The organism is Longimicrobium sp. (assembly GCA_036389795.1).
Taxonomy (GTDB): Bacteria; Gemmatimonadota; Gemmatimonadetes; order Longimicrobiales; family Longimicrobiaceae; genus Longimicrobium.
In genome coordinates, this window is the sequence record DASVWD010000285.1 from 111835 (window position 1) to 152969 (window position 41135).

General features: G+C 71.9%; 31 protein-coding genes (1 of these 31 running past the window's edge). 24 read left to right on the forward strand and 7 right to left on the reverse strand.

Translation table 11 applies throughout. The features are described from left to right. From VF746_32375 to VF746_32390, 4 genes are all read right to left on the reverse strand, one after another. Positions 1–380: the start of a T3SS effector HopA1 family protein gene (locus tag VF746_32375; GenBank protein HEX8697161.1), read on the reverse strand. It extends 652 nt beyond the left edge of the window; the window shows 380 of its 1032 coding nt (coding positions 1–380); it begins with the start codon at positions 378–380; its stop codon lies off the left edge, out of view. 251 nt (positions 381–631) lie between these two features. Then, complete coding sequence (locus tag VF746_32380; protein ID HEX8697162.1) at positions 632–1759, reverse strand: hypothetical protein; 1128 nt, start codon at positions 1757–1759, stop codon at positions 632–634. Between the two features lie 499 nt (positions 1760–2258). Next, positions 2259–5987: a hypothetical protein gene (locus VF746_32385; GenBank protein HEX8697163.1), complete on the reverse strand. Its 3729-nt coding sequence runs from the start codon at positions 5985–5987 to the stop codon at positions 2259–2261. A 138-nt stretch (positions 5988–6125) separates the two neighbouring features. Next, the gene (locus VF746_32390) at positions 6126–7658 is read right to left on the reverse strand and encodes a hypothetical protein (GenBank protein ID HEX8697164.1); all 1533 of its coding nucleotides are present in this window, start codon (positions 7656–7658) and stop codon (positions 6126–6128) included. An 854-nt stretch (positions 7659–8512) separates the two neighbouring features. On the opposite strand from VF746_32390, the gene VF746_32395 reads away from it, so the two are divergent. After that, positions 8513–13855, forward strand: coding sequence for a multicopper oxidase domain-containing protein (locus VF746_32395; GenBank protein ID HEX8697165.1), 5343 nt, complete (start codon positions 8513–8515; stop codon positions 13853–13855). Positions 13856–14002: 147 nt separating this feature from the next. Beyond that, complete coding sequence (locus VF746_32400) at positions 14003–14425, forward strand: hypothetical protein (GenBank protein HEX8697166.1); 423 nt, start codon at positions 14003–14005, stop codon at positions 14423–14425. Positions 14426–15035: 610 nt separating this feature from the next. Here the strand turns inward: VF746_32400 and VF746_32405 are convergent. Then, positions 15036–16535, reverse strand: a complete 1500-nt coding sequence (locus VF746_32405; GenBank protein HEX8697167.1) for a S8 family serine peptidase — start codon at positions 16533–16535, stop codon at positions 15036–15038. A gap of 648 nt (positions 16536–17183) precedes the next feature. Between VF746_32405 and uvrA the strand changes: the two genes are divergently transcribed. From uvrA to VF746_32510, 21 genes are all read left to right on the forward strand, one after another. Then, positions 17184–20078: an excinuclease ABC subunit UvrA gene (gene uvrA, locus VF746_32410; GenBank protein ID HEX8697168.1), complete on the forward strand. Its 2895-nt coding sequence runs from the start codon at positions 17184–17186 to the stop codon at positions 20076–20078. 133 nt (positions 20079–20211) lie between these two features. Further along, complete coding sequence (locus tag VF746_32415) at positions 20212–22134, forward strand: nucleotidyltransferase domain-containing protein (GenBank protein ID HEX8697169.1); 1923 nt, start codon at positions 20212–20214, stop codon at positions 22132–22134. Further along, positions 22131–22568, forward strand: a complete 438-nt coding sequence (locus tag VF746_32420; protein HEX8697170.1) for a HepT-like ribonuclease domain-containing protein — start codon at positions 22131–22133, stop codon at positions 22566–22568. The genes VF746_32415 and VF746_32420 overlap by 4 nt, the downstream gene beginning before the upstream one ends. Beyond that, entirely contained in the window at positions 22537–22983 is a 447-nt protein-coding gene (locus tag VF746_32425) for a hypothetical protein (GenBank protein HEX8697171.1), read from the forward strand. The genes VF746_32420 and VF746_32425 overlap by 32 nt, the downstream gene beginning before the upstream one ends. 120 nt (positions 22984–23103) lie before the next feature. Then, complete coding sequence (locus VF746_32430; GenBank protein HEX8697172.1) at positions 23104–23856, forward strand: hypothetical protein; 753 nt, start codon at positions 23104–23106, stop codon at positions 23854–23856. A 43-nt stretch (positions 23857–23899) separates the two neighbouring features. After that, positions 23900–24337, forward strand: coding sequence for a hypothetical protein (locus VF746_32435; GenBank protein ID HEX8697173.1), 438 nt, complete (start codon positions 23900–23902; stop codon positions 24335–24337). 171 nt (positions 24338–24508) lie between these two features. Beyond that, positions 24509–25762 carry a hypothetical protein gene (locus VF746_32440; GenBank protein ID HEX8697174.1) on the forward strand — a complete coding sequence of 418 codons (1254 nt, stop codon included), beginning with the start codon at positions 24509–24511 and terminating at the stop codon, positions 25760–25762. Continuing rightward, positions 25759–26184: a hypothetical protein gene (locus VF746_32445; protein HEX8697175.1), complete on the forward strand. Its 426-nt coding sequence runs from the start codon at positions 25759–25761 to the stop codon at positions 26182–26184. Before VF746_32440 ends, VF746_32445 begins: the two co-directional genes overlap by 4 nt. A gap of 5 nt (positions 26185–26189) precedes the next feature. Further along, on the forward strand, positions 26190–26999 hold the full coding sequence (locus tag VF746_32450; GenBank protein ID HEX8697176.1) for an alpha/beta hydrolase: 810 nt from the start codon (positions 26190–26192) through the stop codon (positions 26997–26999). A 315-nt stretch (positions 27000–27314) separates the two neighbouring features. Further along, positions 27315–27860 (forward strand): DUF2939 domain-containing protein, encoded by a 546-nt coding sequence (locus VF746_32455; protein ID HEX8697177.1) that lies wholly within the window; start codon positions 27315–27317, stop codon positions 27858–27860. Next, entirely contained in the window at positions 27857–28423 is a 567-nt protein-coding gene (locus VF746_32460; GenBank protein HEX8697178.1) for an energy transducer TonB, read from the forward strand. The genes VF746_32455 and VF746_32460 overlap by 4 nt, the downstream gene beginning before the upstream one ends. Positions 28424–28720: 297 nt before the next feature. After that, positions 28721–29113 (forward strand): energy transducer TonB, encoded by a 393-nt coding sequence (locus VF746_32465; GenBank protein HEX8697179.1) that lies wholly within the window; start codon positions 28721–28723, stop codon positions 29111–29113. Between the two features lie 44 nt (positions 29114–29157). Next, positions 29158–29823, forward strand: a complete 666-nt coding sequence (gene sdaAB, locus VF746_32470; protein ID HEX8697180.1) for an L-serine ammonia-lyase, iron-sulfur-dependent subunit beta — start codon at positions 29158–29160, stop codon at positions 29821–29823. Between the two features lie 105 nt (positions 29824–29928). Further along, the gene (sdaAA, locus tag VF746_32475; protein HEX8697181.1) at positions 29929–30813 is read left to right on the forward strand and encodes an L-serine ammonia-lyase, iron-sulfur-dependent, subunit alpha; all 885 of its coding nucleotides are present in this window, start codon (positions 29929–29931) and stop codon (positions 30811–30813) included. Between the two features lie 513 nt (positions 30814–31326). Further along, a complete protein-coding gene (locus VF746_32480; protein ID HEX8697182.1) occupies positions 31327–31608 on the forward strand; it encodes a hypothetical protein in 282 nt (93 codons plus the stop codon). Between the two features lie 3 nt (positions 31609–31611). Beyond that, the gene (locus tag VF746_32485; protein HEX8697183.1) at positions 31612–32040 is read left to right on the forward strand and encodes a YbjN domain-containing protein; all 429 of its coding nucleotides are present in this window, start codon (positions 31612–31614) and stop codon (positions 32038–32040) included. A 20-nt stretch (positions 32041–32060) separates the two neighbouring features. Next, on the forward strand, positions 32061–32933 hold the full coding sequence (locus VF746_32490) for a PspA/IM30 family protein (protein HEX8697184.1): 873 nt from the start codon (positions 32061–32063) through the stop codon (positions 32931–32933). A 914-nt stretch (positions 32934–33847) separates the two neighbouring features. Beyond that, positions 33848–35029 (forward strand): AI-2E family transporter, encoded by a 1182-nt coding sequence (locus VF746_32495; protein HEX8697185.1) that lies wholly within the window; start codon positions 33848–33850, stop codon positions 35027–35029. 111 nt (positions 35030–35140) lie between these two features. Continuing rightward, a complete protein-coding gene (locus VF746_32500) occupies positions 35141–36241 on the forward strand; it encodes a DUF1611 domain-containing protein (protein HEX8697186.1) in 1101 nt (366 codons plus the stop codon). Between the two features lie 270 nt (positions 36242–36511). Next, positions 36512–38125: an N-6 DNA methylase gene (locus VF746_32505; GenBank protein ID HEX8697187.1), complete on the forward strand. Its 1614-nt coding sequence runs from the start codon at positions 36512–36514 to the stop codon at positions 38123–38125. After that, a complete protein-coding gene (locus VF746_32510; protein ID HEX8697188.1) occupies positions 38122–39219 on the forward strand; it encodes a BsuBI/PstI family type II restriction endonuclease in 1098 nt (365 codons plus the stop codon). The genes VF746_32505 and VF746_32510 overlap by 4 nt, the downstream gene beginning before the upstream one ends. An 83-nt stretch (positions 39220–39302) precedes the next feature. Here the strand turns inward: VF746_32510 and VF746_32515 are convergent, their stop codons facing one another. Further along, complete coding sequence (locus VF746_32515; protein HEX8697189.1) at positions 39303–39581, reverse strand: oxidative damage protection protein; 279 nt, start codon at positions 39579–39581, stop codon at positions 39303–39305. An 83-nt stretch (positions 39582–39664) separates the two neighbouring features. Here VF746_32515 and VF746_32520 point away from each other — a divergent pair, with 83 nt between their 5' ends. After that, positions 39665–39865: a hypothetical protein gene (locus VF746_32520; protein HEX8697190.1), complete on the forward strand. Its 201-nt coding sequence runs from the start codon at positions 39665–39667 to the stop codon at positions 39863–39865. A 228-nt stretch (positions 39866–40093) separates the two neighbouring features. Here VF746_32520 and VF746_32525 read toward each other — a convergent pair whose 3' ends face one another. Next, positions 40094–40846 (reverse strand): TonB-dependent receptor, encoded by a 753-nt coding sequence (locus tag VF746_32525; protein HEX8697191.1) that lies wholly within the window; start codon positions 40844–40846, stop codon positions 40094–40096. Positions 40847–41135: the final 289 nt, after the last annotated feature.

Genomic DNA, 41135 nt, shown 5'->3' on the forward strand with positions numbered 1-41135 from the left:
GGCCACAGGAAGCGCGTGCGGCCGTGGAGCCTGGCGATCACCTGCCCCGAGGCCAGGATCTGCGCGATCTCCCACCCCTGCTCCCAGCGCTCGCGGGTGGGGTTGGCGCGGGAGAGCAGCGGCACCAGGTCGTCGTCCGGGCGCGGGGCGTACGGCGGGTCCAGCGCCGCCCCGGCGAAGCGGCGGACGTAGCAGTACTGGTAGAAAGTGTTCTGCAGCAGCTCCACCACCGGCGGCGGGGCGCCCGCCGCGCGCGGGGGAGCCCCGGGCGGCTGCGGCGGCGCCTGGAACGAGCGCCCGCCGAAGCGGAACCCCGTGGGCCCGAGCGCGTCGACCGCCGCCACGATGCGGCGCAGCTCGTCGAGGAGGGGAGCGCTCATTCAGGGGTCGGACGGAGTCGCATCGGCTTCATCGCTCGCTTCGACAAGGTTCGGCGCCGCGCGGGGGGTGCCCCCTCCCCCCGCTCTCCCCTGCTGCGCGGGAGAGGGAGCTTTTATCGTGCGTCGCGACTGGCTTCCGCGCGAATCCGACCCTCCGCACGAAAGATCCCGCAAAGTACCCTCTCCCCCGCAGTTGGGAGAGGGTGGCGACGCGGTAGCGGCGCCGGGTGAGGGTCCGCCGGGTGAGGGTCTCACGCCGCCGCCGCCCGGGCGGGCATGCCCAGCAGGTGCTCGATCGCCTCGTCGTAGCGGGTGAGCACGTTGATGCTCACCTGCAGGAGGCACAGCGCGTTGGCGGTGAGCTGGGGCGAGTAGGTCAGGTACTCCCAGGCGGTCTGGATCATCCGCGCCGCGCCGTAGCGCACGCTCCGGCGCAGCAGCTCGCCCGCGCCGCCCGGGTCGGCGCCGCGGGCGTGCACGTACGCGTCCCAGAAGGCGTGGATGGCCGGCTGCATCCGCTCCAGCGGGAACTCGGCCAGCTGCGGCAGGCGCTCCGGGCGCACCTGCTCGGCCGGGATGCGCATCGTCAGGATCCAGTAGGTCAGGTACGCCTGGAAGATGGCCCCCACGTCCCAGCAGCCGTCGCCGATGTCGGCCAGCTCCCAGTCGACGATCCGCAAGGCTGCCGCGGCCCGGGCCGGGTCGTCGCCGCGGGGGACCACGCAGTTCTCCCACTTCATGTCGCCGTGGATCAGCGCGTCCAGGCGCCACTCGCCGCGCAGCTCGTCCAGCGCGCGCTGGAACTCGGGGTAGCGGCCCACGATCCCCAGCAGCTGGCTGACCCCGGCGCTCACCGGCCCGAAGTGCGAGGGGTTGTGGAAGTGGATGGAGAGCACCCACGGCACCGTGCGCGGGAAGACGCCGTCCTGCGGCAGCTCGCGGGTGCGCCCGCCGGCCTGGCGGTGGTAGGTGCCCAGCAGCGTGCCCAGCCGCGCGGCCAGCTCCAGCGGAAAGCCGCCCACGCGCCGGTGGTGCTCGCCCAAGGTCTCGGCGTCGGGGACCAGCTCCACCACCAGCACCTGCCGCTTCGCGTCGTACAGCCGGTAGCGCGGCATCATGTCCTGGAGCGCGGCGAAATCGGGGTCGTTCCCCGCCAGCCAGTAGCAGGTGGCCTCGCGCTGCAGCGTCTCGGCCGAGTGCGGGTCCCACTCCTGGACCTGCTTCACGAAGAGCCCCGGCGCGTTCTGCCGCATCACCTGCAGGTTGTGGTTGCGGCGGCTCATGTCCACCACCGCGAAGTCGCCGTCCACCACCTCGGCGGGGGTCACGAGCCCGCGGGCCACGAGGTAGTGCACCAGGTTGGCGGGGGTGAGGATCATCGGCGGCGGCTGGGCGCGGGCGGGCGGCGGTCGCGGGGCAGGTGCAAGATGGCGCGCCGGGGTCCGGGCGTCAAAGGTCCGAGGACAGGGATCGGTCGTCCGTCACTAACGCACTAACGCACTAACGCACTAACGCACTAACGCACTAACGCACTAACGCACTGCAGTTCTCGGGCATGTCCCTCCGCTGCGCTCCGGGCCGGGCTGCGCGCGCCGTAGGGCAGCAAACGACGCTGCCCAACGGCGCCGGGCCACCGCCGCCACGATACCCCTGTGGCGGCGGCGTCCCGGCCCTCCGGGCGCGCATCCCTCATGCGAACGGCAGGTTACAGGGGACAGGGTACAGCCAACCTGCACGCCCGTACGCCGTACCTCGTACCCCGTACCTCCGCACTTAGCACTTAGCACTTCGCACTTCGCACTTCGCACCGCGGTTCAGTAGCAGCCCCCGCATCGTCGGGCACGCGTCCGCCGCCGACGGTCGTACGTCCCGGCGGCCTCAGCATTTTGGCTGCGGGTCGAAGCCGCGCGCCCTCGTCGGCTGCGGGTCGAAGCCGCGTCCGCCGCCCGCTCCCTCGGGGCACTGCGGCGGGCGCAGGCTCGGCGCGCAGAACCCGGTGGGGCACGCGTCCACCGCCGAGCGGCACTGCTGTCCCACGGTCGCCGGCGCCTCCCTGCCGCCGAAGCCGCCTCCTCCGCCTCCGCCCCTGTCCTGCGGCTGGCACCCCGCGTCCTGCGTGGTGCAGCGCGCCGTGGGGCAGTCGAGCGTGCAGGCGATGCCCAGCGTCGGGCACTGCTGCGGCGTGGACGTGCACCCCCGCGTCGGACAGTCGACCGTGCAGGCGATGCCGAGGGTAGGGCACTGTTCCGGCGTCGCCGTGCACGCCCGCGTGGGACAGGCGTCCACCGCCGAGGGGCAGCGCCGCGGGTCGGTGGTCGGCCGCGGGCAGTCCACCGTGCAGGCGATGCCGAGCGTGGGGCACTGCTCCGGAATGCGCGTGCATGCCCGCGTGGGGCAGGCGTCGACCGCCGAGGGGCACTGCCGCGGGTCGGTAGTCCGCGGCGGACAGTCCACCGTGCAGGCGATGCCGAGCGTGGGGCAGCGCCGCGGGTCGGTGGTGGGGCACTGGTCCGGCCGGAACGACGGCGTCGGGCACGGCCGCGTGGGGCAGGCGTCCACCGCCGAGCGGCACTGGCGCCCCACCGTCGGCGCGGCGAAGCCCCGCTCGCCCCCGCCGCCCGCGCCCTCGGCCGCCGGCTGGCAGCCGGCGTCCTGGGTGATGCAGCGCGCCGTGGGGCACGCGTCCACCACCGACGGGCACCGCGCCGGGTCGTACGTCCCCGGCGGGGGGCACGCCGGCGGCACCGTGGGCTGCGGGCACTGCGGCGGCCCGGAAGTCGGCACGCAGAACCCCGTGGGGCACGCGTCCGCCGCCGAGCGGCACCCTCCCACGGTCGGAGGGGCGCCCTGCGCGCCGCCCGCCATCCCCCGCTGGGCCCCGCCGGCGCAGAACGCGCTCCACGCCGGCCCCCCGCCCCCGGCCGCGCCCTGCGGTCCGGCCGGGCGGAAGACGCCCGGGCCGACCACCGGCCCCTGCGGGTTGAACACCGGCCCCTGCGGGTTGATCACCGGCGTCCGGGGGTCGATCGGCCCGATCGGGCATCCCGGCGTGACGGGCGGACAGCCCGGGCCGGTGGCCACGGGGATGCACCCGGGCTCGAAGAGCGTCCGCCGCGGGCAGAGCCCACCCCCGAAGGTGCGCGGCGGCGGACAGATGGGCGGGATCGTCAGCGGGCACCCCGGCCGCGGCGGCACCGTCGGCGGCGGGGGGGGCGGGCACCCCGGCCGAGGGGGCACCGTCGGCGGCGGGGGCGGCGGGCAGCCCGGCCGCGGCGGGATCGTCGGCGGCAGGCAGCCCGGGTTCGGGGGGACGGTCGGAATGCAGCCGGGCCACGGCGGCAGGGTCCGCACCGGGCAGGGCCCCGGCACCGTCACCGGCGGGCAGCCGGGCCACGGCGGGCGGGTGGGCGGCGGCGGGCACCCGGGGAACACCGTGCACCCGGTCGCCGTGGGCCCGGCGCCGAACGCCACCGTGTCGGCCCCGCCGCCGCTCCCCTGGAAGACGGTGTCCGCGCCGGTGCCGCCGCTCCCCTGGAAGACGGTGTCCGCGCCCGTACCGCCGCTCCCCTGGAAAACCGTGTCGGCGCCGGCGCCCTGGAGCCCGCGAGCCCCGCCGGGGCAGCGCGCGCTCGGGCAGCCGTCCGCCGCCGACGGGCAGCGGGGCGTGCGGGGGCACTGCGGCGGCGCCTCGGTGGGCGGCGGGCACCACGGCGGCACCGAGGTCAGGCACGGCGGCTGGCCGGTGCGCGGGCACACCGGCGGGTACGACGGGCACGCCGGCGTGTTGCAGCACTGGGTCTGCACCTGCGAGAAGATGACGCACGGCCCCGCCGGGGTGTTCCCGCAGCGGAGCGTGCACTGCGGCGAGGGGCAGGTGGTCGTCTTCGGCTGGATGCACCCTCCCGGCGTCGACGCCGAAGGCGGCGGCGGGCAGGGCGGCTGCCTGGTGGCGCAGTAGACGGTGGGTACGGCCACGCCTCCGCGCGCGGCCGCTTCGCCCCCGCCGCTCCCCTGGAACACCGTGTCCGTCCCCCCGCCGCCGGGCTGGAAGACGGTGTCCGTGCCGCCGCCCCCCTGGAACACGGTGTCGGTGCCGGCGCCCGCGCCCGCCTGGCACGCCTGGCTCACGCAGCGCGCCGTGGGGCAGGCGTCCACCGCCGACGGGCAGCTGATGCTCTGCGGCCCGCAGAACGGCGGCTGCGTGGGTCCCGGGCACCCGGCCCAGGGCTGCGTGGGGCAGAAGCGCGTCGGGCAGCGCAGCACGAACACCGACGGGCAGCAGGCGCTGCGCGGGTCGCGCGTGGGGCAGCGCGGCGTCACCGGGCAGAATGCCATGGTCTGGCACCACGAGGTCGGCTGGATCGTCGGGCCGCCACCGGGGTCGTAGTAGACGGTGTCCGTCCCCCCACCCGATCCGTAGTAGACCGTGTCCGTCCCGCCGCCCGAGCCGTAGTAGACCGTGTCCGTCCCGCCGCCCGAGCCGTAGTAGACCGTCTCCGTCCCGCCACCGGAGCCGTAGTAGACCGTATCCGTCCCGCCACCGGAGCCGTAGTAGACGGTGTCGGTCCCGCCGCCGGAGCCGTAGTAGACGGTGTCCGTCCCACCGCCGGAGCCGTAGTAGACGGTGTCCGTCCCGCCACCCGAGCCGTAGTAGACGGTATCGGTCCCGCCACCCGAACCGTAGTAGACGGTGTCGGAGCCGCCGCCGGAGCCGTAGTAGACGGTATCCGTCCCGCCGCCCGAGCCGTAGAACACGGTGTCGCTCTCACCGCCGGAGCCGTAGTAGACGGTATCCGTCCCACCGCCCGAGCCATAGAACACGGTGTCCGATCCACCGCCGCCCGAGCCCTGGAACGCGCCCTCGCCCGTCCCCCGCGCCTCGGGGCGCTGGCAGCTCAGGTCGCGCGTGATGCACGGGATGCGGATGGAGGGGCACACCGGCGTCGGCTGGCAGCAGATGAACAGCGTGGGGCTGAGCGTGCGGCACGGCTGCGGGAACGTCTGGCAGGGAATCACCGGCGTCCGCTGGCAGCAGATGAACAGCGTGGGGCTCAGCGTCTGGCAGGGGATCACCGGCGTGCGCGGCTGGCACAGCGGATAGCTCGGGACGCACTGCATCTCGGTGGGCAGGATGCCGGGGCCGCCGGCGCCCGCCTGCGCGCCGCCGCCGTACGCCTGCGTCTCGCCGAAGTGGTCGTCCCAGAGCGCGCCGCCGAAGAAGCCTCCGCCCTGGCCGCCTCCCCCCGTTCCTCCTGGTTGCACCTGGGCCTCCTTTCGAATCCACACCAGCGTTCCCGCCAGCGGACCCTTCCCGCCCGCGGGCTCGGTGTGCAGCACGTCGTCGCTGGGCACGTCGACCCAGGAGCGCAGTTCGGGGTCGAGGTAGATCCGCGTGTGGTCCTCCCGCTCCGACGCGCCCGGGTAGCCGCTCAGCAGCGTGGTGCCGGGCGGGCTCGCCGGGTCGCCGACGATGCGGTCCGCGAAGCCGCCGTAGGTGCCTGCGCCTCCTCCGGCGCCGGCGTCGGCCTTCGCGCCCTCCTCGTAGTCGTCGGGCGTGGGCGGGGTCTCGGCGGAGGCGTCGTCGCGGGTGGTGCGCCGTCGCGCCATGGCTTCCTCCGGGATCGATGGACGGGGTGCCGCGCACCAGGCTTGAGGCGGCGCGCAGCGCATCCGGACGGGTACGGCCCTCCCCTCACGTGCGCCGCGGCTCCCCCGCAGAAGCGGGAGAGCTGCGGCGCCCTCGCCTCACCTGAAGACGGTGGGGCACGCGTAGGACGCGGTCGGGCCTTCGCAGCCCAGATAGGTCGGGCAGCGCAGCGACGGCGGGCAGCGCACGACGACCGACGGCGGGCACCAGGGAGTCGGCGGGCAGCGCGGCGTCCGCGGGCAGCGCACGACGGACGGCGGGCACCACGGGGTGACCGGCGGCGTCGGGCACGGCAGCCCGGCCGAGGGGCACCACTCGGTCGGCAGGATCCCCGGGCCGGTGCCGGCGCCGGAGCCGTAGTAGACGGTGTCCGTTCCGCCGCCCGAGCCGTAGTAGACCGTGTCGGTCCCCCCGCCCGAGCCGTAGTAGACGGTGTCCGTCCCACCGCCCGAGCCGTAGTAGACGGTGTCGGTTCCGCCGCCGGAGCCGTAGTAGACGGTGTCGGCCCCGCCGCCGGAGCCGTAGTAGACGGTGTCCGCCCCGCCGCCCGATCCGTAGTAGACGGTGTCCGTCCCGCCTCCCGAACCGTAGTAGACCGTGTCGGCCCCGCCACCCGATCCGTAGTAGACGGTGTCGGCCCCGCCGCCCGAGCCGTAGAAGACCGTGTCGCTGCCGCCGCCGGAGCCGTAGACGACGGTGTCGGCGCCGCCGCCCGAGCCCTGGACTCCCCGGAACTGCTCCTGGAACCCGCCCGGCGGGCAGAAGCGCGTGGGGCACGCGTCCACCGCCGACGCCGGACAGCGGATGACCGCCGACGGCGGGCAGCGGACGGCGATCGAGGGGATGCAGGGCCGCGCGACCGACGGGACGCAGGGCACGATCCCCGAGGGGCAGCGGACGAGCACCGAGGGGCCGCAGGGGCGCACCACCGACGGCCGCGGGCAGACGATCGCCGACGGGCCGCACGGGAACGCGAGGGATGCCGCGCCGGCTGCTCCGGCCGCGCCGAAGGCCACAGTGTCGGCGTTCACGGTGTCGCTCCCCATCCCCCCGCCCGCCGCCACCGTGTCGCTCCCCTCCACGCCGCGGCGCGCGGCCGGCGGGTTGACGCGAAGGCCCGGCGTGGGATTGACCACCGGCGTGAATCCCCAGATCTGCCAGCAGTTGGGCTTGGTCGGGCAGAACAGGCTGGGACAGCTCAACGAGCATTCCTCCGAGCGCGGGATCGCGAAGGCGCCGGGGGCGACGCCTCCGCGGGCCGCCACGGTGTCGCCCACGTTCTGGTCCCACACCGGCCCCTCGAAGAAGCCCGCGCGCTGGCGGGTGCCGCCGGCCGGGCCGTGCAGCGCCTGCGCGTCCGCGCGGATCCACACCAGCGTCCTGGCCAGCGGCCCCTCGCCCCCCGACGGCTCGGTGTGGAGGATGTCGTCGTTGGGGACGTCGGCGTAGCCGGAGAGCTCGGCGTCGAAGTAGATGCGGGTGTGTCCCTCCTCGTTCGACGCGCCCAGGTAGCCGCTCAGCAGCCGCGTGCGCGGCGGGTCGGCCGGGTCGCCCACCAGCCGGGCGACGAAGTCGTCGCCGGGGAGCACCGGTCCTGGGGAACCGCCACCCGCCTCGTCCTGGTCAGACATAGGGGCCTCCGGAATAGGGAGGGAGGGAAGGGGAAGGGCCGGCGGTGCGTGCGGCACCGCGGCCGCCGGTGGGTCCGCGGGAGTGGGGCGCATTTTCCGCCCGGCGCGCGCGCCGGGAGCGGGGGAGCCCGGGGCAATCCCCGTGCCCGCTTCCGCGCCGATGCGGCCTCTCCGCGGACGCGGGTGCCCCGGCGCGACTTGCGGCCTCCCCGGTAATCAGCCGTTTGCCGCGCGCGCCGGCGCCTGCGGGGCGCGCGAGGGACAAAGCGGGACACCGCTGCCGCGCCCGGCGCGCCCGCCGGCGGCCGCGGCGAGATCCGGAATTCCGGCCGCGGAGGAGCACGAAGGGGACGCACCGGGCCGCGCGCTCCCCGCGCGGAGCGCGTCGCGGGCCGACTCATCCGCCCGTCCTCCCGTCGGAGAAATTCCGGATTAATCGGCGTCCAGAGATCGGCGAAACGTTCTTGAACGATGGTTCGGGATGAGGCGTAAAACTCCGCGGCAGACCTTCTGAACATGCTCGTATCTATGGGCAAATCAAGGGTTTAGGCCACTTTAAACCTGAACAGCTCGGTGCAGTGCACTGTTCAGGTGCACCGGATTGGTGCACTCGCGCGGGTGTCCACTACTCATCTGTTTACGCCGGAATTCCCTGGCAACACTCGTTTTCGTCGAGCGGCGCGATCGGGGAACACCCCTTGCCTTAGTCCGGGCGACTCCCCACGCACCCGTTTGGAGGTCGCCCCACCCGCCGGCTCGTCCGGACCGGCGCCGTCCGCGGGGCGTGGGGGAAGTCGGCAGGACCCAGTTCAACCCCACCCTCTCGGAGGACCATGCATCACAGACCCACACCCGTGCCCCGCGCAGCCGCGTGGGCCCGGGCGGGCGGCCTCGCCGCACTGGCGTCGGCGCTGGCCGCGGGCGGTCTCGGCGCGCAGACGTGCGCGCGGACGATCCGGGCGGAGGTCGTGGCGATCGACCAGGCGATCTGGTACAACCGCCTGGGCGCGCACGACCCCACCGCCATGATCTACGCCCTTAAGCGCGACGTGGTGCCCGCCAGCGGCACCGTGCTCTCCGCCGGCAACGCCAAGCTGCGCCCGGGCAAGCGGCCCCGTCCGCTGACGCTCCGGGCCAACGAGGGCGACTGCCTGCAGATCGTCTTCACCAACCTCCTCTCCAGCACGGCCCTCAGCAACCAGCCGGGGACGCGCGCCGCCAGCGTGCACGTGATGGGGATGCAGAACGTCACCGGCATCGCCGACGACGGCAGCAACGTGGGCGCCAACGCCAGCAGCCTGGTGGAGCCGGGCGCCACGCGCACCTACACGCTGTACGCCGAGAAGGAAGGCACCTACCTGATGTACAGCGCCGCCCAGACCACGGGCGGCGACGGCGACGGCGGCACCCTCTTCAAGGGCCTCTTCGGGGCCCTGAACGTGGAGCCCAGGGGCGCCGAGTGGTACCGCAGCCAGGTGACCGCCGAGGACATGGCGCTCGCCACGCGGAAGGACGGCGCCGGCAACCCGGTGCGCACCGCGCAGGGGCACCCGGTGATCAACTACGACGCCGTCTACCCCACGGGGCACGCGCTCGCCGGCCGGCCGATCCTGAAGATGCTCGTCAACAACGAGATCGTGCACGGCGACCTGACCGCGGTGATCACCGGCCCCAACAAGGGGAACTTCCCCCCGGGGACCTTCCCCCCCGTGGTGGTGGAGCGCGACCGGCACCGGCCGTTCCGCGAGTACACCATCGTCTTCCACGACGAGGTGGGGCTCGTGCAGGCGTTCAACAACGTCTTCGAGGACCCCAAGTTCGACCACACCCTGCACTCCGGGCGCGACGCCTTCTCCATCAACTACGGCACCGGCGGCATCGGCGCCGAGGTGCTGGCCAACCGCTTCGGCGTGGGGCCGATGAAGGACTGCACCGAGTGCAAGTACGAGGAGTTCTTCCTCACCAGCTGGGCGGTCGGCGACCCGGCGATGGTCGTCGACGTGCCGGCCGACGCCGACGCCAACGGCGACGGGATCCCCGACCGGGGCGCCAAGGCCACCAAGGCGCTCTTCCCCGACGACCCGTCGAACGTGTACCACAGCTACATGAACGACCACGTGAAGTTCAGGAACCTTCACGCGGGGCCCAAGGAGCACCACATCTTCCACCTGCACGCCCACCAGTGGCTGCACTCGCCGAACTCCGACAACTCGACGTACCTGGACTCCCAGGCGATCGGGCCGGGCGGCGGCTACACCTACGAGATCACCTACGACGGCGGGAGCAACCGGAACAAGACGCCGGCCGACGCCATCTTCCACTGCCACTTCTACCCGCACTTCGCCATGGGCATGTGGGGGATGTGGCGCAACCACGACGTCTTCGAGGCGGGCACCCAGCTGGGCACCGACGGCCGCCCCGTGGCGGGCGCGCGCGCGCTGCCGGACGGCGAGATCGCGGCCGGCACGCCGATCCCGGCGCTGGTGCCGCTGCCGACCTACGCGCTGGCCCCGATGCCGACGGCGACCATGCCGGGCTACCCGTTCTACATCCCGGGCATCGCCGGGCACCGGCCGCCCAAGCCGCCGCTCGACACGCGCGTGGACGGCGGGCTCAACCGCCACGTGGTGCGCAGCGGCACGGCCCACGCCCCGCCGCTCAACCGGCTGGACTTCAGCAAGGAGAACGTGACCATGGTCGCGGACTCGCTGCCGGAGAACGGCACCCCGCGCGAGCAGGCGGCCATGGCGTTCCACGCCCGCCGCTCGCAGCCCACCTTCCGCTTCGACCCGAACACGGGCGCGGTGGTGGCCGACACCTTCCTCACCAACGGCCGCCCCCCCGTGGCGGGCGCGCCGTTCGCCGACCCCTGCATCGACGACTTCGGGCGGCCCACGGGGACGCCGCGCCTGTACAAGGCGGCCGGCTTCCAGGTCGACGCCAAGTACAACAAGGCGGGGTGGCACTTCCCGCAGCACCGCATGTTCTCGCTCTGGCAGGACGTCGACTCGGTGATCCGCGGCGTGCGCCCGCCCGAGCCGATGTTCATCCGGGCCAACACCGGTGACTGCATCGAGTACCGGCTGGTGAACCTGATCCCCAAGGACTACGAGCTGGACGACTTCCAGGTGAAGACGCCCACCGACGTCATCGGGCAGCACATCCACCTGGTGAAGTTCGACGTGACCAGCTCCGACGGCGCGGCGAACGGCTTCAACTACGAGGACGGCTCCATGTCGCCGGGCGAGGTGGTGGAGCGCATCCACGCCATCCGCCGCCAGAACGGCTGCAGCGGGCTGGACTCGGGCGACCCGCGCGACGGCAGCTTCGCCTGCCCCGTGGCCGAGGCGCACCCCTTCTTCGGGGCGGGCCCCAACGGCACCTGGATCGGCGCGCAGGAGACGGTGCAGCGCTGGTACGTCGACAACGTGCTGAACCAGCAGGGGAAGGACCGCACGCTGCGCACGGTGTTCACGCACGACCACTTCGGACCCTCCACCCACCAGCAGACCGGCCTGTACGCCGGCCTGGTGACCGAGCCCGCGGGCTCGCGCTGGCGCGACCCGGAGACGGGCACCTTCTTCGGCAGCCGCGACGACGGCGGGCCCACCAGCTGGCGGGCCGACATCCTCACGGCCGCCGCCGACTCGAGCTACCGCGAGTTCAACCTGCAGATCGCCGACTTCACCCTGGCCTACCGGGCGGGGTCGAACAACGCCCTGCGCCCCTTCACCGACCCGGCCACCGGCCACACGGTGCTGGGGATCGCCGACCCGGCCAACGCCGTCAACCCGGCCGGCAAGTTCGAGGACGCGCTCCCGAACCTGCTGATGCCGCCCGTCCGCAAGGGGCACTGCCCCAGCGAGAACGAGAGCGTGGCCGCCACCCTCACCCCGCCGTGCCCGGAGCTGCTCTCCGCGGACGACCCCGGCACCATGGCGGTGAACTACCGCAACGAGCCGCTGGCGCTCAGGGTGCGCAACCCGAGCTCCAACACGCAGGCCACGGGCGACGCGGGCGACCTCTCGCTCGGCTTCTCGTCGGTGGTCACGCGCGACGACCCGGCGTTCAACGTGCAGCCCGGCTTCTACCGTCCGCTCACCAACGGCGTGGCGGGGGGCGACCCCTTCACCCCGCTGCTGCGGGCGTACGAGGACGACCGGGTGCAGGTGCGCGTGCTGGTGGGCGCGCACGAGGAAGGGCACAACTTCAGCGTGAGCGGCGTCGAGTGGCTGTTCGAGCCCTCCGACAGCGCGTCGGGGTACCGCAACAGCCAGATGATGGGGATCAGCGAGCACTACGAGTTCGTGCTCCCGCCGCTTCCCAGCAACACCAACGGCAACGCGGCCGACTACCTGTACCAGGGCGGCTCGGCCACCGACGACCTGTGGAACGGCATGTGGGGGATCCTGCGCGCCTACCGCAGCACGCAGAACGACCTGCTGGCGCTGCCGAACAACACCGACGGCTCCACCGCGCTCACCCAGTCGACGACCACGTACGACGGCACGCTCGCCAGCGAGTCGAGCACCACCTCGTCGACCGCGGTGATGGAGGAGCCGTGCTGCACCACCGGCGAGCCGGTCTACACCACCACCGACACCGGTGACAGCGCCGACGACCCGATCGTGGGCGGCGACGGCACCGGGAGCGGCACCACCACCGTCGAGGAGCCGACCTACACCGACACCTGCACCTCCGACGGCACCACGACGACGGCCGACGGGACGACGTCGACGGACGCGTACGCGATCTCGGACCCGTGCCTCCAGGCGCAGTCGGCGGCGGGGCAGGGCCCCGGCTTCGGCGGGGGCAACGGGTTCAAGGGGGTCTGCCCCACGGGCTCGCCGCTGCGGCAGTTCGACGTGAGCGCGGTGGCGGCCAGCGTGGCGCTGCCGAACGGGCGGCTGGTCTACAACAGCCGCACCACCAACGGCGGGCCGCTCAACGACCCGTCGGCGATCATGTACGTGTACACGGTCGACCTGAACACGAACGGGACGCTGAAGTCCACGGCGCCGGTGGAACCGCTGGTCCTCAGGGCCAACGCCGGCGACTGCATCGAGGTGGTGCTGCGCAACAAGCTGCCCGCCACGCTGCAGGACCCGGACGGGTTCAACACCCTGCCGATGATCGTGGACCAGTTCAACGCCAACCACGTCGACCCGTCGCGGCGCGTGGGGCTGCACCCGCAGTTGGTGGCCATGGACGTCACCAGGAGCGACGGCAGCCGGGTGGGCTTCAACCCGCAGACGGTGGTGGACCCGGGCAAGCGCATCACCTACCAGTGGTTCGCGGGCGAGGTGTCGCTGCAGGGCGGCGTCATCACCAGCAAGCCGGTGGAGTACGGGGCGATCAACCTGATCCCCTCGGACCGCATCAAGCACCCCAACAAGGGCGCCATCGCGGCGCTGGTGGTGGAGCCGCAGGGCGCCACCTGGACCACCGACGCCGGCACCCGCGCCTCGGCCACCGTCACCAAGGCCGACGGCGTGACCTTCCGCGAGTTCGTGGCGCTGTTCCAGAACGACGTGAACCTGCGCTTCGGCAGCGCGTTCGCGGGCTTCGCGGCCGGCGGGCCGGTGCCGAACCTGGCCGACGCCGAGGACGCGGAAGACTCGGGGCAGAAGGGCTTCAACTACCGGACGGAGCCCCTGTGGTTCCGGATGGGCTTCGCCCCGAACACGCCGCTGGAGACCACGCGCGGCTTCAACTTCCGCAACGCGCTCAGCAACGTGCAGGTGGGCGGCAACCCCCAGACGCCGGTGTTCACGGCGACCGCGGGGCAGTCGGTGCGCTTCCGGGTGCTGCACCCCGGCGGCCACGCCCGCAACCACGTGTTCCAGCTGCACGGGCACGCGTGGGAGGAAGAGCCGTACCTGCGCGGCTCGACGGTGCTGGGCCACAACCCGCTCTCGGAGATCAAGGGGTCGCAGATCGGCCACGGCCCCACCAACCACTTCGACGCGCTGCTGAAGGGCGGCGCGGGCGGCCGGTTCCGGATCACGGGCGACTACCTGTTCCGTGACCAGAGCTCGTTCCACTTCGACGGCGGCATGTGGGGGCTGCTGCGGGTGACGGCCGGCACGGGCAACAACGGCGCCGACGCCGACAACACCGGCGGCACGACGTCGAGCACCAACACCACTCCCCTGACCTGCACGACCGACAAGAAGGGCAACACGGTCTGCAGCTGATCCACTAGTCGGTTCGGTCCGGAAGGCCGGCCCGCGGGGAAACCCGCGGGCCGGTTCTTTTTGCGGGGATCGTCCGGGATCGGAGAACCGCAACCGCATGTCTCACGCAGAGTCAGCAGAGTCAGCAGAGGAAAACCGTGCCGAGCGATGAAGTTCTCTGCTACCTCCGAGGCCGGCACGCCCACGCGCATCCGGGTGCTGCAGCCGGGCGGGCACTCGCGCAACGGGGTGTTCAACCTGCACGGCCACACCTGGCAGGAGCTGCCGTACGTGGGCGCCTCGACGCGCCTGGGGAACAACCCGCTCTCGGAGTGGAAGGGCGCCCAGTTCGGGCACGGGCCCAGCAACCACTTCGACGTGCTGCTCAGGAACGGGGCCGGCGGCAAGTTCCGCATCCCGGGCGACTACCTCTTCCGGGACATGACCTCGTTCCACTTCGACGGCGGCCTGTGGGGGCTGCTGCGGGTGAAGGCGCCCGCCACCACCACGACCACGACGACCACCACGACGTCGGGCACGACGTCGGGCACGGCCACCCCCACCTCGTCGATGCCCACGGCGATGCAGTGATCCGGACGGCGCAGCACCCTGCGTCGAGCAGAAAGGCCGGCCCGCGGGAGCGATCCCGCGGGCCGGTTCGCTTGCGCGCGAGGGAACGGCGGGGGCTCCGTCGTACTCCGACCTGCTCCGGCGCGGCGGCGGGGGCCCGCACCCGCCGCCGTAGAGCGGCAACCCTCTCCCAACTTCGGGAGAGGGTGGACTTTACGCCTGCGGTGCGGGGGATTTCACGCTGAAGCCTCGTAGGGGCGAGGCACGCCTCGCCCGGCAGATGTTGGCTCGTGCACGGCAGGCGGCCTCTTGCGCTGATGCCGCCGATGTACGGACTCGCATGCTCGCCCCTACGCAAACCGGGCATCGCGCGCGAGGAACCCGCGTGAGGGATGCGCGCCCGACAGGGCCGGGACGCCGCCGCGACAGGGGTATCGTGGCGGCGGTGGCCCGGCGCCGTTGGGCACGGTCGTATCGTGCCCTACGGCGCGCGCAGCCCGGCCCGGAGCGCAGCGGAGGGACACGCCCCAACGAGCCGTTGAGGTTGCAGTTCAGGTGGTTCAAAAAAGACTCCGCCCGGCGGCAGGCAGCCGTCGGGCGGAGGTGAAGCGGCGTCGAGACGAGGGAGTTCCTACAGCCCGAGCGCGCGGGGGATGTTGATGCGGCCCTTGCCGTAGAAGGGGTCGGTGCCGGGCTCGCCCAGGTCGTCGACGCTGCCCAGGATCACGTCGCGGACGAGGCCCGGGTCGCGGCCGTGCCTCGCCACCAGCAGCGCCACGAGCCCCGCCACGTGCGGCGCCGCCTGGCTGGTGCCCTGGTACCCCGCGAGGAAGACCGCCGTCGGGCGCGAGCTGCAGTTGTGCGGCAGCAGCGCCCCCGTGGCGGGGTTGTACACCAGCTTGGTGCGCGAGCAGAGCGAGTACACGAACGACCGCGTGGTCACGGCCACGGTGGAGTCGCCGCTCGGCACCCGGACGGTTTTCGCGTTGCCGCCCGGCGCGGCCACGTCGATCACCGAGCGCCCGAAGTTGCTGAACGAGGCCGGCGCGTCGGGCTCGGGGAACGGACCCGCGCCGCCGCCGTCGGCGGTGGGGCCGGTGGCCGAGACGCAGAGCACGTTGGGGAGGCCGCAGTAGTTGGCCTGGAAGCTCCCGTCGTGGTCCAGGTCCGACTGCGTGTTGCCGGACGCCACCACCACGGTGACGCCCTTGCGGTGGGCGTAGTTCAGCACGCGGTTGTACAGCGCCCGGCACCCGTGGCACTCGCTCTTCAGGAAGCCGCCGCCCAGGCTCAGGTTGATCACGTCGGCGCCCTGCTGCACGGCGTACAGGATCCCCTGCAGGGTGGTGGCGTCGCTGCACGCGCCGGCGAACACGCTGCACACGCGCACCGCCAGCAGGGTGGTGCGCGAGGTGACGCCGGCCAGCACCACGCCGTTGCTGGCCACCTGGCTGGCCACGTTGGTGCCGTGCCCCTCCAGGTCCGACACCAGCGGCCGGGTGGGGAAGCGCACGCGCATCACCGAGTCGTCCCGGGCCACGAACGAGCGCGAGCGGGCCAGGTCCACGCGCCCCGCCAGGTCGGGCCCCGAGGGGTCGATGCCGGTGTCGAGGATGGCCACCGTCACCTGCGCCGAGCCCAGCTGCCCGGCGCGCCACGCGGCCTCGGCGCCGACCGCGCGCATGTTCCACTGCCAGGAGTACAGCAGCGAGGTGTGCGGCGCCGCGGCGCTCGTGATCGCCGCGTCGGAGGCGAGCTCGGCCTCGACCTCGGGCTCGCTCTCCTCGCGCCCGCGCGACTCCAGCGTGAAGGTGCGGTCGGCGCCCACCGACTGCACGCCGTCGGAGGCGGCCAGCCCGGCGGCGGCGGCCTGGTCGAGCCCGGCCACCACGGCGCCGCCGATCGGCTCCAGCAGCGCCTCCACGCGCCCGCCGAGCGCCGCCACGCGCTCCTCGAAGCCCTTCGGCGAGCCCTGCGCGGCGTGGAACACCACCACGTAGCGTCCCTCGCCGGCGTCTTCCGCGGTGATGGAGGCCCGCGTGCCGGCGAGGGGGTCCAGCGGCGCGCCCTGGTCGGCGCACCCGGCGAGGCCGGCGCCGAGCGCGAGCACGAGCGCCCTGATCTTGGTCATGGGTCGGGTCCCTGGAGTGGGGGAAAACGCCCCGGCGGGGTGGCGCCGGGGCAGGACTGCATCCCTGAGTACGAAAGTACGGAGGTCCGAGAGTACGAAACCGACAGGAATGCGCCAGGAGACGCACGTATTCCGAACCCTACATCATACTGGGGACGGTGTCCTCCGTCAACCCCCGGATAATGATTCTAAGTCTATGGTAGATATTCACATACAGCGGTTTTCAACAATGACTCCGAGGGTGCGCAGCAGGAGGTTCGTCGTGTGCGCCTGGAGCAGCTTCCCGCGCCTAATACGCCTGCGGTGGGGGACGGTGCTTCGCGGAGGACGCGTGGCGGCGGCGCTTCCGGTCCCGCGCGCGGCGGCAGCCATCGGGTGCCGGCGGAGTAGAGTCCTCGGTCGCGCCCCGCCGATCGTACCGGGGCGGCTTCCGTGCGGCGCTCCCTCGGAATGACATACCACGAGGACTGGCTGACAGCGCCTGGCCGCCAGACCCTTGCACTCACGCACTCACGCACTTCCGTACTTTCGCCACTCCCGTACTTTCGCACTTCGCACTCCCGTACTTTCGCACTTCGCACTCCCGTACTCCCGATGTCCCCATCCGGCCCGGTTGAATGCCGCGGGCCTCTGCGGTAACTTTTCGGGATGCCTGAGAAAGAGAGCCTGATCGTCCGCGGCGCGCGGGAGCACAACCTCAAGGACATTGACGTCGAGATCCCCCGCGACCGCCTGACCGTCATCACGGGGCTGAGCGGGAGCGGGAAATCGTCGCTGGCTTTCGACACCATCTACGCCGAGGGGCAGCGGCGCTATGTGGAGAGCCTCTCCGCGTACGCCCGCCAGTTCCTGGGGATGATGGAGAAGCCCGACGTCGACTCGATCGAGGGGCTCTCGCCCGCCATCTCCATCGAGCAGAAGACCGCCGGCCGCAACCCGCGCTCCACCGTGGGGACCGTGACCGAGGTCTACGACTACCTGCGCCTGCTCTGGGCCCGCGTGGGCACTCCCCACTGCCCCAGCTGCGGGCGGCCGGTGGAGCGGCAGAGCGCCAGCCAGATCGTGGAGCGGGTGATGGCGCTCCCGCCGGGGACGTGGGTGGAGGTCCTCGCGCCCGTGGTCCGCGGCCGCAAGGGCGAGTTCCGCGACCTGTTCGAGGAGCTGCGCCGCAAGGGGTTCAGCCACGCCCGCACCGACGGCGGCGTGCACCGGCTGGAGGAGCCGCCCGCGCTCAACCGCCGCGCCAACCACGACATCTCCATCTTCGCCGAGCGGCGGGTGGACGTCTCCGAGGAGAACCGCTCGCGCATCGCCGACGGCGTGGAGACGGCGCTCAGGACCGCCGAGGGCGTGGTGGAGGTGATCGCCCACGCCCCCGAGGGCGAGCCCGAGCGGCACCTCTTCTCCGAGGCGTACGCCTGCCCCACCTGCGGCATCAGCATCCCCGAGCTGGAGCCGCGCCAGTTCTCGTTCAACTCGCCGTACGGCGCCTGCCCGGCGTGCGGCGGCCTCGGCACCCGCAAGGAGCCCAACCCCGAGCTGGTGCTGGCCGACGCGTCGCTCTCCATCCTGGAAGGCGTGGTGCTGCCCTGGGGGGTGCCGCGCGGGCACCTGCGGGGGACGATCCTGGAGGGGCTGGCCGCGGCGCTCGGCTTCGACCTGAACGCCCCCTGGCGCGAGCTCCCCGAGAACGTGCGGCAGATCCTCCTGCACGGCGTGCCGGCGGGGGACGGGAAGCGGGGCGGGGGGCCGAAGGTGAAGTGGGGCGGCATCCTCAAGGACGTCTCGCAGCGCTACCGCGAGACCACCAGCGAGGCGATGCGGGAGACGCTGGAGGAGTACATGTCCACCCTCCCCTGCAACGCCTGCGGGGGGGCGCGGCTCAAGCCCGAGAGCCTGGCGGTGACTGTCGCCGGGCGCTCGGTGGGCGACGTGGTGGCGCTGCCGGTGAGCGAGGCGCTGGCGTTCTTCGACGCCGTGGACGCGCTCCCGCACCTGCCGCGCGAGATCGCCGGGCCGATCCTCAAGGAGGTGCGCGAGCGGCTCTCCTTCCTGGTGAACGTGGGGCTCGAGTACCTGACCCTCGGCCGCTCGGCCGAGACGCTCTCGGGGGGCGAGGCGCAGCGCATCCGCCTGGCCACGCAGATCGGCTCGCGGCTGGTGGGCGTGCTCTACATCCTGGACGAGCCGTCGATCGGGCTGCACCAGCGCGACAACCAGCGGCTGCTGGACACCCTCTGCCAACTGCGCGACCTGGGGAACACGGTGCTGGTGGTGGAGCACGACGAGGACACCATCCGCGCGGCCGACCACGTGGTGGACCTGGGCCCGCGCGCCGGCCGCCACGGCGGCGAGGTGATCGCGGCGGGGACGGTGGACGACATCGTGGCCTCGCCCGGCTCCCTCACCGGGGCCTACCTGCGCGGCGAGAAGCGGATCGAGATCCCGGCGCAGCGGCGCGCGCCGCGCGACGGGCACGCGCTGGTGGTCGAGGGCGCGCGCGAGCACAACCTGCGCGGGCTGGACGTGGAGATCCCGCTGGGGTGCTTCGTGGCGGTGACGGGGGTGTCGGGGTCGGGGAAGAGCACGCTGGTGAACGACATCCTCTGGAACGCGCTGGCGCGGAAGTTCTACCGGGCCAAGACGATCCCGGGGGCGCACGCCGGCATCCGGGGGCTGGAGCTGCTGGACAAGGTGGTCGACATCGACCAGAGCCCGATCGGGCGCACGCCGCGCTCCAACCCGGCCACCTACACGGGGATGTTCACCATCGTCCGCGAGCTGTTCGCGGAGCTCCCCGAGAGCAGGATGCGCGGCTACACGCCGGGGCGCTTCTCGTTCAACGTGAAGGGCGGCCGCTGCGAGGCGTGCCAGGGCGACGGGCTGGTGAAGATCGAGATGCACTTCCTCCCCGACGTCTACGTCCCCTGCGACGTGTGCCGGGGGAAGCGCTACAACCGCGAGACGCTGGAGGTGTTCTACAAGGGCCACTCCATCGCCGACGTGCTGGAGCTCACGGTCGACGACGCGCTGGAGCTCTTCGAGGCGGTGCCGCGGCTCCGGCGCCACCTGCAGACGCTCTCGGACGTGGGCCTGGGCTACATCCACCTGGGGCAGAGCGCCACCACGCTCTCGGGCGGCGAGGCGCAGCGGGTGAAGCTGGCGTCGGAGCTGTCGAAGGTGGCGACGGGGCAGACCTTCTACATCCTCGACGAGCCCACCACGGGGCTGCACTTCGAGGACGTGCGGATGCTGCTGGAGGTGCTGCACCGGCTGGTGGAGAAGGGGAACACCGTGCTGGTGATCGAGCACAACCTGGACGTGATCAAGACGGCCGACTGGATCATCGACCTGGGCCCCGAGGGCGGCCCCCTGGGCGGCGAGGTGGTGGCCGCGGGCCCGCCGGAGGAGGTGGCGCGGGAGCCCCGCTCGTACACGGGCCAGTTCCTGGCGCGGCTCCTGGGCGTGACCCCGGTGGAGAGCGTCCCCGCCGCCCCCAAGTCGGCCAACGGGCGCCGGCGCGGGCGGGCGCGGAAGGTGTGAGGCATTTGCTCAACGACTTAGCCACGCGTCAGGCTGAGTTATGAGTAGCATGCCAGCATGTCGGTTACGAATTGCTCGGTAGCTCGGATCACTTGGACGAAGGCGTACCCCTGACAGTGGCTTGAACGTGTCGATGAACACGAAACTGGAAATCTTGCGTGCTTTGTCCTTCGGAGCGCGTGTGGCAGAAGAGGAGACTGCCTCTCTTGCGAAGTATTTTGTTGCGACCGAGCAATGGCACCGTTTGCAAAATGGAGAGATTGACATCGTCTATGGACATAAAGGCTCGGGGAAGAGTGCTTTATATTCAACCTTGCTCGAGACGGCCGGTGATCTTGCGCAGAGGCGGATACTGGTAGTTGCAGGTGAAGATCTAGTTGGGCGACCTGTCTTCAAAAAACTCCTTGATGATCCCCCTGAGTCTGAACGTGAGTTCTCACGGCTTTGGAAACTATACTTTTTGCAGTTGGTCGGCGAAGTTTTCCGTCAGCAGCGTTTCGACGCGCCAGAAGCCCGGAAGCTGGTTTCGGCACTGGAAGCTGCCGGCCTTTTGCCGAAAGAAGGTGGCCTCGCGTCGAAGCTGCGCGCGGCCATTACATACTTGCGCCAGCTTGCGTCTCTGGAAGGTGTCTCCGGAACGATAGAGATTAATCCACTTACGGGAATGCCTGCCGGCTTTACCGGGAAGCTGCTTTTCCGGGAGCCAGCGGTAAGTGGCCGAACGTCCGATTTGATGTCCGTGGACAGTGTTCTGGACAGCGCAGACGTAGTCCTCGATCGCGTTGGATACCAGATCTGGATTCTACTCGACCGCTTGGATGTCGCATTTGCCGAGTCAGAAGATCTGGAAAAAATCGCCCTGCGTTCGCTTTTCGGGGTCTACGCTGATTTTCGGGCGTATCGATCGATCAAGCAGAAAATTTTTCTCCGTACCGACATCTGGGAGCGTATCACTGAAGAAGGATTCCGAGAAGCAAGCCACATCACTCGAGACACTCGGATCGAGTGGGATCGGCATACTTTGCTGAACCTGATTATTCGACGAATTGTGCAATCGAGACCACTTTTAGAAAACTACTCGGTTACCGCAGAGAACGTATTGAGCGACCTCGAAGAGCAAATGAAGCTCTTTTATCGCATTTTCCCGCTGACGATAGCGACAGAGAGCGGGGAGATACCGACGTTCGATTGGATGCTTAGCCGAACCGCGGATGGAACAGGGCGGACTGCACCACGCGAGCTCATTCATCTGCTCACCGAGGCGCGGGTGCTTCAGTTGAGAACTCTCGAGATTGGAGGGAAGTGCCCGAAGGAAGAGGCCCTGATTTCGTCAGAGAGTGTGCGTGAGGCTCTACCCGAGGTGTCGAGGGCACGTTTGCATCAGACGCTGCTCGCAGAGTATCCTAATTACCGAACTTACCTGACGAAGCTGAAAGGGACCGTCGCACAATACTCACCTGATGTCTTGAGTGACTTGTGGGGGGTGACTCCATCTTGGGCGCTCAGCGAAGCAGAAGCACTAACAGAGATCGGTTTTTTCGAGAGAAGAGGGACTCGTAATCAGCCAGTGTATTGGGTGCCGTTTCTGTACAGGCCGGCGCTAGACCTCCAAGCTCCAGGATTTAATGGTACGGCGAAAAACGGTCTCGCCGCGGCGCTCGCCCGCTGGTTTGAAGAGAGAGCGGAGCCCGGCGTTGTCTCCGTCTATCTCTTTGGGAGCCACGCCGAGGAACGCGCACACCGCGAGAGCGATGTGGACGTGGGGGTGCTGGTGGACTGGAGCGTCCACCCGTCGCGCGAAGCGCGGTGGGAAATGCGCGTGTGGCTCACTTCGGAGGTAATCCACGCGCTCCATCACAACGAGGTGGACCTGATCGTCCTAAACGATGTACCCCCGACGCTTGGACGGAAGGTAGTACGAGACGGTGTTCGCGTCTTCTGCAACGATTTCGAGGCGGATCACGCCTATGTCCGCGACGTTCAACTCCGGGCGGCGGACCTCGACATCTGGTTGCGCCGCATGCGCCGGTTGACCTTGGATTCCCTGCTTCGATGACGTATCTAGTAGAGCGGCTTCTCGAGCTGCGCAAGCATCTGGATCACCTCCATAAGCTGCGGCCCCGCGTCCGGTCCGCTGCGAATCTCGAGCGCGACCTTTCGCTCCACAACGACGTTCTGTTTTCGTTGATAAGGCTTGCTCAACTCGTCATCGACATTGCTGGCGAATTGGGGAGTCGGAAGGGACTGCGGTACGACGACTACACGGAGGCCGTGCGCAATCTCCACGCGTACCCCGAGTTTCCGGACTCCTTGGTCGAGCGGCTCACCCCGATTCCGGGATTTCGCAACGTGCTCCTGCACGAGTATGTGAACTTCGATCTGGACCGGGCCGTCGCTGCGCTGCGGAATCTCCAGCCGGTGGAAGATTTCCTTCAGATCGTCGCTGAGATAGAGTCGGATGAGCGAGGCGGAAACGGCTCCACAGCGTGAAGCCGCCGGCGGCGTCAACGCCTTCGTGGGGACCTGGCGGCTGCGGCCGGAGGCGTCGCGCTACGAGCACGGGCAGCCCCCGCGCGAGGCGGTCTACCGCATCGAGCGCGAGGGCGAGTGGCTCCTCTTCGCCGCGCGCTGGACGGGCGCCGACGGGCGGCGGCTGGAGATGTCGTTCGCCGGCGTCGCCGACGGCGAGCCGCACCCGTACGACGACCCCGAGGTGGCCGACACGCTCACCGTGCGCCTGGCCGACGCGCGCACGCTCGACACCATCGCCGCGAAGGACGGCCGCGAGGTCGCCTTCGGCCGCCGCGTGCTCTCCGAGGACGGGCGCGTGCTCACCGTCACCCAGTCCGGCACCCGCCCGGACGGCTCCCCGTTCGTGAACGTCTCCGTCTACGACCGCGCCTGATCTCCTCGCTCCCGCTGCCCCTCTCCAACCTGCGCGCCACTTGCGCAAATCTGATGCGCCGTACGAGCTTCCAGGCCTTCGCCCGCCGTTTCGCCGATACCTCCCGATCCCACTGATCCGATGCAGAAGCCTTCCCCGCGAGCCCTGTCGCGGCTGCTGCTGGCGTGCGCCGCCCTGGCCGCCGCGCCGCTCTCCGCGCAGGAGGCCCGCCGCGAGCCGGAGAACTGCCATCGCGAGCGCCCCCGCCGGGATCCCGACGAAGCCGCGCGCGACTCCGTGCGCCGGACGATCCGCATGGCGATCCGCGACGACGCGCGCGAGTCGGCCCGCGCGGCCGGGGTGGCCGAGCCCTCGGGGCTGATCCTCATCCTCTTCGACCGGCGCGCGCCGGCGGAGGCGAGCATCCGCACCCACCGGACGAACGTCCCCGATTCGGTGCTCGCGGGGGTCCTCCAGCGCGCCCTGCCACGCCTGACCTCGTGGCCGCTGGAGCGCGGCGACTCCGACGTCGCGCTCTACTCCCGCCTGGACGCCGACATCCCGCCCGACAGCGGCGCGACCACCGAGTGCGAGCCCGGGCTGGCGAACCGCACGGCGATCGCACGACTCATCGGCCGGTACGCCCTTACCCTGCCGCCGACGGGGAACCGGGAGACCACGCACCTCAAGATGCTCCTCACGCGCGACGGCGAGATCGCGTACGCGGAGGTGGACCGCCCCAGCCGCGAGCCGCGCCTGGACGCGTACCTGCTCTCGCTGGTGCCGCGCATGGAGTTCACCCCGGCCGCCGTGGACGGGAAGACGGTGGACGTGTGGGTGACGCTGCCGCTGACGGTCGTCGCGCCCGACCCGCCGCGCTACAGCCGCCCCTGACGACCGCCGGCGCCCTCGCAAGGGATTTGCGTCGGCGCCCGGCGTGAGCCGCCCGCGCCCCTCCGCCTCCGCGCCCGCCGAGCGCGACCCGCACCTGCGCCTGCCGCCGCCCCTGCGCGCGGCGCGCGTGGCCGAGGTCGCGTTCATCGTGCTGACCTCGTACTTCGCCCTCTCGCTGCCCATGGGCGGCAGCGAGGCCGAGCGGATGATCCAGGCCCGCCTGGTGTTCGAGGCGCTGGCCGCGCTGGTGGTGCTGGTGATGCTCCCGCGCCGCCCGGCCCCGATCCGCACCGCCGCGATGGTGCTGGCCGTGTTCGTCCTGGTGGGGTGCGTCCCCGGGCTGGTGGTGGCGGCGGGCGCGCTGGGGGGCGGCACCACCTCGTACGCGCTCGGCTTCCTCCTCTCCTTCGCCGCCTGCGCGAGCCAACTGGTGGTGCTGGCCTGCTGCGCCTCGGTCCGCCGCGAGCGGCTCGCCGCTTGAGCACCAGGGGATAGGGAATCAGGGGACAGGGGACAGCCAGCACCGATTTCCGTTCCACGCTGAGCCCGCGAACTACCTCTCCCGAAGTCAGCCGCGCGGGTCGGCGTACTTCGCACCTCGCACCGCCGTCCGGGCCTTGCGGCGCTCCGGCCGCGGCGGCATCGTGGGCGTATGGACGACCCACGGGAGCTGCTCGCCGCGGGGGAGCGCATCCTCGCCGGCGCATTGGGAGGAGGCGTGCGCTTGGGCGCGCCGGAGCGGCTGGGCGGCACGCGGCGGCGCTCGGGCGTCTGGCGCGTCCCGCTGGCCGGGGGGCCGTCCGGCGCGCCGGAGAGCGTGGTCCTCAAACGCGCCACGGGCGACGACGGGCCGGCGTTCGACTCCGACGGCGGCGATGAGCCGGAGTCTCCCGTGTCGCGCTTCTTCGCCGAGTGGGCGGGCTACCTCTTCCTGGGCACCGTGGCCGGCGGCGCGATGGCGCCCCGCCTCTACGGCGTGGACCGCGCGCTGGGGGTGCTGGCGCTGGAGGACCTGGGCGAGGGCGAGTGCCTGGCGGACCGGCTGACCGGCGCGGACCCGCACGCCGCCGAGCGCGCCCTGCTGGCGTACGCCGCGGCGCTCGGGCGGCTGCACGCCGCCACTGCCGGCCGCCGGGCGGAGCTCGACACCGTCCGGGAGCGGATCGGCGCGCGCGGGGAGACGGACGCGGAGCGCGAGACGCGGCCCGGCGTCTGGCGGCGGGAGTGCGTGGCGCCGTTCCTGGCCGCGTGCGAGTCGCTGGGCGTCGGCGCCGCGCCGGGCGTGGAGCGCGAGGCCGACGCCGTGGCGGCGATGGTGGAGCGCCCCGGCGCGCTGGAGGCGTTCACCCCCGGCGACACCTGCCCCGACAACCACCGCCTGGAGGGCGGCGGGGTGCGCTTCTTCGATTTCGAGTTCTGCGGCTTCCGCCACGCGCTGCTCGACGCGGCGTACTTCCGCTCGCCCTTCCCCTCCTGCTGGTGCGTCCACCGCCTCCCGGAGGGCGTGCCGGCGCGGATGGAGGCCGCGTACCGCGCCGAGCTGGCTCCCGCCCGCCCGGAGGTGGCCGACGATGCGGCGTTCAGGGCGGCGATGGCGCGCGCCTCGGCCTACTGGCTGCTGTGGACGCTCGGCCTGGCGCCGGACCACGGGCTGGACCTGGCGGGCGCGCTCGCCCAGGACCGGCCGTGGGGGCCGGCCTCGGTGCGCCAGCGGCACCTGCTGCGGCTGGAGACCTTCGCGGCCCACGCCGACGCGCGCGGCACCCTCCCCGCGCTGGCGGAGACAGCCGCCGCGCTGGCCGGCCGCCTGCGCGCGCTCTGGCCCGATGCGAGCATGCCGCTCTACCCGCCCTTCCGTGCCGCCGCGGAAGCCGCCGACGCACGCGCTCCCGTCCGCTGCGCATGACCGACCTCTCCGCCGCGTCCGCCGCCCCCGCCGGCCGCCCGCGGCTCGCCTGGCAGCTCCGCGCCGCCCGGATCGGAGAGGCGCTCTTCCTCCCCGCGGGGCTGCTGATGTGGATGGCCCAGCCGCTGGACCAGCCCGCGGCGCTCCTGGCGGTCGGGCTGCAGCTCGCCGTGGCTGCGGCGGCGCTGGTGGGGCTCGGGCGCCGCTCGCGCCTGGCCTGGGGCGCCGCCCTGCTGCTGGCCGCGTTCTTCGTCCAGAAGATCCTGGCGCGCGGCCACGTGCTGCTGGAGCAGGCGCTGGCCACCGGGAGCCGCGAGCACCAGATCGGGCTGGCGCTGGCGGCGTGGGTGCTCGCCACGCAGCTGGTGGTGCTGGTGAGCTGCCTGGCCATGCTCCCCGGCCGCCACGGCGACCTGCGCTGAGCGAGATGGCGGACGCCGAGTGGGGGGCGTTCCTCCTGCGCGCGCTGCGGATCGCGGTGCTGGCGTACGCGGTGCTCGCGCTGGGGGCGTGGCTCCTGGCCGACCGGCTGATGTTCCAGCCGCAGGCGCCCGGCTACCGCGACTCGCCCGGGGTGGTCCGCATCCCGGTGGGGCGCGACACCCTCGCCGCGTTCTGGCTCCCCGACCCGTCCGCCCGCTACACCGTGCTCTTCAGCCACGGCAACGCCGAGGACATCGGCGACGACCTGCCGTTCCTGGAGGAGATGCGCGGCGCCGGCTTCTCCGTCTTCGCCTACGACTACCGCGGCTACGGGCTCAGCACCGGCCGCCCGGGCGAGCGCCGCGCCTACCGCGACGGCGCCGCGGCGCTCGCCTGGCTCACCGGCCGGCTGGGCGTGCCCGTGGACCGCGTGATCGTGCACGGGCGCTCGCTGGGCGGCGGGGTGGCCACGGCGCTGGCCGCGCGCGAGCCGGTGGCGGGGCTGGTGCTGGAAAGCACCTTCACCAGCGTCTTCGCCGTCGCCCCGGGGGTGCGCCTCTTCCCCTTCGACCGCTTCCGCAACGAGGCGCGGCTGAAGCGCGTGCGCTGCCCCGTGCTGGTGGTCCACGGCACGGAGGACGAGGTGGTGCGCTTCTCCCACGGCGAGCGCCTGTTCGCGGCGGCGCCGGGACGCAAGCGGAAGCTCTGGGTCGACGGCGCCGGGCACAACGACCTGGTCCCCGTCGCCCGCGAGCGCTACTGGGAGGCGCTGCGGGACTTCGCGCGCTCGCTGGAAGCCCCCCCGGCGCCGTAGGGAGGCCCCCTCCCCCGCGCGGCCCCTCGGCTGCTCGTTCCTTGCAGCCGGAGGGCGCGCTCCCCCCCGCTGCGCGGTAGGGGGGAAACACCCCGGCGCTTCGCGCGACGAAATCCGGATTCGGGAGAACGGGGTTGCAGTTGAAGCCTCGCGGGGTTTGCGAGGCTTTCTGCCGTTGTCGCCGCGGCTTCAGCCGCCCGCAACCCCCCTCGTGCCGCGCCCTTTCCGATCGGCGGCGAGACAGGTTATGTTTCTGGCCCGCAACCGGTTCCGTCCCCGACGCGCACCATCACCTCCCCCCCGAATTCCCCGACGATGAAGAAGCGCGGCTTTCTCACCCCGTTCGTCTTCCTGGCGCTGCTGTTCGGCGCGGTGTGGCTCTACTTCACGCCGTACCTGGCGCTCCAGCGGCTCCAGGACGCCGCCGAGGCGGGCGACGTGGAGACCATGAACGAGCTGGTCGACTTCCCCGCGCTGCGCCAGAGCGTGAAGACGGGCGTGAGCACCGCCGTGGCGCGCGGGATCGGCGACGAGGGCAACCCGCTGGCCCGGGTGGGCGGGATGCTCGCCGGCACGCTGGCCGCGCCGCTGGTGAACACCTTCGTCTCGCCCGAGGGGATCGCCGCGCTCACCCAGGGCCGCCGTCCCGACCAGGGCGGCCGGTCCGGCGACGGGGACGACGACCGGGTGAAGGTGGAGGGGATCGACGTGGAGCGCGGTTACGAGAGCATGGACCGCTTCGTGGTGCGCTTCGTCGACGAGGAGAGCGGGAAGGAGCGCGTCTCCCTGGTGATGCGCCGCGAGGGGATCGCCGGCTGGAAGCTCTCGGGCGTGCGCCTGCCGGAGGAGGAGAAGGAGTGACGCCGCGACGCATCCGGTCCCTGTCGACGGCACTCTCTCCGGTTTCGAAGAAGGCCCTCTCCGCCGCGCTGCTGGCCGCCGCCCTCGCCGTGGGCGCGAGCTCCGCCGGCCTCGCCCAGTCCGGCGGGCCGCGGCCGTGCGCGTACGAGCACGGCACCGCGCTGACGCACCTCCCGGACGGCCGCACGCTCGCCGAGGCGTGGGAGGCCGCCCGCACCGGGCCGCTCCCCGACCCGCGCCCCGACGAGCTCGTGATGCTCCCCCTGGTGCCCGGCGCTTCCGAGCCGGAGGCGGTGAACGGGATGCGGGTCGCCACCATGCTCGCGAGGAACTATCCGCCGGAGCTGCGCGATGCGGGCATCACCGGGACCACCGTCCTGCTGGTGTGGATCGGCGCCGACGGCCGGGTCGCCGAGGTGCGCGTGGTGCGCCCCGCGTCCGACCTGCGCTTCGACGAGGCGGCGGTGCGGGTCATACGCTTCCTGCGCTTCCGCCCGTCGCGCGTGGGGGACTGCGCGGTGGCGGGCTTCCACGTGGTGCCGGTTTCGTTCCTGCTGTCCTAGCCTTCCCGCATCCGGCGACCCCCGCCGCGGGACACGCCCCCGCCGACACCGGCCTTGCCCAGCGGCGACCGGGGATGCGACCATGTCAGGACTATATCTGTGCGGAAACCGCGTGGACGTCCGATCCCGCTACCTGATTCCCTGCCAGCCATGAAGAGGATTCCGCCTCTGCGGTCCTGCTCGCGGCCGCGCTCCCCGCGTGCGCCGCGCCGGTCCCCGCCCGGCCCCGGCCCCCGAGGCGGCGCCCTGCGTCTACCCGCACGGCACCGCGCTGACGCACCTGCCGACGGGAGCAGCGTGGCCGAGGCGTTCGCCGCCGCCGCGGAGCACGCGGCGCAGAGCGCGGGGGGACGCACGGTGTACGGGGTGGCCGGCGCGTCGGAGCCGGAGCTGGCCAACCAGCGCCAGGTGGCGCGGAGCATCGCCCACCACTGCCCGCGCCGGCTGGTCAGGAAGAAGAAGGAGGGCGTCGTCTCGCTCTTCGTGCTGATCGGCGCGGACGGCAGGGCCGCGGACGTGCTGGTCCTGCGCCCCGCGGGCGAGCCGGAGCTCGACGCGGCGGCGGTGCAGGTGGTGCCGGAGATGCGCTTCCACCCCTCCCGCGCGGGCGGGTGCGCGGTCCCCGCCTTCGCCGAGATCGCCGTGACGTTCACCCTGGACGGCTACTACTTCATCCGCGTCGTCCCGTAGGCGGGGCGTGGCACCCGCCGCCCGGGGGCGCTATCTTCGGCAGCATGGTCTCCCTCTTCGACATCCTGGGGCCCACCATGGTCGGCCCGTCTTCCTCGCACACCGCGGGCGCGTGCCGGCTGGGGCTGATGACGCGCGCCATCGCCGGGGGCACCCCCGAGCGCGCCGTGATCCGCCTGCACGGCTCCTTCGCCGCCACCGGCGAGGGGCACGGCACCCACCGCGCCATCGTGGGCGGGCTGATCGGGCTGCAGCCCGACGACCTGCGCCTGCGCGAGGCGTACGAGGAGGCCAGCGCCGCCGGCCTGCAGTGGGAGTTCCAGGAGGTGGACCTGGGCGAGGAGGCGCACCCCAACACCGCCATCATCAGCGCCGAGCTGGGGGGCGAGAGCACGGAGGTGCGCGGCGCCTCGGTGGGCGGCGGGCGCATCGAGGTGAGCGAGGTGGACGGCTTCGCGGTGGCGCTCAGCGGCGCCTACCACACGCTGGTGCTGGTGGCGCACGACGAGCCGGGGACGATCGCGGCGGTGGCCACGGTGCTCTCCGGGCACCACGTGAACCTGGCCACCATGCGGGTGGACCGCACCGGCCGCCACCAGGACGCGCTGATGACCATCGAGGCCGACGAGCCGATCTCCGACGCCGCGCTGGGGGCCATCCGCTCCTTCCCCTGGATGCGCTGGGCGCGGGCGATCCCGAAAATTGCGTAACCTCGAGGGGAGAGGGGACAGGGGACAGGGAACAGCAAGCAAACCCCTGTCCCAGCGCCGGAATCCGCCGGCTGTCCCCTGTACCCTGTTCCCTGTACCCTCGCAGTGCACAAGTCCATCGAGTCGCTGATCCGGGATGCGGAGGAGAGCGGGAGGCCGCTGCCGCGGGTGGTGCTGGAGACGGAGGCCGCCGAGACCGGGGTGCCGCCCGGGCAGATCCGCGAGCGCGTCGCCCGCACCGTGCGGGTGATGCGCGGCGCCATCGACGAGGGGCTGAAGGGGGAGGTGCGCTCCGCCTCGGGGCTCACCGGGGGGCGCGCCCGGCGCCTGTGGGAGAACGGGCCGCGGCTGCTGGGCCCGCGCGTGACCGAGACGCTGGCCCGCGCCATCGCCACCCTGGAGGTGAACGCGGCGATGGGGCTGATCGTGGCCGCCCCCACCGCCGGCGCCGCGGGGGTGCTCCCCGCCGTGCTGGCCACCATGGACGAGGCCGCCGAGCTGGGCGAGGACCGGCTGGTGGACGCCATGCTGGTGGCCGGCGGGGTGGGCGGGGTGATCGCCCACCGCGCCTCGCTCGCCGGGGCGGAGGGCGGCTGCCAGGCGGAGACGGGGACGGCGGCCGCCATGTCGTCGGCTGCCGTGGTGTGGCTGCACGGGGGGACGAACCAGCAGGTGGCCACGGGGGTGGCGCTCACGCTGCAGGGGATGCTGGGGCTCATCTGCGACCCGATCGGCGGGCTGGTGGAGATCCCCTGCATCTACCGCAACGCCTCGGCGGCCATGCAGGCGATCGCGGGGGCCGAGATGGCGCTGGCGGGGCTGGACTTTCCCGTGACGGCCGACGAGGTGATCGACGTGATGGGCGAGGTGGGGCGCCGCATGCCCTCCGCCTACCGCGAGACGGCCATGGGCGGCCTGGCCGCCACCGCCTCGGCCCGGCGCCTGGTGCAGATCAAGCCGTCGTCGAAGCCGTCGGGGATCAGCCGGTAGGGGAAGTGCCCAGGGCCCAGGACCAGGGCGGGTGAACCCGCGGCAACAACGGCGAAAAGCCCGCCTGCGCGGGCTCCTGCGGCGCGGTCCGCGGGCTCGGCGCGGGAGGGCGGGCTCCGGACCGGCAGGAGAGGTCTCGTCCGCCGGGGGAACTGGCTGGCTGTCCCCTGTACCCTGTTTCCTGCGGTTGCGTGAGGGATGCGCGCCCGGAGGGCCGGGACGGCGCCGCCACAGGGGTATCGTGGCGGCGGCGGCCCGGCGCGGTTGGGCACGGTGGTATCGTGCCCTACCGCGCGCGCAGCCCGGCCCGGAGCGCAGCGGAGGGACACGCCCAAGACCGCAGTGCGAAGTGCTGAGTGCGAAGTGCGAAGTGCGCCGGACCGGCCACGGCTCGTCTCGGGAAGCGGTTCTTGACATGACTCCGGGACGGCGCGAGGGGGGTGGACAGGAGGCCGCCGGGGTGAAACTTTACGCCGGAGGGTGCCGTACGCCCCCGGCCGAACGACGATGGGGATGGTCTCGACCCTGATCCTGCTGGTGGTGCTGGCCTACCTCGCCCGCTGGGTCGCCACCGGCTGGGGCGAGCGGGGGCGCACCGAGATCGAGGCGCGCCACACGCACGAGATCGCCCGCCTCCGCGAGGAGATGGACCAGCTCCAGGCCCAGGTGCTGCGCCTGACCGACGAGCAGTCGTTCCTGACCCGCCTCCTCGCCGAGGGGAGGGCTCCCCCCGCGGGCGAGCCCCTCCCGCCTGGGGCGGCGGCCCCCGACGCAACGAACCCGGAGAGCTCCTGAATCATGGTCACCCGCGAAGACGTCGAGAGCTTCCTGCTCCGCACGGGGCTGGAGAGCGAGGAGGTGGGGGAGGGGATGTGGCTGGTGCGCGGCGGCGGCGGCGAGACTTCCGCGCCCCTGGTGGTGCACTACTCGCCCCCGGTGCTGGTCTTCCGGCTCAAGGTGATGGACGTGCCCGACGACGAGCAGCAGTGCACGGGCCTGTTCCGCAAGCTGCTCCAGCTCAACGCCGCCGACCTGATGCACGCGGCGTACGCGCTGGAGGAGAACGACGTGATCCTCACCGAGAGCCTCCCGGTGGAGAACCTGGACTACAACGAGTTCCAGGCCACCATCGACTCGTTCCAGATGGCGCTGGCCACGCACCTGGAGGTGCTGGCCCCGTTCCGCGAGTGCCGCGAGCCGCAGCCGGCCTCCGCCGCCCAGGCCTGAACCCCACCCGAGCCGAGAACATGGGGATCTTCGACAGACTGTCGCGAATGATCCGGTCGAACCTGAACGACCTGATCGCCCGGGCCGAGAACCCGGAGAAGATGCTGAACCAGGTGATCGACGACATGCGCAACCAGCTCGCGCGCGCGCGGCAGGAGGTTGCGGTTGCGATCGCCGACGCGGCCAAGCTGAAGAAGCAGGTCGACGACGAGCAGAAGCAGGCGACCGACTGGGAGCAGCGCGCCATGCTGGCCGTGCGCCAGGGCCGCGACGACCTGGCCCGCCAGGCGTTGCTGCGGCACAAGGAGCACGCCGAGCGCGCCGTGGCCCTGCACGAGACCTGGCAGCGCCACCAGGAAGACACCGAGAAGCTGCGCGACGCGCTCCGCCAGCTCTCGGAGAAGATCCAGGAGGCGCAGCGCAAGAAGAACCTGCTGATCGCCCGGCAGAAGCGGGCGCAGGCGCAGCGGCGCATCCACGAGACGATGTCGGGCCTCTCCGACTCGTCGGCGTTCGAGGCGTTCGACCGCATGGCCGAGCGCATCGAGCAGAACGAGCGGATGGCGGTGGCGGCGGCCTCGGTGACCGAGGAGCTGACGGGCGACAGTCTGGAGCGCGAGTTCAAGGCGCTGGAGTCGAGCGCGGGCGACGACGTGGACTTCCGGCTGCTGGAGATGAAGCAGCAGCTGGGCATCCTCCCGCCCCCCGCGGCCCCCGAGCAGCGGCAGCTCTCCGCCGGCAACGGCGCCCAGGAGGAGTCGGCCCCCGCCCCCGCGGCGGCGGCCGCCTCGCCCGCCGGGGCCGGGGGAACGGGCGGCGCCGACCGCATCCACGAGGCCGAGCTGCTGGAGGAGTTCGAGGCGCTGGAGGAGGAGGAGCGCGGCCGGGCGTAGCCCCCTGCTCCCGCGCTCCGAAGACGAGCCCCTCTCCCGGACGTCCGGGGGAGGGGCTCGTTCATGGCCCATGATCGACGAGGCTAGTCGTCGTAGTGGGCACGTGCCGTCAGGAAGTCCACGACTTCATCCGTGACCCGGTACACGACCCGGTGTTCCGCGGTGAGTCTCCGAGACCAGCAGCCGCGGTACTGGTGCCGCGGTACTGGTACTGCATCGGCTCCGGTTTTCCGATTCCTTCGAACGGATCGCGAAGTGTTTCCCGGACGATTCGGATGAGACGCCTCGCCAGCTCCAGGTCTGTTTCCAACCAGTACTCGACATCTTCGAAGAACTGATCGCCGGCGAGCAGCCGGCGCCGGCGCGGGTCAGGGCGAGGAGGTACTGCCGCTCGCTTATTCTTCCTCGCCAAGGCCCAGCTCGGCGCTGAGTCGGGCCAGAGGGAACGGCCGGCTCCGTCCTGCGAGGGATCTCTCCAGCGCGAGCTGGAGCCGCCGCGCCGTCTCCGGGTTGCTCAGCAGGTACTCCGTGTCGTTGCGCGAGCGGAGGCGACGGATGCCCCGGTCGTGGTGGAAGGTCCGCCCGTGCGACGCCCTCCGTGTCTGCCCCAGCCGCATGCGTCTCCTCTCGCCGGACATGCTCGGATCAGCCTCGGAACGGGTGAACCCTAAATGCGCCTGCGGGACGGCGTCAAGCGCTCTATTCACTTCCCCGCCACATTGGTTCCACGGCTGGCGCGAAGCGGACTTTGGGGCGCACTGGCACGCCGCCGTGCGTACATGAAGCGATCTATCGCAAGATGTGCCCCAGATCCCGGGTGGACTCGGATCGGGTCCTCGGCCCGGAGCTTTCCCGAACCGCCCCGCCGCGCTAGGTTCCGCGGGGTGAAGCCGTTCCACCGCGTGCCCGGCCCGATGACCGCGCGAGACCCGTCGCAGAGCCGACCCTCCCCGTACGGGGTGCTGATCGCGGCGATCTTCGCCGTGCTGCTGCTGCTGTTCGTCTACAGCGTGGCCGACGTGCTGCTGCTGGTGTTCCTGGCGGCGCTCTTCTCGCTGTTCCTGGGGGCGATCAGCGAGTTCCTGGAGGAGCGCTTCCACTTCCCCCGGCCGCTGGGGATCCTGGCGGCGGTGGTGTTCACGGCGCTCCTGGCCACGGGGATCGGCTGGCTGATCGTGCCGCCGGTGCTGCGGCAGACGCAGGCGCTGCTCAGCGCCCTCCCCGCGCAGGCGCAGATGTGGGTGCAGGGCCTGCGCGACCTGGCGGGCCGCTACCCGCTGCTCGCCTCCATCATGCCGCCGGACGAGATCGACCGGCAGCTGCAGGGGCTGGTCTCGAACGCGGGGAACTACTTCGCCGGCGTCTTCACCTTCGCCTTCAACAGCCTGCACGCGGCGATCAACATCATCAGCGTGCTGGTGATGGGCATCTACATGGCGATCCGCCCCGAGGTGTACCGCGAGGGGCTGATCGGGCTGGCGCCGCCGGTGCACCGCGAGCTGGTGCGCGACATCCTGGCCGACCTGGGCCGGTCCTTGCGCGCGTGGATCGGCGGCCAGATCATCGCCATGTTCTTCCTGGGGACCCTCACCTGGATCGGGCTGGTGCTGCTGGACGTTCCCTTCGCGCTGGCGTTCGGGGTGTTCACCGGCGTGGCGGTGATGGTGCCGTTCTTCGGCACCCTGGTGTCCACGCTGCTCCCGGCGATCTTCGTGCTGGGCTCGGGCGGGGTGGTGAAGGCGCTGCTGGTGATCCTGCTGGGCGTGCTGATCCACCTGGTGGAGGCCAACTTCGTTCACCCGCTCATCATGGAGCGGCGGGTGCACATCCCGCCGGTGCTCTCCATCCTGAGCGTGCTGGTGATGGCCGAGCTGCTGGGGGCGGTGGGCCTGCTGGTGGCCGTCCCCGTGGTGGCCACGCTGATGGTGATCACCCGGCGCATCTACGTGCACCGCCTGCTGGAGGGGAAGGGCTTCCGCCGCTTCGTGCGCGACGCCCCCACCGAGGTCCGCCTCCCCGAGGGCGCCGCGCGCGTGGAGCCCGGCCGGATCAGCATCCCCGCGATCCTGGAGGAGGCTGGGGCGGCGCCGAGGTAGTCCTGAGTCCTTAGTGTTTTAGTGCTTAGTCCTTAGTCACGCGAAAGCCACTAAGGACTAAGCACTAAGGACTAAAACACTGTCTTTCCCGCACTCACGCACTTTCCCGATATGTACCACGAGCTGGGCGACTACACGTACCTGGTGCTCGCCGAGGGGCTCTTCGGCCCGCAGACGAGCAAGACGGCCAACAGCGCGGTGCGCTACCTCCCCGACCGCATCGTGGCGGTGGTGGACTCGCGCCACGCCGGGCGCACGGTGGGCGAGGTGCTCGGCTTCGGCGGGGAGACGCCGGTGCTGGCGAGCGTCGAGGAGGGGCTCTCGCTCGGCGCCACGGCTCTCCTGATCGGCATCGCGCCGCAGGGCGGGCAGCTCCCGGACGACTGGCGGCCGGCGCTGCGGCGCGCCATCGACGCCGGGCTGCACCTGGTGAGCGGGCTGCACTTCCACCTGGGCGACGACGCCGAGTTGCGCGAGCGGGCGGCCCGCGGCGGGGTGCGCATCCACGACCTGCGCCGGCCGCCGCCGGACCTGCCGGTCTCCACGGGGAAGGCGCGGCTGGTGGACGCGCTGGTGGTGCACACCGTGGGCACCGACTGCAACATCGGGAAGATGACGGCGGGGCTGCAGATCCGCGACGCGCTGGTGCGCAAGGGCGCGCGCGTGGGCTTCGCGGCCACGGGGCAGACGGGGATCCTGATCGAGGGGTGGGGGATCGCGGTGGACGCCGTGGTGGCCGACTTCGTGGGCGGGGCGGCGGAGCGGCTGGTGCTGCGCGCGGCCGAGGGGAGCGACGTGGTGCTGGTGGAGGGGCAGGGCTCGCTGGTGCACCCGGGGTACTCGGGGGTCACGCTGGGGCTCCTGCACGGGTCGATGCCCGACGCCCAGATCCTCTGCCACCAGCCCACGCGCGCCTGCCCGTTCAGCTACGCGGGGAACTACACCTGGATGCGCCTCCCCGACGTGCCGGAGATGATCCGCATCTGCGAGGGCGCCATCGCCCCCCTGCGCGAGTCGCCGGTGATCGGGATCGCGCTGAACACCTGGGACCTGGACGACGCCGCCGCGCGCGACGCCGTCCTGCGCGTCCAGGACCAGACGGGGCTGCCGGCCACCGACCCCGTGCGCTTCGACCCGGCGCCGCTAGCGGACGCCATCCTGGCCGCGCGCGAGCGGAAGCTGGCCGCCCGCGCGGGCGCGGCGGTGGAGTGAGCGGCCATTTCGGCACCTTGCCGCCAGCCGCCGCTCCGCTCATTGTTGTGCATGCCCAGCCGACACGCTCCCGCCGTGGCACCAGCCGCTCCCCCGCGCTCACCACTCCGCTCCCTGCCGAAGCCGCACCTCCGCGACCTCGTTGCGGACGTGCAGCGGCTCGGGAGGGAGCTGTCAGCGCTGCCGGGTGGTGGCGATCCGATCTGCCACGCTCGCTCGGTCGCCCTCCAGGCGCTGGTCTCGTTCTGGGAAGAGCACCGGGCGGGCGGGATGGCACCGGCGCGGATACTCCCCTGCCCGGTGCGGGTCGGGCACCCCGGAGACGAGGCCGCCAGGCTGGCCGCCGCCTTCGGGAGCATCGCCGCGCGGCTTCCCCACTCGCTCTCCGGCTACCTGCTGAGTTCGCTGTACGCCTCGCTCCTTCCCGAATCGCTGCGGGCGGAGCAGGGCGTCTTCTTCACCCCGCCCCCGCTCGTCAGCCGCCTGCTGGACCTCGTCGAGGCCGCCGGCGTGGACTGGTCCACGGCGAAGGTCCTGGACCCTGCGGCTGGCGGCGGCGCCTTCCTCGCCCCCGTGGCGGCACGGATGGAGCAGAGCCTGCTCCACCGCGGCGCCGGCTCGGCCGACATCCTGGACCACGTGGCCCATCACCTCTTTGGGCTGGAACTGGACCCGTTCTCCACCTGGGTCGCTCACGTCCTGCTGGAGACGGTGCTGTGGGAGCACTGCGAGCGCGAGGGACGGAGGATCCCGGGGCCAACGTTGGCTGGAGACGCGCTCCAGGTCCCCGATGACTGGAGGGGGCGCTTCGACCTGGTGATCGGGAACCCGCCGTACGGCCGGGTCACGCTGCGGGACGACGTCCGGGAGCGCTTCTCCCGCACCCTGTACGGCCACGCCAACCTCTACGGACTCTTCACGGACCTCGCGGCGCGTCTGGCGAAGCCCGGCGGGGTCATCGGTTACGTGACCCCCACCTCGTTCCTCGGCGGGCTCTATTACAAGAAGCTGCGGAGCTTCCTGGCCGAAGCCGCACCCCCCGTCGCCCTCGACTTCGTCGCCGATCGGGACAACGTGTTCGAGGGTGTGCTGCAGGAGACGCTGCTGGTGGTCTACGCGCCGGGGCGCACCGACACCGGCCTCCAGGTCAGCGCCATCCGCGCGACCGCGCTGGATCGCGACGGCGAGGTCGTGCCGATCGGACGCTACCCGGCGCCCGCGAGCTCGGAGGGGCCGTGGGTGCTCCCCCGTACGCCCGACACCGCGCGGCTGATCGAGGTCGTCCGCGCCACACCGGGGCGGCTTTCCGACCATGGGTTCAGGGTGTCCACGGGGCCGCTGGTGTGGAACCGCCACAAGCCGCAGCTCGCGGACGGGCCCGGGGACGGCTCGTTCCCCCTGCTCTGGGCCGAGTCGGTGCCGTTCAGGGGCGTGTTCCGCTTCCAGGCGAACAAGCGCAACCACAAGCCGTTCTTCCGGCTGCTCGCCAACCAGGAGCACCTGGTGCAGCGCCGCCCTTGCGTGCTGGTCCAGCGCACCACCGCCAAGGAGCAGCGCCGCCGCCTGATCGCGGCGGTTCTGCCGCAGGCCTTCCTGGACGAGCACGGCGGCGCGGTCGTGGAGAACCACCTGAACATGGTCCGTCCGGCCGAAAGCGAGCCGCGCGTGGGGCTGGAGGCGATCTCGGCGCTGCTCAACTCGCGCTTCGTCGACCAGATTTTCCGCTGCATGAGCGGCAGCGTGGCCGTGTCCGCCTTCGAGCTGGAATCGCTCCCCGTCCCCGGCCTCGACGCGATGCGCGGCCTGGAAGCGTTGATCCGCTCCGGCGGCACGGAAGCCGAGATCGAGACCTGCATCGAGAACGCGTACGGGAGAGGTGCATGACGGAAACGCTTCCTCCCGTTCCCGCTCTCGATACCATCGCCGCTCGCCTGCAGACCATCTTCCCCAAGGGAACGGAGCACCGCAACTACCTGGTCCGCGCCACCGCCGCGAGGACGGTCTTCGTGATGTTCTACATCGGGGCGCTGGAAGGGCGTGGAACGTGGCTGCGGCCCAACCAGGTGACGCGGATGACGGACGCGCAGACGGCGAGGACGTCCGACGCCGAGCGCCTGGCCTGGCGCGGTGCCTCGCTCCTCCCGCAACGGGGAGACATCTCGGACCGCTGGTTCGCCGACAACACGCGGGAGCCGATCCGCGACGAGACGATCCGGAACGGCTTGATGCGCGTCGGCGCCGTGATCGAGCGTCCGGGTCTCAGCACCACCTCGTCCGCTCCGCGCTACGCACTCGCCGGCGACTTCGCGGAGCTCTTCCTTCTGGACGACCAGGCGTTCGAGGAGCGCGTAGCCGACTGGCGGCGTGACCACCTGAGTGCCTCCGCGCTGGCCCGCGTGGCGCTCCTGCGCAGGGGCGTGGTGTCGGGCGTGGACGCCGACCGTGTTCTCGTCAGGTTCCCCAACCAGGAAACCCGGTGGATGAGCCCCGGGCCCAGCTCGGAGATCACGCGTGCGGTGATCGAGGAGTTCGCGCCCAGGTTCCTGGAGAAGCCGGGGGTGATCTGGGTGAGCGAGTCGCGCAACAAGGTGCTGGCGCGAGACGACGACCTGGCGCGCTCGGTAGGGCTGTCGATTGAGGCCCAGCGGCTGCTTCCAGACATCATCCTGGTGGACCTCGGCCCGCGAGATCCGCTGCTGGTGTTCGTGGAAGTCGTGGCGACCGACGGCCCTGTGAACGAGAAGCGGAAGCAGGACCTGCTGGCACTGATTGGAGCGGGCGGATACGATCCTCGCAACGCCGCGTTCGTCACCGCGTTTCTTGATCGCGGCACCAACGCGTTCCGGGCCGCCGCCGCGCACCTCGCGTGGGATTCCTTCGCGTGGTTCGCCTCGGAGCCGGACCGCATCGTCATCTACCACTCCCAGGAATCCAGCGGAGTCAGGCTGTCGCGGCTGCTGAAGGCCGGGAGCGATTGACACGAAGCGGAGCGCCGCACCCGGAGTGGATGCGGCGCTTCGCGTCTTGCTGGCTGTCCCCTGTTCCCTATACCCTGGGCGGCTCACCACTGGATGGTGCCCTGCTTGCTGGTGTCGACCTGCTCGGTGTCGCCGGTGCCGAAGAGGAACTCCTCGGTGTTCTTCATCAGGAACTGGCGCGCCTCGGGGTCGCGCAGGTTCAGCCCGTAGTGGTTGATCAGCGCCGTCTGGCGGCCCAGCCAGGTCTGCCAGCAGTCGTTGCAGATCTCGGCATGGATGCGCTTGCCCAGCTCGTTGTTGAACGGGGCGAAGGCGAGCCCCGGCTTGGTCTGCCCGCAGCGGGCGCAGGTAACGTCGGCCATCGGTGCGTCCTTTCTGAAGAGTCGAGCCGGCCCAATTATACCCCGCACGGTCCACGCCGTCCAACCGCTCCCCCGCGATCTCCATGACCGGCCCGATTCCCGCGCGCCTCTCCGACGACGGCCGCACCGCCACCTGGAACCCCGCGCTCACCCGCGCCGCCCACGTGCTGCTGCGCGTCCGTGCCGCGGACGGCGCCGTGGAGGAGCGGCGCTCGCTCAACAGCGGCCGCGCCCGCGTGCGCGAGGGCGAGCGGATCGAGGAGGTGCGCGCGGGCGAGGAGTGATGTGGATTCGCTGAGATCCGAACTGCATGTCTCACGCAGAGCAGCAGAGTCAGCAGAGAAACCCCGTTGTCCTCTGCTTCTCTGCTGCTCTGCGTGAGCTTTTTTCGATACTTGGGATCAGACGATAGCCAGCGACTTGGCACGACGCTCGTTCCGCCATGGAAACGAAGCGGCCGGCGCGTCCCGCGGGGGCGCGCCGGCCGTCCGACCCGGATCACCCGGCAAGGACTAGCGCTCGGGGACCTCGGTCCAGATCACCACCAGGCCGCAGCCGTTGCGCTGGCCCATGAAGCGGCCCGGGATCTCGGTGGGGCCGCGGTACACCTCGATCCCGGCGATGTGCTCCGGGCGGACGAAGGTGTCGATCTCGCTGGCGGGGATCGTGAGCATGTCCACCATCACCCGCGGCACGCAGGTGACGCCGCCGCGCGAGAGCACCAGCGCGTAATGCGTGCCCCCGGTGGGCACGAGCTGCACGCCCGGGACGGTGCGGAAGATGGTGGAGGTCTCGGTCACCACCATGTTCCCGATCTCGTGCCGCGTGAGGAACCGGCCGAAGCCCGTCCGCTCGCGCTGGTAGAAGCCCTCGCGGTCCAGGCGCGCGCTGCGCGCCGGCGTCGAGCGCGCGGTGACGGTGAGCGGGTCCAGCACCACCTCGCTGCTGGAGATGCGCAGCTCGGTCTGCACCGTCTGCCGCCGCTCCACCGGCACCGGGAGCGAGGTGCTGGGCTGGTAGCCCACCCGCCGCGCGCGGATGCGGTACTCGCCCTCGTCGTCCAGCACGATCACGAAGTTGCCCTGCGCGTCGCTGCGGGCGCGGGCGGCCACGCGGTCGTTGGCGCGCAGCGCCTCGACGGTGGCTTCGTTCACGGGCTGGCCGGTGGCGCGGTCCAGCACCTTGCCGGCGATGGTCTGCGCGGCGAGCGGCGCGGCGGCCAGGGTCGCCAGCAGGGCGGGGAGGAGGGTGCGCAGGGACTTCATCGGCTCTTTGGGGGTGACGCTTTTCGGTGACGCCATGCCGCCGCTGCGGGCGGCGGGAGACGCGGCGGAAGCACGACCGGCGCGTTCGCGGGAGCGGCGGAGCGCCTCAGTACTGCGGTGCGGCTTCGGAGGTTCCGCGCCGGCGCGGCCCGGTGTCGGTCCAGATGCCGCCCTAGCGCCCGCCGCGCGCTCCCCCGCGGCGCCCGGCGGCGTGGCGCCACACCGCCGCCGAGATCTCCCGCCCCGTCGGCGCCGCCGTCCGCGACGACGCGAAGCCGCGGGTGAGCAC

Coding starts and splice junctions, on each gene's coding strand:
- VF746_32380 (HEX8697162.1), bottom strand. CDS start 1,759: ATGATCCTCACCCCCGCCAACCTGGTGCACTACCTCGTGGCCCGCGGG.
- VF746_32385 (HEX8697163.1), bottom strand. CDS start 5,987: ATGGCGCGACGGCGCACCACCCGCGACGACGCCTCCGCCGAGACCCCG.
- VF746_32390 (HEX8697164.1), bottom strand. CDS start 7,658: ATGTCTGACCAGGACGAGGCGGGTGGCGGTTCCCCAGGACCGGTGCTC.
- VF746_32400 (HEX8697166.1), top strand. CDS start 14,003: ATGAAGTTCTCTGCTACCTCCGAGGCCGGCACGCCCACGCGCATCCGG.
- VF746_32405 (HEX8697167.1), bottom strand. CDS start 16,535: ATGACCAAGATCAGGGCGCTCGTGCTCGCGCTCGGCGCCGGCCTCGCC.
- uvrA (HEX8697168.1), top strand. CDS start 17,184: ATGCCTGAGAAAGAGAGCCTGATCGTCCGCGGCGCGCGGGAGCACAAC.
- VF746_32415 (HEX8697169.1), top strand. CDS start 20,212: ATGAACACGAAACTGGAAATCTTGCGTGCTTTGTCCTTCGGAGCGCGT.
- VF746_32420 (HEX8697170.1), top strand. CDS start 22,131: ATGACGTATCTAGTAGAGCGGCTTCTCGAGCTGCGCAAGCATCTGGAT.
- VF746_32425 (HEX8697171.1), top strand. CDS start 22,537: ATGAGCGAGGCGGAAACGGCTCCACAGCGTGAAGCCGCCGGCGGCGTC.
- VF746_32430 (HEX8697172.1), top strand. CDS start 23,104: ATGCAGAAGCCTTCCCCGCGAGCCCTGTCGCGGCTGCTGCTGGCGTGC.
- VF746_32440 (HEX8697174.1), top strand. CDS start 24,509: ATGGACGACCCACGGGAGCTGCTCGCCGCGGGGGAGCGCATCCTCGCC.
- VF746_32445 (HEX8697175.1), top strand. CDS start 25,759: ATGACCGACCTCTCCGCCGCGTCCGCCGCCCCCGCCGGCCGCCCGCGG.
- VF746_32450 (HEX8697176.1), top strand. CDS start 26,190: ATGGCGGACGCCGAGTGGGGGGCGTTCCTCCTGCGCGCGCTGCGGATC.
- VF746_32455 (HEX8697177.1), top strand. CDS start 27,315: ATGAAGAAGCGCGGCTTTCTCACCCCGTTCGTCTTCCTGGCGCTGCTG.
- sdaAB (HEX8697180.1), top strand. CDS start 29,158: ATGGTCTCCCTCTTCGACATCCTGGGGCCCACCATGGTCGGCCCGTCT.
- VF746_32480 (HEX8697182.1), top strand. CDS start 31,327: ATGGTCTCGACCCTGATCCTGCTGGTGGTGCTGGCCTACCTCGCCCGC.
- VF746_32485 (HEX8697183.1), top strand. CDS start 31,612: ATGGTCACCCGCGAAGACGTCGAGAGCTTCCTGCTCCGCACGGGGCTG.
- VF746_32490 (HEX8697184.1), top strand. CDS start 32,061: ATGGGGATCTTCGACAGACTGTCGCGAATGATCCGGTCGAACCTGAAC.
- VF746_32495 (HEX8697185.1), top strand. CDS start 33,848: ATGACCGCGCGAGACCCGTCGCAGAGCCGACCCTCCCCGTACGGGGTG.
- VF746_32500 (HEX8697186.1), top strand. CDS start 35,141: ATGTACCACGAGCTGGGCGACTACACGTACCTGGTGCTCGCCGAGGGG.
- VF746_32505 (HEX8697187.1), top strand. CDS start 36,512: ATGGCACCGGCGCGGATACTCCCCTGCCCGGTGCGGGTCGGGCACCCC.
- VF746_32510 (HEX8697188.1), top strand. CDS start 38,122: ATGACGGAAACGCTTCCTCCCGTTCCCGCTCTCGATACCATCGCCGCT.
- VF746_32515 (HEX8697189.1), bottom strand. CDS start 39,581: ATGGCCGACGTTACCTGCGCCCGCTGCGGGCAGACCAAGCCGGGGCTC.
- VF746_32520 (HEX8697190.1), top strand. CDS start 39,665: ATGACCGGCCCGATTCCCGCGCGCCTCTCCGACGACGGCCGCACCGCC.
- VF746_32525 (HEX8697191.1), bottom strand. CDS start 40,846: ATGAAGTCCCTGCGCACCCTCCTCCCCGCCCTGCTGGCGACCCTGGCC.